This window comes from Erythrobacter sp. SG61-1L, assembly GCF_001305965.1.
Lineage (GTDB): Bacteria > Pseudomonadota > Alphaproteobacteria > Sphingomonadales > Sphingomonadaceae > Andeanibacterium.
On record NZ_JXQC01000003.1, the window covers coordinates 626,532 to 681,419 of the forward strand.

Consider the following 54,888-nt stretch of genomic DNA (forward strand, 5'->3'; position numbering starts at 1 on the left):
GTGATCCGTTCGCTGGTCGTCACCGGCTCTCAGCGATTGGAGGCTCAGACGATTCTGAGCTACATCCAGCTGCGGGTGGGCGGCCAGTATACGGAGGCCGCGGCCGACCAGGCGCTGAAGGATCTCTACGCGACCGAGTTGTTCGCCAATGCCAGCATCCGCAACGACAATGGCAATGTGACGATCGACGTGCAGGAGAACCCGGTGGTCAACCGGATCATCCTGGAAGGCAACAAGCGGCTGAAGGAGGACAAGATCCTCCCCGAAATCAAACTTGCCCCGCGCCAGATCTTCACCCGTTCCAAGGTGCGCGCGGACGTGGCCCGCATCATCGAGCTGTACAAGCGGCAGGGCCGCTTCGCTGCGGTGGTCGAGCCCAAGAGCGTGCAGCTGGCGCAGAACCGCGTCGACATCGTCTACGAGATCACCGAAGGGCCCAAATCCAAGGTCCGCCAGATCAACATCATCGGCAATGACAAGTTCTCCGACGGAGAACTGCGCAGCCAGATGATCACCAAGCAGTCGCGCTTCTTCCGCCTGTTCAGTTCGGGCACCAGCTACGATCCTGATCGCCTGGCCTTCGACCAGCAGAAGCTGCGTCAGTTCTACCTGACCGAAGGCTATGCCGATTTCCGGGTAGTCTCGGCCGTGGCCGAACTCACGCCCGACAAGCGGGACTTCATTATCACTTACGTGGTGGAGGAAGGCGAGCGCTACAAGTTCGGCGACGTGAAGGTGGAAAGCCAGCTGCGCGACTTCGACGAAGGCGTGCTGACCAGCTCGCTCGCGGTCAAGCCGGGCGGTTGGTACAACGCCAAGATGGTGGAAGACACTGTCGAGGGCCTGACCGAGACGGCCGGGCTTTACGGCTATGCCTTTGCCGATGTGCGGCCCGAATTCGACCGCAACCGCGACGATCTGACCATGAACGTGAAGTTCGTGATCAACGAGGCGCCGCGCGTCTATGTCGAGGCGATCAACATCAACGGCAACACGCTGACACAGGACAAGGTGGTGCGGCGCGAGTTCCGTCTGGCCGAAGGCGATGCGTTCAACTCGCTGGCGGTCAAGCGGTCCACCGCGCGCATCAATTCGCTGGGGTACTTCCAGGAGAACTTCCAGATCGAGCAGAGCCAGGGCTCCGCCCCGGACCGCATCGTGCTCGACGCCAATGTCCAGGAACAGGCCACCGGCGAACTCCAGCTCTCCGCAGGCTTCTCAAGCCTTGAGAGCTTCATTCTGCAGGGTTCCATCCGGCAGAGGAACTTCCGCGGCCGTGGGCAGACAGTGGGCGCCAGCGTCAACTGGTCGCGTTATTCCCGTTCCGCCACGGTCAGCTTCACAGAACCGTATGTGTTCGATCGCAACGTTTCGATGGGTCTCGACATCTATCGGCGGGATACGAACAACTGGAACTATTACAACAACAACCGCAACTCGACGTTCAAGCAGGCGACGACCGGCTTCCAGATCCGCGCGGGTGTTCCGATTACCGAAAACGCGTCGGTCATCGGCCGTTACACCCTGAACTTCGATGACATCACGCTGGATGAATCGCTCTATTACAGCGATCGCGTGAATCCCGGCACTCAGGAATGTGACGTGCTGCTGGCGGGCCGCTACCTTTGCGATGCAATCGGCACGCGCACCAGCTCGATCCTGGGCGCCTCGGTGGTCTATGACACGCTGGACAACCGCATCCGCCCGACACGCGGCGAGAGCTTCTCGATCAGCCTCGACGTGGCAGGCCTCGGCGGCACAGAGCAATATGCCAAGATGCGCCTCAATGCGGCCAAATACTGGCAGCTTGCTCCGGGCTGGATCTTCTCGCTTTCGGGTGAGGGCGGCTATGTCAAAGGCTTCAAGAATCGCGGCCCCGGGCAGGACAATGTCCGCCTGACCGACCGCTTCTTCCTGGGCGATCCGCAGATTCGCGGCTTCGACATCCGCGGTATCGGTCCGCGCATCCTGCGCGAATTCTATGTGCTGGACGGCAACAAGAATCCGATCTGCGGCGATGGCAGCTCGCAAGAAACCTGCGATGAAAGCCATGGCGGCTACACTTATTACAGCGATCCAAAGAACCCCATCGACGATCCGCTGGGTGGCAATGCCTATTACCTGACCCGCGCTGAGCTGGAGATTCCGCTGGGCACCGGTGCCCGCGAAATGGGCCTGCGTCCGTCGATCTTCGTCGATGCTGGCGCCGTGTTCGGCCTGAAGAAGCCGCTGCTGACCGATACCGGGCCGACCTATTTCGTCGCGGCCCGCGATCAGACCACCGGTGATCCGCTTTATGTGCAGGTCAATTCCGCAACGCTGGTAGACGGTATCTGTACCGCAGATTCGGGCGGAATCTCTTACGTGACCAATGCAGTCAATCCTGCTCCGCCTGCCTGCCTTGGCACCACGGCAAATACTCCGTACGGTTCCACCAATGCCGGCTTCCGGGAGGCTTACCTCGGTGACTCGCCCAAGCCGCGTGTGGCGGTGGGTATCGGGGTCAACTGGAACTCGCCCTTCGGCCCGTTCCGCATCGACGTTGCCAAGGTGTTGATGAAGCAGCCGGGCGACGATCCCAAGACTTTCACGTTCAACGTAGGAACCCAATTCTGATGAAGTCCATCCTCAAGCCGGTTCTTGCAGCCGGCCTCGTTCTCGCCGCCGCCAGCCCGCTGGCCGCGATTCCCGCATCCGCGCAGGTCGTGAAGGGCGTCGGCGTTGTCGATCCCGGCGTAATCGTCAACAGCAGCGCCGCGTTCAAGACCGCCGCGTCGCAGCGCCCGACCACGTTCGCGCAATATTATCAGCAGGCGAAGACCCGCGAAGATCAGCTCAACGCGCAGCTCGATCCGATGATCAAGAAGTACGACACCGATCGTGCGGCGCCGAACCCGAACCGGGAAGACCTTTCCAAGCAGGCTGCGGCACTGAACCAGCTGAGCCAGCAGGGCCAGCGCGAGATCGCCCAGATCCTCGCCCCGGTCGCGCTGAGCGAGGAATATGTGAACGAACAGATCGGCGATATTCTGCCCAAGGCCATCGAAGCCGCTGCAGCCAAGAAGCAGGTCTCGCTGATCCTCACCCGCGGTTCCGGCGCAATCATCTTCCGCGATCAGGCCTATGACATGAATCAGGACATCATCCGCGAACTGGATGCGCTTCTGCCCGTGGCTCAGCTCGTTGCCCCTCCGGGCTGGCTGCCGCGCGACATGCGTGAACAGCTCGCGCGCGAACAGGCCGCCTCTCAGGCTGCCAATGGCGGTGCGGCTCCCGCAGCTCCGGCCCAGCCGGCCGCCACGGCGGGTCCGCCGGCGGAATCGCGCTGATCCGGTTAGAGACAGGACAGTTCAATGAGTGAAGAGTCGGGCGCACCGGCCTACGATATCCGCAAGGTGCTCAACGCCTTGCCGCATCGCTATCCGCTTCTGCTCGTCGATCGTGTGCAATCGCTCACGATTGGCGAGGAGATTCACGCGATCAAGGCGGTGAGTTTCAACGAGCAGTTCTTCCAGGGCCATTTCCCCGGCCGTCCGATCATGCCCGGCGTACTCATCATCGAGGCGCTGGCACAGTCGGCCGCGATCCTGGCAATCGAGACGCTGGAACTCGCCGGAAGCGGCAAGCTCGTCTATTTCATGGCGATCGAAGAGGCCAAGTTCCGCAACCCGGTCGAACCCGGCTGCCTGCTGGACCTGCATGTCGGCTTCATCCAGAAGCGGGCGCGGGTCTGCAAGTTCTGGGGCAAGGCCATGCTGGGCGACAAGGTGGCCTGCGAAGTGCAGTTCACTGCCATGGTTGCCGATCCGCCGGCGGAAGAAGGCTAATCCTTGCAATTTGCGGTCTGCCCCTGTAGGGGCGCCGCTTTCCGAACATCAGCAGGGCCGGTCGGAACCGGCCCGCGCATACGGAGTGATACCGCCATGAAGGCCGATACCCATCCCGATTACCACATGATCACCGTCAAGATGACGGACGGCACCGAATTCCAGACCCGCTCCACCTGGGGCAGCGAAGGTGACGTGATGGCGCTGGAAATCGATCCGACCAGCCACCCGGCCTGGACCGGCGACAGCAAGCGCCTGCTCAACGAAGGCGGCCGCGTTGCCCAGTTCAACAAGCGCTTCGGCGGTCTCACGCTCAAGAAGTAATTGGGCGGGCAGTAAGCCGGTCCCGCAAGGGATCGCTGCCGAACAAAAGGGCGGTTCCTGCGGGAGCCGCCCTTTTGCTTTTCAGGGTAATTCCCAGGCGAGGTGGGGCGAGCGGCTATTCGGCCGAAGGCTCGAAGCGCAATTTGCCCGCCAGGCGCCTTACGCCGCCATTGTCGTTGGGGTGGTGAATGCCATCCACCACCGGAACTTCCGCGAAATCAAACGGGCTCATGCCTTCCAGGCAAGCGACGTTGACGCCGTATTTGTCCGGCATGGAGCGGGTCTGGTGGAAGCAGTGAATGCCGCAGTGCGAGCAGAAGTGGTGCTTCGCGACGCCGGTATTGAAGCTGTAAACCTTCAGCATATCGGCGCCCTGAGTGACAGTCAGGCTTTCCAGCGGCGCATAGGTGGTTACTGCACCCTTCTTCGCGCAGATCGAGCAGTTGCAGCGCGTGCCTGCTGGATCGTCCGCCAGTTCAACGGTGAATCGCACCGCTCCGCAATGGCAGGAGCCGTGATGAAGATGCGTTCCGGTGGTCACGGCGTCAGCCCCACGGCCGTTCGCGATACCATTTGGTAATCACGTATTTCATGCCCTTGCGCACCTTCATCGCGTGGTGAAGTGTGGCGGCGTTGCAGCTTCCGTCGGGGCGGCGATTGTTCCAGCAGACAAGGCGGCCCTGTTCGGGCTGGAACATCTTGTCCACCACCTTGAAACGCGTGGCGCCACCGGCATCCACGTCGTTGAGATAGACCATGAAGGTCCAGGTGCGCTGCCCGGCGACAGAGCAATATTTATGGAAATCCTCGCCGCTCGGCTCGAAATAGTCGGTATGCGCCTTGAATTCCTGGCCCACTTCATAGCGCTGGCCCTGAACCGGTTCGCCATAGGCGGGGTCGATGCTGTTGATCGCAAGCAGGCGTCGCTCAAGTTCCAACACCTCCGGCTCTGCCGCATCGAGATCGCAGGTTTCGCTGGTGCGGAAGTAATTGTCCCCATTCGGGTCTGCGATCGTGGAGGGGCGGCGTTTTGCGTCGATCAGCCGCATCAGCCTTTCGCACAGATCCGGCGGCAGGAAGCCGGGCAGGGTGAACATCTCCGCACGCGGAGTTGGAACCTGACGCATGCCTTCACATGCACGCAGAATCTCGCTGGAAGTTTCGCCCGGAGCCGACATGGGCGCGACGATAGTGTGGCCGCTTGAACGATCAAGCGCGAAAGATGCGCTTGCGTGATAAGGGCATAGCAGTTTTCGCTTTGCATTCGCCGCGCACTGTGCAAGAGGCTCGCCGCCTCGCCGGATGTGGTTTGTCCCGCCGGCAATCTGGTCTGACAACACGCTTGCACGGCATGTTTTCCTGACTTGTGGCGATTGTAGCTCAGTTGGTTAGAGCGCCGGTTTGTGGTACCGGAGGTCGGGGGTTCGAGACCCCTCAATCGCCCCACTCCCTTACAGATATTGGCCATAAAGGCGGGATTCGCGCCATCTGCGTCCAAAGGCGTGTTGTGCCGTCGATTTATGCCGGTTCTGCTTGCTACTGCCCGGCCTCCCTGCCAAAGCACCGCCAGCCAACCGGACAAACGCAATAATGCACGGCTTAGCAAATCCTGCCCGTTTCCTGCGCATCGCTCGCGCGCTCACTGCACCGTTGCTGGTGCTTGGCCTGATTCTAACAGGCGCTGCCCTCTATTATGGCCTTGTGGATGCACCGCCTGAACGGCTGCAGGGCGACAGCGTGCGAATCCTGTTCATCCACGTGCCCGCCGCATGGCTGGGCATGGCGGGGTGGAGCGGAATTGCCGTGGCCAGCTTCATGGAGCTGGTCTGGCGCCATCCGCTTGCGGGAATCGGCGCGCGTGCCGCGGCCGTTCCGGGCGCCTTCTTCGCCTTCCTCTGCCTTGCCACGGGTTCTCTCTGGGGCAGGCCCGCATGGGGCACCTGGTGGGTATGGGACGGGCGGCTCACCAGCATGCTGGTGCTGCTGTTCCTTTATTTCGGCTATATCGCCCTGGCTGGCGCCTCCGCGCGCGAGGGTGGGAACAGTCGAATCGCTGCCATATTCGGGCTGGTGGGTGCGGTGAACATCCCGATTATCCATTATTCGGTGCTGTGGTGGAACTCGCTGCATCAGCCGCCGAGCCTGACGACCGGTGGATCGACCATGGCAGGGCCGTTCCTGTGGGGCCTGCTGGCGGCCACACTCGGTTTCACTCTGATCTTCGGCGGCGTCGTGCTGGCCCGGATGCGCGCCATTCTGGCGGACATTCAGGCGGAGGCTCGCCTGCGCCGCAAGGCAGAAGGGGCCTGAGATGCGCGAGGCGCTCGATCATTGGGTTTTCGTGTCAGCTTCCTATGCTTTGGGCATCGGGGGCACGCTCGCGCTTGTGGCGTGGAGCTGGATCGGAATGAAACGCGCCGAAAGGCGGCGGGATAAGGCTCGCGGAAAATGAATACGGGTTTGAAGGCCAAGCACCAGCGGCTGGTGCTTATCGCCATTGCGATGGTTGTGCTGATCGCGGCCGGGCTGCTCGCTGCATGGGCACTGCGGAGCCAGGCCAGCTATTTCTATGTGCCAAGCGAGATGATCGCCAATCCCCCCGAAGCGGGGCAGGCCGTGCGTCTGGGCGGCATGGTGCAGGCCGGTTCCCTGAAGACGGCTGCGGATGGCGTGACGATCAACTTCGTGGTCGGCGATGGCGATGCCATGGTGCCGGTGCGCTACTCGGGCATCGTGCCGGATCTGTTCACCGAGGGTTCGGGCGTCGTCGCCGAAGGACGGCTCGATGCGCAGGGGACGTTCATTGCCGACAATCTCCTCGCCAAGCATGACGAGAATTACGTGCCGCGCGAATTGCATGACATGACCGAGGCGCAGAAGCGCGCGGCGATGGAAGAAACCACGAAATGATCGCTGAATTCGGTCTCGCTGCGCTGTGGCTCGCCGCCGCGCTTGCGGCTTTGCAGCTTGTTGCCGGCGCGCTTGTGCTTGGCCGTGACGAGCCGGCGCTCTCCGCGCTGGTCCGCCCGGCGGCCGTGGTGCAGGGCGTTCTGGCGGCGCTGTCTTTCGCGGCGCTGATCCTGCTGTTTGTCGAGACCGATCTTTCGGTGCGGCTGGTGGCGGAAAACTCCCACACGGAAAAGCCGATGATCTTCAAGATCGCCGGTGCATGGGGCAACCATGAAGGCTCCATGCTGCTGTGGGTGACGATCATGTCGCTTTCCGGCGGCCTGATCGCCCTGATCGAGCGTCGCCTGCCGGAACGCACGATGATCGCCACGCTGGCCGCGCAGGCCTTTGTCGGCCTCGGCTTCTATGCCTTCCTGCTGTTTTCCTCCAACCCCTTCGCCCGCCTGTCTCCGGCAGCGCCGGAAGGGTTGGGGCTGAACCCGCTGCTGCAGGACATCGGCCTCGCCTTCCATCCGCCCACGCTTTATCTCGGCTATGTCGGCCTTTCGGTGGCTTTCAGCTTCGCCGTCGGCGCCTTGCTGACCCGTCAGGTCACGCCGGAATTTGCCCGGGCCATGCGCCCCTGGGTGCTGGGCGCGTGGATTTTCCTGACCATCGGCATCACGGCGGGTTCCTACTGGGCCTACTACGAACTCGGCTGGGGCGGCTGGTGGTTCTGGGATCCGGTGGAGAACGCCTCGCTGATGCCCTGGCTGGCCGCGACGGCTTTGCTCCATTCCGCCAGCGTGCTCGCCGCGCGCGATGCCTTGCGCGCCTGGACGATTATGCTCGGCGTGGTGGCCTTCTCCATGAGCATGATCGGCACGTTCCTCGTCCGCTCCGGCATTCTCACCAGTGTGCATGCCTTTGCGGTCGATCCGGAACGCGGCAGCTTCATCCTTGCGCTGCTGGTGCTCTATATCGGTAGTGCACTCACCCTGTTTGGCCTGCGTGCCGGTACTGTCGCGGAAGGGGAACGGTTCTCCGTCACCAGCCGCGAAGGCGCGCTGGTGGTGAACAATGTCGCGCTCAGCGCGATCCTCGCCATCGTGCTGGTCGGCACGCTCTATCCGCTGGTGACAGAGGCGTTCGACATCAAGGTTTCGGTCGGCCCGCCTTACTTCAACCCGGTCAGTGCGCTGTTCTTCCTGCCGATGCTGCTGGTTCTGGCAGTCGGCCCGCTGTTGCGCTGGCGGCGCGATTCGCTGGGCCGAGTGCAGAATGAAGTTGTGCTGGTCGCGATTGTCGCGCTGCTGGTGCTTGCCGGCGTGTGGTTCAACACATCCATCGGCCTGTTGCCGCTGTTGGGCCTTGCCTTGTCCGTCGCGGTGGCGCTGGCCAGCGTCCTGCCGCTGCGCGGCCGTAACCTGCGCCGCCTGCCGCTGGCAGTATGGGGCATGGTATTCGCCCATCTCGGCATTGCGGTCGCCTTGTTCGGCATGTCCGCCGATAGTGCCTTCACCAAGGAAAAGCTCGTCGCCGCAACACCCGGTGAGACGGTGGAAGTTGGCCCCTGGAAGGTGAAGTTCGAAACTGTCGAGCCGGTTGCCGGTCCGAACTGGACAGCGCTGGAAGGGGTGCTTTCAGCATCCTACAGCGGTGGTAAGGCCCGGCAGATGGCGCCGCAGTCGCGCGAGTTCTGGTCGCCCGTGCAACAGACCAGCGAATCCGCCCTGCTGACCCGGTGGAACGGGCAGCTCTATGCGGTTCTGGGTGACGAGATTGAAGGTGGCCGCTGGCAGCTTCGCCTGTGGTGGAAGCCGTTCGTTATCTGGATCTGGCTCGGCGGCCTGATGATCGGCTTCGGTGGCTTTCTGGCCCTTGTAGGCCGCGTTGTGGACGATCTGAAGCGCCGTAGCCTGCAGCAGCGGATTGCCCGCCGCCGCCGCACTGCCGCTGATGAGGAGGCGGCCGCATGAAGCAGATTCGCTGGACTTTATGGCTGCCGCTGGCGCTGTTCGGCGTGTTCTTCGTTCTGGTCGCCAGCCAGCTGATCAATCCCGCCGGGACGACAGTTGAAAGCGCGATGATCGGCAAGCCATTGCCCGAATTTACGCTGAAACCAGCCAATGCTGACCGGCCGGGGCTCGCCACGCAGGATATGCGCGACGGCCAGCCAAGGCTGCTCAACGTCTTCGCAAGCTGGTGCGTTCCCTGCGCGGCAGAGGCGCCGCAGCTTTCCGCGCTGGAGCGTGGTGGGGCAAACATCGTCGGCGTCGCCATTCGCGACCGGCCTGAAGATGTCGCGGCCTTTCTCGCCCAGCACGGCAATCCCTATAGCCGCATCGGGGCAGACGACCTTTCCGAAGTGCAGGTGGGGATCGGTTCTTCCGGCGTGCCCGAAACCTTCGTGATCGATGGCAAGGGTATGATCCGTTATCAGCATATCGGCGATATTCGCGATGCGGACGTGCCGATGCTGCTCGAAAAGCTGAGGGAGGCGGCACAGTGAAGCGCCTGTTTCTCCTGATCGCGCTGGCACTCGCCGCACCGCTGGCCGCGCAGGATTCCCTGCCGCCGGCACCTTACGCTTATAAGCAGCTCGACGATCCGAAGCAGGAGGCGGAAGCCAAGGCGCTGATGGAAACCCTGCGCTGCCTGACCTGTCAGGGCCAGTCCATCGCCGATTCCGATGCGCCGATGGCCGGTGACCTGCGCCATCAGGTCCGCATGCGGATTGAGCGGGGCGAAAAGCCTGAGGCGATCCGTGCCTGGCTGATCGAGCGTTATGGCGAATATATCAGCTACAAGCCCGAAGTGACGAGTTCTACCTGGCCTCTCTTCCTGCTGCCCGTTGTGCTGCTGCTGGCCGCCGCTTTCGTGTTCCGCAGCAAATTGGGGAAAAAGGCATGAGCTGGGTCATTGCCATTCTGCTCGCAATTGTCTGTTTCGCGGTGTTTGCCTTCGCCTTCAGGCTTCCGCGCAAGAGCTGGACAGTGCTGCTGGCCGCGCTGGCCCTCGGTCTGGCAGGCTATGCCCTGCAAGGCTCGCCTGGCCTGCCTGGCGCTCCCGGCAAGGCGCGGGCCGATCAGGCCGAGGAAGGCTGGGCCATCGTCGATATGCGCAAGCAACTGGTAGGCGAAACGGAGCGTTCCAAGGATCCGCTGATGCTCACTGCCGATGCACTGGTGCGCAAGGGGCAATATTCCAACGCGGCCAGACTGCTGCGCGGTGCGATCCATACCAATCCACAGGATTCGGAAAGCTGGTTGGCGCTGGGCAATGCGCTGACGTTCCAGGCCGACGGAATGCTCACCCCTGCGGCGTTGTATGCCTATCGCCGGGCAGCGCAGATTTCGCCCGACAGCGCGGGGCCGGCCTTCTTCGTTGGCTGGGCACTGATCCGTCAGGGCAAGCTGATCGAAGGCCGCGAAGTGTGGGCAGGGCGTCTCGAATCCATGCCCAAGGACGCACCGGGCCGCGATGTTCTGGAAAAACGACTCGCAGGCTATGATCAAATCCTGCGAAAACTGGTTGAAGAATCCGAGAAATCAGGTCGTTAAGTGGTGGAAATCCCGCTATGTTGCAGTGCGGGAACGGTGCTGCTAAGCGCCGTCCCCCGTCTGCCGGGACTTTCCGGTGCAACAGGGCGATAATGGGGGGCGCATTAACTCCATGAGTGACGCCGATACGCCGCAGCAACCCGAAGCTGGCCCAGTGCCGGCCGAAGGCCAGTTTTCCGGACATCACGGACATGACCGTCAGTCGTCCGCCTACAAGATGGCGATCGGCGCGATTGGCATTGTGTTCGGCGATATCGGCACCAGTCCGCTTTACGCCTTCCGCGAAACCTTCGCCGGGCATCACCCGCTGACGGTGGACCAAATCCACATTCTCGGCGTGGTCAGCCTGATCTTCTGGTCGATGACCATCGTGGTCACGATCAAATATGTCGGCCTGCTGATGCGGGCGGACAATAAGGGGCAAGGCGGCACTCTGGCGCTGGTCGCTCTGGTCTCGAGCTATATCGCGCGCTCCCGTTATGGGTGGATTGCCGTAATGCTGGGCGTGTTCGCCACGGCGCTGTTCTATGGCGACAGCATGATTACCCCGGCGATCTCGGTCCTGTCCGCGGTTGAGGGTCTCACTGTGGTCGAGGCTGGGTTCCAGCCTTTCGTCCTGCCTATCGCGCTGGCTTTGCTGATCGGGCTGTTCCTGCTGCAGAGCAGAGGCACGGCTAAGGTCGGCGCACTGTTCGCGCCGGTGATGATAATCTACTTCACCGTCCTCGCCGTGCTTGGCATCGTGCATATCGTGCAGTCGCCGGAAATCCTGATCGCGCTGAACCCCTGGTTCGCGATCCAGTTCTTCATTGCCGATGGCACCACGGCGTTCCTCGCGCTCGGTTCGGTCGTGCTGGCGGTCACCGGGTCGGAAGCGCTCTATTCCGACATGGGCCATTTCGGCCGCGGGGCGATGCGCCTCAGCTGGTTCGGCTTTGTCATGCCCTGCCTGCTGCTGAACTATTTCGGCCAGGGCGCGATGATCATGGGGATGGAGCCGGCACTCGCGGCAGAGGCGATCAAGAACCCGTTCTTCGTCCTCGCACCCGAGATGCTGCGCTTGCCGTTGGTGCTGCTGGCCACGATGGCGACCTTCATCGCCAGCCAGGCCGTGATTACCGGCGCATTCTCGGTGACGCATCAGGCGATCCAGCTGGGCTTCATTCCGCGCCTGTCGATCCGCCACACCAGCGAGACCGAACAGGGCCAGATTTATATCCCCTTCATCAACTGGGCGTTGATGGTGGCCGTGATCGTGCTGGTGCTGAACTTCCAGACATCGTCCAACCTCGCCGCTGCCTATGGCATCGCGGTGACGGGCGCGATGCTGATCGACACCTGTCTGATCGCTGTACTGGTCGCCATGGTCTGGCGCTGGAAATGGTGGGTGTGGGTGCCCGTGGTTCTGGGCTTCTTCATCATCGACGGCGCCTATTTCGCGGCGAATACCACCAAGATCCCGGATGGGGGCTGGTTCCCGCTGGCGATCGGCGCCGTGGTCTTCACTCTGCTGACCACCTGGGCGCGCGGCCGCAAGCTGATGCGCGAACGTATGGCTGAAGTGGAGCTGCCGCTCGACATCTTTGCGAAGTCAGCCCACGCCAGCACGCAACGCGTGCCCGGCACGGCGATTTTCATGTCCGCTGCGACCAGCGGCGTGCCTTCGGCGCTGCTCCACAACATCAAGCACAACAAGGTGCTGCATGAACGCGTGGTGGTGCTGACGGTGAACATCGCCGATGTGCCCTATGTCGATCCGGAAGAGCGGGTCGGGATCACCGATCTGGGGCAGGGCTTCTATCGACTGGTCGTCAATTACGGCTTCATGGAAGAAACCGACATCCCATCCGCGCTCAAACAGGCGGGCAAGTGTGGGGGCAAGTTCGACATGATGCAGACGAGCTTCTTCCTCTCGCGCCAGACTTTGCTGCCTTCGAAGAAGCCAGGCATGCCCCTGTGGCGTGAAAGGCTGTTCAGCTGGATGCTGCGTAACGCGGCCACGCCGATGGACTTCTTCCGCCTGCCCACCAACCGCGTGGTCGAACTGGGCAGTCAGCTGGAAATCTGACGCATTGCGGGCAATCGCTGGATAAGAGAAGGGCGCCGCTGCCAGTGCAGGGCGCCCTTTTCCTTTGGTTCAGGCCGGCTGGCTCACCCCAGATTGGCGCTGACCATGCAATAGAGCATCGGCAGCGACAGCAGCGTGTTGAGACGGCTGGCGATCATCGCGCGCGGCCCGGCGGCAGCCTTCTGTTCAGGCGTGGTCTCCACGATGCCCAGAGCCTTTTTCTGGTTGGGCCAGATGATGAACCACACGTTGAATGCCATCACCAGTGCGATCCACATGCCCGTGCCGATCAGGTTCACGGCGCCTTCGCCGGTGAAGCTCATCGCCGTATGGAGGTAGCCGTTTACCTGCGCGATGCCGAGGCCGGTGACCACGGTCAGCAATGCCGCCCAGCGAAAGTAGAACAGCGCCTTGGGGGCGATGAAGCCCGTCACCGCGCCTTTCTGCTCGGCCGGAATGGCTGGCATTGTCGGCACCTGCACGAAGTTGAAATAATAGAGCAGGCCGATCCACAGCACGCCGAAAAACAGGTGGAGCCAGCGCAGAATGGAATTGGCATCCACCACCACGCTGGAGGCAAAGGCACCGATGATCGCGAGCGCGGCGACCAGCCCCACGATCAGCACAAGTTCAAGATTCCCGAATAGTTTAGCCATGTCGTTTCCCCCGTTGCCATTGTGTGACTTGTGTTCTGGCAGCCCACCGCCCCGTTCTTCGGGTGCGGAAGACGTCACAATTTATCCGTCAAAGTTGACGCTACGGCAAGCTGGCAGAAAACGGCGGTTTTTGAGGCGCCTACTGCGGGGGGAGGGTGGTTTCCTCCTCCTCTACCGCTTCCATGGCCAGGCCGTGCTTCAGCAGCATCGGCAATTGGGCAAAAGTGAAGAGGAAGGAGATACCGGCAAAGACGGGCACCTTCACGGTGAGCCAGTCGCCGAAGCTGAGCGTCAAGCGCAGCACTTCGTTGAGGGCGGCGAGGAAGAAGAAGAAGATGCCCCAGTTGCGCGAGAGCTTGAGCCAGCCTTCATCGTTCAGCCCTTCGAAGGCAGCTTCCAGCAGCCATTGCAGCAGGGCCTTGCCCTTCCGCCAGCCGATCAGCAGCACAGCGCCGAAGAACAGGTAAAGCACGGTGGGCTTCACCTGCACGAAGAACGGGTCGCGCAGCAGGATGGTCAGCCCGCCGAAGCCCACGATCAGGATCGTGGAGAGCCACAGCATGCGCGAAACCTTGCCCAGCCTCCATTTGGAGATGATCAGGGCGATCACCGATGTGATGACGAATGCGATAGTAGAGTGCACCACGGCCAGGATCACGCCGATCCCGTCTTCCTTGTCGGCCGGCGCGTAATAGCGATAGGCGCCCAGGAATACGAGCAGTGGTGCGTAATCCACCAGCAGGCTGATCCAGCCCGAGCCGGCGCTCTTCTTCTTCGCGGGGGAGGGCGGGGGAGTTTCCGTTTCGGCCATCATGCAATTCCTGCAATCACACGGGCGACCAGTTCGGGATCGAACGGCCGCAGATCGTCGATTTTCTCGCCCACGCCAATCGCATGGATCGGCAGGCCGTATTGTTCGGCAGCGGCAACCAGCACGCCGCCGCGCGCGGTGCCATCCAGCTTGGTCATGATAAGGCCGGTCACGCCTGCTACTTCCTTGAATACGTCGATCTGGGCGAGGGCATTCTGCCCGTTCGTGGCATCGAGCACCAGCACCACGTCATGTGGTGCCTCGGGATTGAGGCGGCCGAGCACGCGGCGAATTTTCGCCAGCTCATCCATCAGCTCGCGCTTGTTCTGGAGGCGGCCCGCCGTATCGACGATCAGCGCGTCTATGCCCTGCTCTGTTGCGGCCTTTACGCCATCGAACACGATACTGGCGGGATCGCCGCCTTCGGGGCCGCGAATGATGGGAATGCCCAATCGGTCCGCCCACACGCCCAGCTGGCCGATGGCTGCAGCGCGGAACGTGTCACCCGCCGCCAGCATCACGCCGTAATCCTCTTCCTGGAATAGGTGCGCCAGCTTGGCGATGGTAGTGGTCTTGCCGCTGCCGTTCACACCGATCACCAGGATTACCTGCGGACGGGGGAAGGCAGTGATTTCCAGCGGCTTGGCTACCGGGCGCAGGATCGCGGCGATTTCCTCGGCCACGGCTTCCTTCAGTTCCTGCTCGGTAATGTTCAGGCCGAAGCGCTTTTCGGCCAGTTTGGCGCGGATGCGCGCGGCGGCGCTGGGGCCGAGATCCGAAAGGATCAGCGCATCTTCGACATCGTCCAGCGTCGCATCGTCGAGCTTTGCCGTGCCAACGGCTGCGGTGAGGTTCTCGCTCAGCTTCTCGGAGGTCTTGCGGAAGCCGCCGAACAGGCGCTCGGCCCAACTCTTCTCGCTCATTGCAGCAGCCCTTCCTCGAGCTTGGCGGGGGTGATGGTGACGATGGTGCCCGGTGCAGTGCCTTCCGGCAGGCTCACCCGGGCGAAGTGCGGGGCATAGCCCGTGCCGTCGCGTTCCGCGAGTACGCTATGCGCCTTACCCACCAGCGATTGCAGCCATTCTGCGCGGACCAGAGCAGCCTCCTCGCGCAATTGGGCGGCGCGTGCCTTCACCACTTGTGGATCGACCTGGGGCATGCGCGCGGCAGGAGTGTAGGGGCGCGGCGAATAGGGGAAGATATGCGCGTGGACGATATCCAGTTCGCGGATGATCGAACGGTTCGCTTCATGCATCGCGTCGTCCTCGGTGGGGAAGCCGGCTATGATGTCTGCCCCGATGGCGATGTCGGGGCGAAGCGCCTTCAGCCGGGTGACGAGCGAGACGGCATCGGCGCGGAGGTGGCGCCGCTTCATCCGCTTGAGGATCAGATCGTGCCCGTGCTGCAGCGAGAGGTGAAGGTGCGGCATTACTCGCGCTTCCCCGGCGAGCAGTTCGAACAGCTGCGGGTCTATCTCCACGCCATCCAGCGAGGAGAGGCGCAGGCGGCCAAGGCCGGGAAAGGCATCGAGGATTGCACCGATCAGCGAACCGAGCGGCGGAGCGCCGGGCAGATCGTGCCCCCATGAGGTGACGTCCACGCCGGTGATTACCACTTCGGCTGCGCCCTGATCGAGATGACGTTCCACCTCGCTCAACACCGCCGCCACGGGCAAAGATTGGCTGGGGCCGCGTCCCTGCGGAATGACGCAGAAGGTGCAGGCATGATCGCAGCCGTTTTGTACCGCCACAAAGGCGCGAGTGCGATTGACCGGCGCGAGTGTGGCCGGGCGCGCGACGTTCCATGCTCTTGCGTCCAGCTTGGCCGCGTTCGGCACCAGTCCGTCAACTTCGGGCATGGCGGCCAGCGCCTCGCGCTCAATGTCCGCCGCGCATCCGGTCACCAGCAGGCGGGCATCGGGATTGGCGCGGCGGGCGCGGCGGATGGCCTGACGGGTCTGGCGCACGGCTTCGGAAGTGACGGCGCAACTGTTCACCACCACAACATTGCGTTCTTCGGCCAGCAGCGCGCGGATCGTCTCGCTTTCCGAGATGTTGAGCCGGCAGCCCAGCGAAATGACTTCGGGTGCGCTGCCTGCGCTCATGCGAAATCCGCCGGGTCGAACGTGCCGCGGAAGCTCTCCGCAGCCGGCCCGGTCATGACGATGCGGTTGTCCGCGCCCCAAGCGATGGTGAGCGTCCCGCCGGGGAGGGTGACGGCCACTTCGCGGTCCACCAGCCCCTTCTTCATCGCGGCAACCGCCGTGGCGCAGGCACCGGTGCCACAGGCGCGGGTGAGGCCAGCGCCCCGTTCCCACACGCGCAGCAGGATGGCGCTACGGCTGACGATCTGGGCCACGTTGACGTTGACCCGTTCGGGGAAGATGGGATCGTGCTCGATCTGCGGGCCGAGCCGGTCAAGGTCCACAGCGTCGGCGTCTTCCACGAAGAAGATCGCATGCGGATTGCCGACGTTCACGGCCATGGGGTTTTCAAGATCTTCCCAAGCCACCGGCATGGAGGAGGTGTCCATGGCATAGGCGAGGGGGATTTCGTCCCAGCCGAAGCGGGGCGTGCCCATGTCCACTGAAATGCCGCCATCGGACGGACGTGCATCCAGAATGCCGCCTGCGGTCTCGATCGTCGCGGGTTCGCCATGCAGCAGGGCAACCGCGCGGGTCGCGTTGCCACAGGCGCCCACTTCGCTGCCGTCATTGTTGAAGATCCGCATGCGGAAGCTGGCCAGATCGGAGCGTTCCAGCAGGATCAGTTGATCGCAGCCGATGCCGGTCCGCCGGTCGGCAAGGGAACGGGCGAGATCGCTGGTAATGGGCATGAGCGGATCGCGCCGTGCGTCGAGCACCACGAAATCATTACCCAGCCCATGCATCTTGACGAAGGGAACACGCATTTCGCTGGCGCATCTAGGGCCTGAGCGGCCAAATCGCAATGGAAGACGCGGCTGGAGGACGAGGTGCCCGCGCAGTTGATCTCAGCCTGCGGCGCGCGATTCCGTTTCGGCCGTCTCCACTGCCCGCTGTCCGGCTTCGGCTTCGGAACGTTCGATCTCTTCCTGGACTTCCGGCGCGAGCATCCGCTTGAGCTTCAGGCGGGCGAAGGTCTTGGTGGCATCTTCCGGCCGGCCATAGAGATAACCCTGACCCTTGAGCTGGCCCATGGTGCGCAGCACTTTCAGCACCTCGTCATTCTCGATGCCCTCGGCCGTAATCGGCAGGTCGAATCCGCGACCGAGCGAGACGATGGCTTCAACGATCTTCGCATTGGCGCCTTCATGGGCAAGTTCGGTCACGAAGCTGCGGTCGATCTTCAGCCGGTCGAACGGCAGCGAGCGCAATTGGGCAAGGCTGGAATAGCCGGTGCCGAAATCGTCCAAGCTGATCTGCACACCCTGATTCTTCAGGCTGGTGACGACCGAGCGGACCACGCCGATATTCTCGTGCAAGCAGCTTTCGGTGATCTCGATGTCCAGCCGGTGCGGAGGGAAGCCGCTTTCCACCAGCATCCGCAGCAGTTTTTGCGAGAACCATGGATCGCGCAATTGCAGCGGCGAGATGTTGATCGACAGGGTGAGGCGCGGATCCCATTTCTTGGCGTCTTCCAGCGCCTGCTTGATCAGGTGTTCCGAAAGTTCGGCGATCACGCCGATATCTTCCGAAATGGGAATGAAGATTTCTGGGCTTACCAGACCGAATTGCGGCGAATTCCAGCGCGCGAGCATTTCGAAGCCCACCAGTTCGCCGGTCCCGAGATCGATCTGCTGTTCATAGAACGGCACGAATTCGCCCTTGGGAATGCCTGCGCGGATGCCGGTTTCCAGCTCGTTGCGGAAGCGTAGTTCGCTTTCCATGGTCGGCTCGAACCATGCATAGCCGTTCCGCCCGCGCTTTTTGGCGTGATACATCGCGATATCCGCATGATGCAGCAACGCCTGCGCGGTTTCCTCGGCCGTTTCGGGATCGGGATTCTCGATCGTACGGGCAATGCCGATGGAAAGGGAGGTTTCGATATCCTTGCTGCCGGTCTTGATCGGCGCCCGCACGGCGTCGATCAGCCCGGCGGCGAGCTGGTCCAGCTTGTCGGGCATGCGGCGTTCGTAAGGAACTACGCAGGCGAACTCGTCCCCGCCAAGGCGCGCGACCGTGCCACCTACCGGCATCATCGCGTCGATGCGGCGGGCCACTTCGGTCAGCGCGATGTCGCCGCCCTTATGTCCGTGGATGTCGTTGATCTGCTTGAAATTGTCGAGGTCGACCATCAGCACCGCGACGCCCTGGTTCGTCTCAGCCACTTCGGTCACCAGGCTCGCGGCGGCCGGAATGAAGCAGCGGCGGTTGAGCAGGCCGGTCAGCGCGTCTGTCTTGGCGAGCTGTTGCGCCTTCTCCTCGGCGCGGCGCCGTTCGCGTACTTCATTGGACAATTCGGCATAGCGACGCCAACCGAAGATGATCAGGGCAATATTCAGCAGCAGGGCGTTGGCCAGCACCGTATCGGGCTGCGAATTGCCGTCCATCCATGCGCGGATGATCTGCGGAAGGACGACCCCGCCCGTACCCACGAACAGAATCAGCGCGGCAGTGGCAATACCAAGCGCGACAATATCGCGTTCGGCACGGCCAAAGCGTGCGGTTTCGCGACCGTTGGTTTCGCTCGTGGTTTTCAAGCGTTGCGTTCCCTGTTTCCTGCGGCGACCGTATCGCAGAACACACTGAAATTTCGGTTAATGGGTTTGCTGCGCTGCAGCGAGGCTTGCATGGAAGGCACGATCTGGTCAGGCGGGGCACGGCGCGTTATGTGCGCCACGCTGCCTTGATGGAGGAATGCGATGGCCCGTTGGTGGCTGATGAAATCCGAGCCGGATGCCTATAGCTGGGACGATCTGGTGGCCGAGGGCGAAGGCACTTGGGACGGTGTGCGCAACCACCGCGCGGCGAATAATCTGCGCGCGATGAAGGTGGGCGATCAGGCCTTTTTCTACCATTCCAATATCGGTCTGGAGATCGTGGGTATCGTGACGATCAGCGGCGAAGGGCTGACCGATCCGACCGATCCGGATGGTAAATGGGCGGCCGTGAAAGTGAAGCCGCTGCGCAAGCTGGCAAAGCCTGTCACGCTCAAGCAGATCAAGGCCGATCCGCAGTTGGAAGGGATCGAACTGGTACGCCTGTCTCGTCTTTCCGTGGCCGAGCTGACGAAGGACGAGTTCGACTATATTGTGAAGCTGGGCGAGGGTTGACCTCGCCCGAAGCCTAGCGCGAACGCAGCGCGGTTACGGTCGTCCCTGCGGCGTTGAGTCGCTCTATGTCCGTTACCAGATGGAGCAGGCGCAGGCCTTTGCGAGTCATGGCGTCGGCCAAGGCCGGGGCAAATTCCTCCGTGGTCTCGACCCGCGCGGACCAGCCACCATAGGCGCGGGCGAGCGCGGCAAAGTCCGGGTTCACCAGTTCCGTGGCACTGATGCGACCCGGGAATTCGCGTTCCTGATGCATGCGAATGGTGCCGTAGGTCGAATTATCGACCACGATCACCAGCAGGTCCACGCCATATTGTGCGGCAGTCGCCAGTTCCTGCCCATTCATCAGGAAGTCCCCGTCCCCCGCCACGGCCAGCACCATGCGTTCCGGCATGCGCAGGCGAGCTGCGACGGCGGCAGGAACGCCATAACCCATCGCGCCGCATGTGGGGGCAAGCTGGGAAGGGAAGCCTTCATAGGGCCAGTAACGGTGCCACCAGCCGGAAAAATTGCCTGCCCCGTTGCAGATCGCCGTATCGGCGGGAAGCGCCTCGCGCAGGGTGGCAAGGCAGCGGGCAAGGTCCAGCGCAGTGCCGTCTGAACCCGGCGTGCTGAACGCTTCCCATTCGGCATGGGCTTCTGCCCCGGCATCGAACGGGATGATCTCGTCATCGCACCACATGGCGGCGGCTTCGGCGAATTCCGGCATATCGGCGCAAATGGCCAGATCGGTGCGATAGACGCGGCCCAGTTCTTCCGGGTCCGGATGAACATGGATCAGAATCTGGCCGGGGTGTTCGGGCGTAACGAGTTCATAGCCATCGGTCGTCGCCTCGCCCAGGCGCGCGCCGACCACCAGCACAAGGTCAGCAGCCTTGATCCGTTCGACCAGCTTCGGATTGGGGCCATAGCCAAGATTACCGGCATAGACCGATGAACTGGGCGGAACCGCGTCCTGCCTGCGGAAGGCCGTGGCGACAGGCAGGCCAATGCGCTCTGCAAAGCGGGTGAAATATTCGCGGGCCTTGCCGTTCCAGCCTGCACCGCCGACGATCGCGACCGGAGATGCGGCATCGGCAATCAGGCCCAGCATCACGCTCAGCGCGTCGCCGCAAGGCGGCTGGGCAGGGCGGGTGACTGCCGGGCGAGGGCTGGCGCCCGTCACCGTCATGCTCAACATATCTTCCGGCAGGGCGAGGACTACCGGGCCGGGGCGGCCCGCCATCGCCACGGAATAGGCACGGGCGATATATTCGGGGATGCGGGCAGGATCGTCGATCCGCGCGGCCCATTTGCAGATCGGGCCGAAGAAAGCGGCGAAGTCCACTTCCTGAAAACCCTCGCGGTCGCGCATGCCGGAATCGACATCGCCCACGAACAGGATCAGCGGCTGCGAATCCTGCATGGCGACGTGCACGCCGATACTGGCATTGGTGGCGCCGGGGCCGCGCGTGACGAAGCAGATGCCGGGCTTGCCGGTGATCGACCCATCGGCGCAGGCCATGAAGGCGGCGCCACCTTCCTGGCGGCAGGTAACGGTGTGAATGGTGCCGGTATCGTGCAGCGCATCCAGCACGGGCAGGAAACTCTCGCCGGGCACGGTGAAAATCCGGTCACAACCCTGCGCGGCAAGGCAATCGACAAGCAGGCGTGCGGCACTCAGCGAGATGGTTTCATTCATTACCGTCATCTAGCCAAGCTGCGGGCTTGCGGCAACGGGGGGAAATATCGGCAGGCGATTTTCGCGAGCTATAAAATGAAATTCGTCCCCGCTCAGGAGTGAACGGGCAGGGTTAATGTCCCGCCTTGCGACAGTGCATAAGGCAGACTTCCACATGGTTACTATCGAGTTAAGAAGGCCGCATGAGACGCAGCCTGGTGATGACCGACGATTCCGCCCGCCATCCCTTCTTGGCGAGCCTTCCGCCTCATGTGAGGCGCGGGACGCCTGCGCTGGCCATCAAGCATGAAAAGCCGCGCTGGTCGTTCGGGGACATGAAGGAATTCCTGATGGCTTATTGCGCCTGCTTCGCGGCGGTCACCATCTTCATCGCCTGACGGTCAGTCAGGCGCAGGCGGCTTTTTCCGCGCGGAACAGCAGCAGCGCCAGCCATGCCGAGACGAGGCACATTGCCGCGCTCAGCAGCAATTGCTCGGTCAGTGGAACCTTGATTGCGCTAAGCCCTGCGGCCAGCAGCGCGCCGCCCACCATGGCGCCCGAATTGACGATGTTGTTGGCAGCCACCGTGCGAGCGGCCTGACCGGGATCGACCTTGGTGGTGAGGAAGGCGTAGAGCGGCACCACGAACATGCCGCCCGCAATCGCGATCAGCAGCAACATGCCCAGCACAGCGAAGGCCAGCGGATGGGACAGGAACTCGGACACGCCCATCAGTTGCGTTCCAGTAGTGCTGGCCTGCCATGCGCGGCACACGAACCAGAAACCTGCCACGAAGATGCCCATCACGATCACCGATGCAGGGGCATAGCGGGCGGAAACCCGACCCTTGAGCAGGGCATTGATCGAAACGGAACCGGCAGCCACGCCGATGGAGAACATCACCAGGAACAGGCTGGCCACTTCCTTGGTCGCCAGCAGCACGTTCTTGGCCAGCGGTGGGAACTGGATGAACAGCACCGCCCCGATGGTCCAGAAGAAGCTGATCGCCATGATCGCCAGGAACACTTCGCGTTCGTGCATGGTGTTGCGGATGAGATCGATCGAGGACCGGATCACGTTTCTGTCGATCGGCTGCTTCTCGCCAACAGGTTCGGCGGAGGGCACTTGGCGGCTGGTGAAATAGCCGACAATTGCCGTGAAGACCACGACCGCCGCTGCCCACTCGACCGGAATCCAGCCTGCCAGAATCGTACCGAACAGGATCGCGATATATGTGCCCGCCTCGACGAGGCCGGTGCCGGCCAGCACTTCATGCTTTTCGAGGTGTTGTGGCAGGATCGCGTATTTGATCGGGCCGAAGAAGGTCGAATGGATGCCCATCGCGAACAGGGCAGCCAGCATAAGCGGGATCGCCAGCGTGTGGGTCATGAAACCATGCCATGCCAGTACAAGCCCGGCCGCGCCGCACAGCATGATGAAGATTTCCGCCATCTTCACCGCGCGGATGATCCGCGCCTTGTCGCGCATATCGGCAAGCTGGCCGGAAAGCGCTGACAGGAGGAAGAAGGGCAGGATGAACAGGCCCGAGGCGATCGCGCTGAACTGCGCTTCGGCCGCTTCGGAATTATAGACGCTGTAAACGACAAACAGCACCATGGCGTTCTTGAACAGATTGTCGTTGAACGCGTTCAGGAGCTGAGTGACGAAAAGCGGCAGAAAGCGCCTTTGCCTCAGCAGATGCGTTGTCGTGGTCATTCAGCCCCGGCGAGCAGCCTCTCGTTGCAACGGACCTCTAGCGGCATAGGCAGGGGGGACAAGGGGCAATCGGCATTTTCGCACAAGACGGGCCTGCTCGCGCCTCTGGCACAACGGCATCGCAGGCCCTAAAGGGGCATACGTCATGCTCACTCTGCCCAACATCCTGACCCTGTCGCGCATCGTGGCGCTACCCCTGCTGGCGTTCCTTCTGTGGTGGCCGGGATGGGCGACGGGCTATGGCCTTGCCTTCGTTCTCTACTGCCTGATGGGCATCACGGACTATTTCGACGGCTATCTCGCCCGTTCCAGCGGCACGGTCTCCAAGCTGGGCATCTTCCTCGATCCCATCGCGGACAAGATCATGGTGGCGGTGGTCATCCTCGTGCTTACCGCTCAGGGTGGGCTGCGGGGGCAGGTTCTGGGCGATTTTCACGTGATCGCCGGGCTGATCATCCTCGTGCGCGAGATTGCGGTTTCTGGCCTGCGTGAGTTTCTGGGCGGGCTGCAGGTCTCCGTCCCGGTCTCCAAGCTCGCCAAGTGGAAGACGACCTTCCAGCTCGTGGCGCTTGGCGCGCTGATCCTTGCGGGAGCGCTGCCCGGCCAGCCTTGGATTCACCTCGTTGGTCTTGCCAGCCTGTGGGGCGCGGCGATCCTGACGGTAATTACCGGCTGGGATTATCTGCGCGTTGGCATCAAGCACATGGACTGAGCGGCTGGCGCTCGTCGCGCTCAGCCCTCGCGTTCGTTTTCCCGGCTCTCGATCTTGCGCGAGATGCGGCGCGTGTCGTCGAGGGAGCGGGTGGCGAGACGCGTTTCCAGCAGGAAGGACAGCAGCCCGCCGAACACCATCGCCATGGCCGCGATCCAGCAGAGCGCTACATAGGTGCCCATCGGCGGCTTCACGAAGGCGCTGACGAACATCAGCGTGACCACCAGACAGATCAGCAGCGCGGCGGCAGTGCAGAAATTGATCGAGATATGCGAGAATTTGCGCCGCTTGCGCAGCACGGGAAGCTGGCCGATCTCCTCGTCGGGAATACCGTCTTCCTCGCGCTGTTCCAGCATGTGGACCCGCTCGACGATCCAGGTCAGCCGCTGGTTCATCACGTTGAGATAGGCGCCGATGGCGGCGAGCAGGAAGGCCGGGGTAAGCGAAAGCTGCACCATTTCCTGCACGCGCGCGGTGCTGGATGTGCGGGCGAGCAATTCGCCGGCAAGGGTGGCAGAGGTCAGATAGAGTTCCACGCCCGCTACCTAGCCCTGCGCCCTGCCGCGTTCAACTGAACCCGGCAGGGCTGACTGACGGATCAGGACGCCGGGGCGTATTCCGGCTGCAATTCGAACGCCGCGCCGGTTTCCACCAGCGTCTTGAGGCGGGAAAGGGTTTCCGGCCAGCCGCCGGTTACCTGCCGGCTGGTGGCTGTGTCGCCGCCGAAATCGTCATGCGTCAGCACCAGTTTGCATGCCTCGCCGGCCAGCTGGACGATCTCCCAGGTCACGCGCGAAGGCTTGTCCGCCGCCACTTCGGGCGACCAGCTGGCGTGGAAGGTCATCACGAGGCGGGAAGGGGGAACCAGTTCCAGGATTTCCCCTGCGATCACCACCCGGTCTGCCATGAGGAATTCGATGGACCCACCCACGCGCCATTGGGTGCGCGAAGCCATGTTGAAGTGCTGGTAGAGCGGGGTCTTCTCGTCGTCGGTCAGGATGTCCCAGACGGATTGGGCCGTGGCGCGGATGTAGATTTCATAGACGTGGGTAGGGCCGTTCATGTCCTTGTCCTTTGTTTCCGCCTGTCGCTTGAGCGCGGTCATCGTGTCCAGAAAGGGCTCGGCATAACGCGAGATCCATCGCTTCCCGACCTGACGGATGGGGACGGGATTGAGGTAATGCAGCTTTTCGCGCCCCACCTTTCGGGTGGTGACCAGCCCGGCTTCTTCCAGAATTCTGAGATGTTTCATCACCGCGAAGCGGGTGACCGGCAGCAGCCGCTCAAGCTCGCCCAGCGTCTGGCCGTCACGTTCGAACAGGCTGTCCAGCAAGGTGCGCCTGCTGGGATGGGCCAAAGCGTCGAACACGGCGTCCATGCATCGCTTGATATGTGACCTTATGGTCACCTGTCAAGCGAGTGGCTAACCGGCGCGCAGTTCCTCGGCCAGCAGGCGGAATTCGTCGGAACGGGGGGAATTGCGGCGCCACACCAGCGCGATCTCGCGGCTGGCATTGACCGACTTGAGCGGCCGGGCGACTACGTGAGTGCCGTGCAGGATGCTGGCCTGAATGGCCATTTCGGGCACGATAGTGATGCCAAGGCCGTTATCGACCATCTGCACCAGCGTATGGAGCGATGTGCCGATCATGGTCGCGCTGGCGCGCAGTTCCGGGCGGTTACAGGCCGCCAGCGCATGTTCCTTCAGGCAGTGCCCGTCTTCCAGCAGTAGCAGGCGTCCTTCGTCGATCAGCGAAGGCGGCACTTCCGCCGGGGGATCGCGCGGATCGTTTTCCGGGAAGGCTGCATAGAGCCGGTCCTGCCCGAGCGATTCGATTTCTACTTCACCGGTGGCGAATGGCAGGGCGAGCAGCACACAGTCGGCCCGGCCATGGTGGAGCGATTCGATGGCTGCGCCGCTCGGCTCCTCGCGCAGGAACAGCTTCAGCTGCGGGCGTTCCTTGCGCAGGCGCGGCAGGATGCGCGGCAGCAGGAAGGGGGCGATGGTGGGGATCACGCTCATGCGCAATTCGCCGGCCAGCGGCTTTCCGGCGGACTGGACCAGATCGGCCAGTTCCTCGGCCTCGCGCAGCAGGCGGTGCGCCTTTTCGACTACCGCATTGCCCAGCGGAGTGAAGCGCACCACGCGGCGGCTGCGTTCCACCAGCGTTACGCCGAGCAGTGATTCCAGTTCGCGAATGCCTGCCGAAAGAGTGGACTGGGAAACGAAACAACTATCCGCCGCGCGCCCGAAATGGGCATGTTCATGCAGCGCGACCAGATATTGCAGCTGCTTGATGGTGGGCAGATAGGTGCTCATCCTAGTCCTTTATCACTCCGCCGCGACCTCCACGGTCACCACTTCTTCAACGCGCGTCATCTTGAGGCGGCCCTTTTCCACGGCGAAGGCCAGGCGGCCTTCCACCAGTTCAAGGGCATCGCGTCCGAAAATCTCGAAGCGCCAGCCTTCCAGGATCGGCAGGTCGCGCAGACCGGCGGCCAGCGATTCCAGCTCGTCCGAGCGGGTCAGCAGACGTGCGGCCACGTCAATCTCGCGAGCGCGGATTTTCAGGAGCAGCTTGAGCAGGTCGGCCACAAGGGCGCCTTCCTTGCCGAGTGGCGCGCCGCGCTGGGGCTTCTCAGGCATTTCGTCGGAAGGCAGCGCCTCTGCATTCTTGAGGATGCGCATCAGGCGCTTGCCGATTTCATTCTCGCGCCACGCGCCGGAAAGGCCGCGCACCTTGGCGAGGTCTTCCTGCGACTTGGGCGGATGGCTGGCGAGATCGGCCAGAGTTTCGTCGCGCATGATGCGGCCTCGCGGAATGTTCTTGTCCTGCGCTTCGATCTCGCGCCAGGCGGCCAAGTCTTTCAGGCGACCCAGCACCACCGGATTGCGGGAAGGTGCGCGGATGCGGCGCCAGAGCTGGCCGGGATCGTTGCGGTAATTTTCCGGATCGGCGAGCTTCTCCATCTCGGCATCGAGCCATGCGCCCCGGCCGGTCTTGATCAGCTTTTTGAGGATCTTGGGGAAAATCCGCGAGAGGAACGTCACGTCGCCGATGGCATATTCGATCTGCCGTTCGGTCAGCGGGCGGCGGCTCCAGTCAGTGAAGCGGGCGCCCTTGTCGATCTGCGTGCCCAGCCATGCTTCCACCAGATTGGCATAGCCGATCTGTTCGGACTGGCTGATGGCCATCATCGCGATCTGCGTGTCGAAGATGGGATGCGGGGTCTTGCCGGTGAGGTTGTAGATGATTTCCACATCCTGGCTGCCGGCGTGGAATACCTTCAGGACTTCCTCATTTTCGGTGAGGAGTTCCAGTAGCGGGCCAAGGTCGATACCGGGCGCCATCGGGTCGATGGCGGCAGCTTCCTTGTCATCGGCGATCTGCACCAGGCACAATTCCGGCCAATAGGTGTTCTCGCGCATGAATTCGGTGTCGACGGTGACGAAATCGGCAGTCGCGAAGCGGGCGCAAAGGGCGGCCAGTTCCTCGCTCGTCGTGATAAGGTCGTGTATCTTCATTGCGACATTTCTTTGCGGGCGCCTTGCGGATGGCCCTTGGTGGTGGCCCCGGCTGGGGCCTGCGGCTTGACAAAATGGCGGCCTTCGCCTCAAGGGCCAGCCCGGCTGGCTGACCCTCGGGCCGCGGCTTCCCCCTGCCTTATTGATGGCCGAATGGAAAGAGATTCGATGCACCTTTATCGCACTCACACCTGTGCAGCGCTCTCCGGCGCGAATGTCGGCGAGACTGTGCGCCTGTCTGGCTGGGTGCATCGCAAGCGCGATCACGGCGGCGTGCTGTTCGTCGATCTGCGCGACCATTACGGCATTACCCAGATCGTGGCCGATGAAGACAGCCCGGCTCTGGCAGTGCTGGATGGCCTGCGTCTGGAAAGCGTCGTCACCATCGATGGCGAAGTGAAGGCCCGCAGTGCGGGCACCGTGAATTCGAACCTTTCGACCGGCGAGATCGAAGTATTCGCGCGCGGCGTTACGGTGCAGAGCCGCGCCGAAGAACTGCCGATGCCGGTGGCCGGGGAGCAGGAATATCCCGAGGATATCCGCCTGCGCTATCGCTTCCTCGACCTGCGTCGCGACACGTTGCACGCCAATATCGTGAAGCGCACGAAGATCATTTCCGACATGCGCCGCAAGATGGAAAATATCGGCTTCACCGAATATGCGACGCCGATCCTGACGGCCTCCTCGCCCGAAGGCGCGCGTGACTTCCTCGTGCCCAGCCGTATCCATACCGGCAAGTTCTACGCGCTGCCGCAGGCACCGCAGCAGTACAAGCAGCTGCTGATGGTGGCGGGCTTTGACCGTTACTTCCAGATCGCGCCCTGCTTCCGCGACGAAGATCCGCGCGCAGACCGTCTGCCGGGCGAATTCTACCAGCTCGACCTCGAAATGAGCTTCGTCACGCAGGAAGAAATCTGGGAAACGATGGAGCCGGTGCTCCAGAGCGTGTTCGCCGATTTCGCCGAAGGCAAGCCGGTCACCCCGGCCGGTGAGTTCCGCCGCATTCCGCACGCCCAGTCGATGCTGGATTACGGTTCGGACAAGCCCGATCTGCGCAATCCGCTGATCATCAAGGACGTGACCGAACACTTCGTGGAATCCGGCTTCGGCATCTTTGCCGGCATCGTTAGCAATGGCGGCGTGATCCGCGCGATCCCGGCGCCGGGCGCAGGTGCAGGCAGCCGCAAGTTCTTCGACGACATGAATAACTGGGCACGCGGCGAAGGCTTCTCCGGCCTTGGCTACATCAACATCAAGGATGGCGTCCCCGGCGGCCCGATCGCCAAGAACCATGGCGAGGAAAAGACCGCTGCGTTGATCGAGGCGCTCGGCCTTGGCCCGAACGATGGCGTGTTCTTCGCCGCCGGCAAGGAAGAGCAGGCGGCCAAGCTGGCCGGTCTGGCCCGTATCCGCACTGGCGAACAGCTGGACCTGATCGACAAGGACCGCTTCGAACTGTGCTGGATCGTCGACTTCCCGTTCTACGAATGGGACGAAGACAACAAGAAGGTCGATTTCGCGCACAACCCGTTCTCGATGCCGCAGGGCGGGATGGACGCGCTGGAAAATCAGGACCCGCTGACCATCAAGGCCTATCAGTACGACCTCGTCTGCAATGGCTATGAAATCGCGTCCGGCTCGATCCGTAACCAGTCGCCTGAACTGATGGTCAAGGCCTTCGAAATGGTGGGCCTGACCAAGCAGGACGTGGAAGATCGCTTCGGCGGCCTTTACCGCGCATTCCAGTATGGCGCCCCGCCGCACGGCGGCATGGCTGCCGGTGTGGACCGTATCGTGATGCTGCTCTGCGGCGCGCAGAACCTGCGCGAAGTGGCGCTGTTCCCGATGAACCAGCGCGCGGAAGATCTGCTGATGGGCGCGCCGACCCCGGCTGAGCCGAAGCAGCTTCGCGAACTGGGCGTGCGCATTGTGGAGCAGCCCAAGCAGTGATAGCCCTCCGTTCCTGACGGAGCGGAGGAGGTTGCGTTGCGGATCAAGGCGTTGCCCGGGATGTTTGCGCCCGCAAGCGGCGACGGGCCGTGGCCTACACGCTGACCGACGATGACCGGACGCTGGGCGAAGCCCTGCGCCGGATCGCGGGCGAGCAGATTCGCGAAGCTCTGGACGCTGTAGAAGACGGTCATCCCGCCAAGGCGGTTCACGAGGTCAGGCGCCGCACCAAGACGCTGCGTGGCCTGATCCGTCTGATGCGCACCGGCTTTGACGAATTCGCCGATGCCGATGGGGCGATCCGCGCCATTGCCCATCCCTTGTCCGACGTGCGCGATGCCAAGGTGATGCTCGATACGCTGGAGGTATTGGCGGATCAGGCGGCGGGCAAGGCCGCGCGGCATATGCTCAAGCGTATCCACAGCCATCTGGCTTCGGAGCGGGAGGCCGAGCGGGAGGCAGAGCGGGTGGACGATCTGCTCCGCAAGTCGCGCGACCGGCTGCGCGCACTGGCCTCGCGCGCGGAATTCTGGTCCGTCGATGGCGAGGGCTGGCGCGTGGTCGGCGAAGGCGCGGCCATCACCTATGGCCACATGCTGAAAGACGGCGCGCGCGCCCTGTCCAGAGGCAGGCCGAAGGACTTCCACGAACTGCGCAAGCATGTCCGCTATCACTGGTGCCATGCCCGCCTTCTGGGCGGCCTGTGGCCCGAGGCGATGGAGGCACGGGCGATGGTGGCGGACGATCTGGCCCATACGCTGGGCCATCATCACGATCTGGCAGTGCTGACTGCCCGGCTGGTGAGGGACGGCATCCATTTCGGCACGGGCGAGGAGCTTGCACCGGTCTTCGCACTGGCGGAGCGGGAAAGTGCCGCCCTGGAAAGCCGGGCAAGGCTGTTGTGCGGAAGGTTGCTGGCAGAGAGCGGCGAGGCCTTCACAGAGCGCTGGCACGCCCTGTGGAAGGCATGGGAGGCGACACGCAGCTAGCGCGCCGCCCCGGCCGGATCAGGCGAGTTCTGCCAGAGAAGCGGGATCGAACCCCAACAGGTGATCGAAGTCGCCGGTTTCGACCTTGGCCGTCCAGCGCGCGTCGGTAAGCAACGCGCGACCGACCGCGATCAGGTCGAACTCGTCACGCTCCATACGTTCGACAAGCTTGTCGAGCGGCGAGACTTCCGAACCCTGACCGGCAAAGGCGCCGAAGAACTCGCCAGAAAGGCCGACCGATCCGACGCTGATGGTCGGAACGCCGGTGATCTTCTTGGCCCAGCCGGCGAAGTTGAGACCGTTCTCGCCGTCGATTTCGGGGAATTCCGGTTCCCAGAACCGACGCTGCGAACAGTGGAGAATATCGGCCCCGGCGCTAACCAGCGGGGCGAGCCAGGCCTCCATTTCCTTGGGATCATTGGCGAGGCGGGCGGTGTAATCCTGCTGCTTCCACTGGCTGAGGCGCAGGATTACCGGAAACTCAGGGCTGACCGCCGCGCGGATCGCGGCCACGACTTCCGCCGCGAAGCGGGAGCGTTCGGCAATGCTCGCCCCGCCGAAGCGGTCGGTGCGTTCATTGGTGCCGGACCAGAAGAATTCGTCGATCAGATAGCCATGGGCGCCGTGAATCTCGACCGTATCGAAGCCTAGCCGTTCCGCATCGGCGGCGGCCTTGGCAAAGGCCGCGACCGTGTCGGCAATGTCTTCCTCACTCATGGCCACGCCGCGCGGTTTGCCCGGGGCGAGCAGGCCGGAAGGGCTTTCCACCGGGCTGGACGGTTCCCAGCCGCTGCCGGTCATCGTCGAACCGGTGTGCCAGATTTGCGGGCCCATCTTGCCGCCGGCCTCGTGAACCGCGTCAATCACGCCTTTCCAGCCGGCCAGAGCTTCTTCGCCGTGGAAAAAGGGAATGCCCGGATCGTTGCGCGAGGCCGGACGGTCGATCACCGTGCCTTCAGACAGGATCAGGCCCACGCTGCCTTCCGCGCGGCGCCGGTAATATTCGGCATTGGCCTTGCCGGGAATGCCTTCCGGTGCCTTGGTCCGCGTCATCGGTGCCATCACGATGCGGTTCTTCATTTCCAGCGATTTGAAGCGGAAAGGGCGGAAAAGTGCGGCGGTGGAAGGGGTGGGGGTGGTCATGGGGGGAAGGCTCCGAAGAGTTGAGGTGCGCATCGTAGGTATGGCGCGAAACGGGGCGTTCAAGGTGGGCGATGCGGCAAGCATTGGTTTGGCCCCGTGAAGCAGGGATTGCGGGTTTCCCCCCTTCCGTTGCGGCAGGTTGGCCCATGGCACTTGCCAGCGCGCGCGGGCTTCTTTAGGGGCGAAGGCCGAGAGATTAACGTTCCTTTGAGAGGGATTTCCATGAGCGATACCGCCGAACGCGTGAAGAAGATCGTTGTCGAACACCTTGGTGTCGAAGCCGACAAGGTCACGCCCGATGCCAGCTTCATCGACGATCTGGGTGCAGACAGCCTCGACATCGTCGAGCTGGTGATGGCGTTCGAAGAAGAATTCGGCGTCGAAATCCCCGACGATGCGGCCGAGAAGATCGCAACCGTCGGTGATGCCAACAAGTACATCGAAGATCACAAGGGCTGATCGCCCTTACGCCCCTTAGCGTATGGTCCCGCCGGACGTGACGGGGATGGAAGGCTCAGCCGTTAGATGGCTGGGCCTTTCGTGACTTTGGAGAGTGATATGCGTCGTGTGGTCGTAACCGGTCTTGGGCTTGTCACCCCCTTGGGTGCCGATGTCGAGACCACCTGGTCCAACATCCTTGCCGGCAAGAGCGGGGCGGGCCCCATTACAAAGTTCGATGCTTCGGATCAGAAGTGTCGGATCGCCTGTGAAGTGAAGCCGGCCGATCATCCCTGGGGCTTCGATGCGGACAAGCGCGTCGATCACAAGATCCAGCGCCAGGTCGATCCGTTCATCGTGTTCGGCATCGATGCTGCCGGTCAGGCCATCGAAGACGCCGGCCTTACCGATATGGACGAAGCGACGCGCCTGCGTGCTGGCTGCTCCATCGGTTCGGGCATTGGTGGCCTTCCGGGGATCGAGAAGGAATCGATCGTCCTTTATGAAAAGGGGCCGAGCCGCGTTTCGCCGCACTTCGTGCATGGCCGCCTGATCAACCTGATCTCCGGTCAGGTCTCGATCAAATACGGCCTGATGGGTCCGAACCATGCGGTCGTAACGGCTTGCTCCACCGGCGCACACTCGATCGGTGACGCGGCGCGCATGATCAAGGACGGCGATGCCGACATCATGCTGGCGGGCGGTGCGGAAAGCACGGTGTGCCCGATCGGTATTGCCGGTTTCGCACAGGCACGTGCCCTCTCCACCAATTTCAACGACCAGCCCGAGAAGGCCAGCCGTCCTTACGACAAGGATCGCGATGGCTTCGTGATGGGCGAGGGCGCTGGTGTGGTGGTGCTCGAGGAATATGAGCATGCCAAGGCGCGCGGCGCGAAGATCTATGCCGAAGTGGTCGGCTATGGCCTGTCGGGCGATGCCTATCACGTCACGGCGCCGCATCCGGAAGGTTCCGGCGCGTTCCGCTCCATGGAAATGGCGCTGCGCAAGGCCGGAATGACGCCGGACGACATCGACTATATCAACGCCCACGGCACTTCGACCCCGATGGGAGACGAGTTGGAACTGGGCGCTGTGCGCCGCCTGTTCGGCGATGCGATGAGCCATGTCTCGATGAGCTCGACCAAGTCCGCCATCGGCCACCTTCTGGGTGGCGCAGGTGCCGTTGAGAGCATCTTCTGTATCCTGGCTCTGCGCGATCAGATCGTGCCCCCCACGCTCAACCTGGATAATCCGTCGGAGAGCTGCGAGGGCGTGGATCTGGTGCCCTACACGGCCAAGAAGCGCCCCGTACGCGCGGTGCTGAACAACAGCTTCGGCTTCGGCGGCACCAATGCCAGCCTGGTGTTGAAGCAGGTCGACTGACGCATGGCGCGGCGCCGCCGCAACCCGCTGATGAAACCGCTTGCGGTTATAGGGCTGGTGCTGGCGGCGGCGCTGGCCGTGTTCGGCTGGGGCTGGTTCGGCCCCGGACCGCTGGAGAAGGACACCAGCTTCGTGGTGCCTTCCGGCGCCTCGCTATATGGCGTGGCCAATCGGCTGGAAGAGGAAGGCGCGATTTCCTCGGCCGACGCTTTCCGGCTGCGCGCGAAATTCTTCGCCAGCGATGAGCCGATCAAGGCTGGCGAATTCCTGATTCCTGCCGGTGCAAGCGCACGCCAGATCATGGCGACCTTGCAGAGCGGGGATGTCATTCGCCGGATGGTCACCATCCCGGAAGGGATGCCCTCGATCCTGGTCTATGAAAGGCTGATGGGTGAGAAGCTCCTCACCGGCAGCATCCCCGTGCCTCCGGAAGGGTCGGTCTTGCCCGACAGCTATGATTTCGCACGCGGAGAAAGCCGCGCCGCCGTGCTGCAGCGGATGCAGGCGGCCATGGCCAAGGAACTGGCTGCGGCTTGGGACAAGCGCTCACCGCGCACCGTGGCCAAGAGTCCCCGTGAGGCGTTGGTCCTTGCTTCCATCGTGGAAAAGGAAACCGGCGTCGCCTCCGAACGCAAGATGGTGGCGGGCCTCTATTCCAACCGCGTGCGTACCGGCATGCTGCTGCAGGCAGATCCCACGATCATTTACCCGATAACCAAGGGCAAGCCGCTCGGCCGCCGTATCCGCCAGTCGGAAATCGCGGCGGTGAACGACTACAACACCTACACCATGGTGGGCCTGCCAAAGGGGCCAATTACCAATCCCGGCCGCGAATCGATTGAGGCAGTGCTTGCACCGGCCCAGACAAGTGCGCTTTATATGGTGGCGGACGGGAAGGGCGGCCACGTCTTTGCCGATACGCTGGAACAGCACAACGCCAATGTCGCCCGCTGGTTTGCCCTGCGTCGCCAGCGCGGCGAAATAGAGTGACGCTGCGGGCCGTAAAAGGAAACAGTGGCATGTTCGATCGCATTGTCGGCGCCGCACTTGTAACATCGGCACTTCTGGCATTTCCGGCGCAAGTGTCAGCGCAAGGTTTGTCGACTCAAGGTGATTCGGCCGACTATGCCAAGGCGCTAACCTGTGAGGCATTCTATGTCCTGTTGAGCCAGGATGCCGAAGGTCAGGACGACGGCAATGCAGAGATTGATGCCTATCTCGCGCAAACCTGGCACGATTACATCGCCAGCACCTATCCCGATGGCTTCAACGAGCGGCATGACGCCGAATTCGACAAGGTGGCCGATGATCTGGCCAGCACGCTGAATGCCATGGATGATTCGAGCTTCAATGACGCCCTCGAGCAGATCCTGACCACATGCGAAAAATCGGAATCTGATCCGGCCTTTCCAGGCTGATACCGGCTGAGGGGCTTCCCTGATGGGAACTGCGCCGCTGCTGATTACCGCCGAATTGCCGGGCGACGTGTTGGCTTGGGCCGATACCTTGCGGCGCGCGCATTATCCGCCTGAGCGCAATCGCCTGCGGGCTCATGTCACGCTGTTCCATGCCCTGCCTCCTTCTGCGGAAGGTGAGGTAAGGCGGCTGCTTGCCGATCTGGCGAAGGGTCCGCCGCCTGAAGCCAGGATCGGGGGAATCATGAATCTGGGCCGCGGAACGGCCTTCGATGTCGATAGTCCGGCAATGGTTCAGCTTCATTCCATCATGGCCGAGCGACTCCATGGGCTGCTGACCATGCAGGACGATCGCAGGCTGCGCTTGCACATTACTGTGCAAAACAAGGTCGAGCCGGCTGCGGCCAGGGCACTGCAGACAGAGCTGGCCCAGCTCAACGAACGGCGGAAATTCGTCTTTCGCGGCTTCGGACTCTACGCCTGGGAAGAAGGATTGTGGCGAGAGATTGCACAATATCCGTTTCGCGGTTGACCGGGGCAAAACTCCAACCTAAATGCGCCGCCTGCCCACCGTGACACGGGGGGCAAGCTCAAAGGGCTTTTGACCTTGGGGCGGAGTAGCTCAGCCGGTTAGAGCAGCGGAATCATAATCCGCGTGTCGGGGGTTCGAGTCCCTCCTCCGCTACCATCCTTTGATCCGGAAGCTTCCACAAGCGTCCGCATTTTTCCAAAAATCGAAAGAAAAGCAGAGGGTTGCGGGTGATTCGCGTCCGCATGCGCCCATGGTCTTCCACATGCAGCCAGATTTGGTGTGGGGGTATTTTGGGGGTATTTTCGCGGAGTGTCGGAAAGGAGCGATACCCCCAATGCCTCTCACGGAGACTCAGGCCCGAAATTCCAAGCCAAGTGATCGCGCCTACAAGCTGGCCGACGGGGAGGGCTTATTCCTGTTCGTCCAGCCGAACGGATCAAAGTTGTGGCGGATGAAGTACCGCTTCGCAGGCAAGGAGAAGTTGCTCTCGTTCGGCGCTTACCCAGACCTCGGGATAGCTGCAGCGCGTGCCAAGCGCACAGCCGCAAAGGCGTTGCTAGCCGAGGGCAAGGATCCAACGAAATCCAAGGGGGAAGTGATCTCGCAGGAGAGTGCCACTTTCTTTGATGTCGCAAAGCGCTGGCATGAAAATCGAAAGAGCGCGTTGAATGCCGCGCACGCCGAACGTGTCTGGTCGCGCATGGAAAGGGACGTGTTTCCAGCCATCGGCGAGAAACTCGTGCATGAAATCACTGCGCCCGACGTCCTGGCAATGATACGCAAAATCGAAGCAAGAGGCGCGCTCGATATCAGCCGGCGTGCGAAGCAAGGGGTTGGGCAAGTCTTCCAGTTCGCAATCGCGTGTGGCCTGGCCTCGAATGATCCGACGACACATCTGCGTGGGGCGCTAAAGCCGCGACCACGAGTGAAGCATATGAGCCGGCTGCCGCTCAGCGAATTGCCCGCATTCATCGAGAAGCTGCATGCCTACCAGGAAGATGGCGAACGACGGTCCTCAATCACCCGTGACGCAGTTCTCTTTGCGCTCCTGACTTGGGTTCGAACGAAGGAGCTCCGCTTCGCCGCCAAATCCGAGTTCGAAGACCTCGGCGGCAAATCACCTGTCTGGCGCATACCGGCCGAGCGAATGAAGATGGGACGAGAGCATTTGGTTCCCCTCTCGCAGCAGGCAACGCACATCGCGAAATCTATGATAGCAGCAGCGCCTGGCGAGTTTCTCTTCCCGGGTAACGGCCCGAACAAGCCGCTTTCAGAGAACACAATGATCTACGCGCTCTATCGCCTCGGATACCACAGTCGCCAAACCGTACACGGCTTCCGGGGCTTGGCGAGCACCTGGGCCAATGAGCAGTTGGTCGAGTTCGGCAAGCCGCCCATGTGGATCAGGAAATACCATGAGGATTGGGTCGAACTACAGCTCGCGCATTCGGAGAAAAACGACGTGCGTGGAGCTTACAATGCCGCTGAATATCTGGCTCCCCGGCGCCGGATGATGCAGGACTGGGCTGACTATCTGAGCGGCGGGAAGGTGATCGACATCAAGAAGGCAGGGAAGCGCGCAGCCTGATAACTATGGCATCGATCAGACCGGTCCAATCCAGTCTGCGCGCAAACGATCTCGACCTGCGACAACCCCCTCGACAATCACCGCTGATCCGACGAATTCGCATTCGGGTTCTTCGCTCTCGATGATCCAGACGACTTCGTCTGTCGTGGTCAGGAACATCCCGCGTCTACCGCGGCTTAAAATTCCCGAGACGCGTATTCGACCCGCGCTCACAACACCCCCCGTTCAAAAACGCCAATGGCGCAGCACTTCGCGCACATAGGCCGGCGTCTCGCCATTGCGAGGAATACCGCCTGCGCGCTCGACGGCACCTGGACCTGCGTTGTAGGCAGCGAGGGCCAGATGAACTACCCCGAACTTGTCCAGCATCTGGCGTAGGTATCGGGCCGCACCCAAGATGTTCGCCTTGGGATCGAAGCGATTTGAAACGCCAAGGTCCCGCGCTGTCCCTGGCATCAATTGCCCCAAACCTGCGGCCCCGGCCTTGCTGATGGCCATCGGATTATATCGTGATTCCGTCCATACAAGAGCGTCGAGAAGGCCGCTTGGTAGCGAGTATTGAGCCTCAGCAGCGTAAACATGAGGAAGGTAGCTTGCCCGACGGAATCCCGATGGCGCGCTGCCTTGGGGCTTTGGATATCGATAGGGCAGATAGGTTCGACCCGTATCGGTAGCCGGCGGCTCGGACCAGATCGTTGGAGGCTTTCTCCAAATGCCATGTTCGACGAGAAGGAAGCCATCAGCCCCTTCTGCAACGCGGAAGCCGTCGGTCGTCAACTCCGAGGCAACGGTCATCTGAGGGGGCTCCATCTCCTGCGCGTGAGCGGGGAGGACGGACCCAAGTCCTGTCGTTGCCCCTGCAACTACTGCCCATTTCAGTCTCATTCCCGAATCCTTTGGTGGTCGAATCGGGAAAGAACATATATAGAACATGTGATGTAGGAAAATGAAACGTCAGCGACGCAGAGCGGAGGCTGCGCGGGTGGAGGCACGTTACGATGGAGATGCCCCATGCACCAACACCGATCATCCCAATTCCAAGGTCTGCAACTGGAAAACCGCGCGCGCAAGATAGTCGAGCAGCTGGGCGGTGCCTGGTCGCGTTCGCGCGGAATGTGCTGCTGCCCGGCCCACGACGATCGCACTCCTTCGCTAAGCATCACACTCGGAAAGCGCGCAATTCTTGTTCATTGCTTTGCCGGCTGCACGAACGAGGCGGTGATAGAAGCCATGGCCGGGCTCGGAATACGAATTGCGGACCTGTTCGATGGCACGAGTGGTCCGATCGTGGCCGAACCGCGCGAGGAAGTCGCCAATCGCAATGCGCTGAGGCTCTGGCGTGAGGCATCGACCATCGCTGGCAGCCCCGCCGAGAAGTACCTCGTGTCCAGAGGCATCACGATTTCTTCGCCGGAGCTGCGTTTCCACCCGCATATGCCGCTGGGGCCAAAGGGTGCTGTCCGGTTTCTACCCGCGATGGTGGCGGCCGTGCGCAATGATGCAGGAATTCTGGCGCTGCACCGCTCCTTCCTTGACCTCGACAAAACCAGCTTGGCTTCTTTCGATCAGCCCAGGCGTGCGTTAGGCAGCCCCGGTTCTGGGGCGGTGCGTTTCGCGTACCCGAATGGGGGACGCCTTGGCCTCGCAGAGGGAAACGAAACGGCCCTCTCAGCGATGCAAATGTTCAAGGTTCCCTGCTGGGCGACGCTAGGAAACGAACGCTTCGGCTTGGCCACAATCCCGGAATCGGTGCACCAGCTGTATCTCTTTGTCGACAATGATGCGGGCGGGCACCTTGCTGAAGAGCGTGCGCGAGAGGCCTACGCTTGTGAAGGGCGGCTGATTGTCACCAGGCGTCCGGAGCTAACCGGCGACGACTGGAATGATGTGCTCATGCGCTCAGTCCGAGCTACGGTCTGAATGTCGGTGAGAGGAAAGCGGGCTTGGGGCCTTGTGAGGCCCCCGGGCGGATCCATCCGAACGGACACCCGGACAAACCCCGGGCCTCTTCAGGAGGTCTCTCATGTCACACGCAAATACCGCTTTCGCATTCTCCGATCCCGCCGAGCCGCAAGTGCTGGCAGCCGCGAGGGCGCTGGCCGCGCGGCTCGCTGCAGATCAAGCGATTTCACGGCTCACTGTGAATGCAACAATGGCCGATCACTTCGACGGTAGCGACGCCGAAGGACGCTGGTCCGTACGCGATGCCCATGCCGCACTTGAATTGGCGCAGGTGTTGTTCCTGGCGCAGGCAACTGAATTCTCACCTGCAATGTCTTCCAGCTTCGCCGATGAGGCATTCACGCACCTCGAACGTCTGGTCCCGACCCAGTCCAACCGGAGCGATGAGCAGATCGAGTGGCAACAATTCGCGACGCCGCCCCGTCTGGCCTGGATGGCTGCAAAGGCATGCGCGATTTCTGCCGCTGAACTGGTTCTCGAGCCGTCGGCCGGGACCGGGATGCTGGGCGTATGGGCAGCAAAGGCAACTGCGCGTCTTGCTCTCAACGAGATTTCGCCGCTGCGCCGCGAATGCCTAGGCGTTGTGTTTCCGGAGGCGACAGTCACGGGGTTTGACGGGGAACTGATCGACGAACTTCTCACGCCCGACGTGGGTCCGAGCGTGGTGCTGATGAACCCGCCATATTCACACGGTATCGAGAGGGGCCACGATAGCCGCACTGGCGACCGGCACTTACGTTCTGCCTGGAAGCGCCTCCTGCCCGGTGGCCGCCTGGTCGCAGTGATGCCCGAATGGTTCGAGCTTCCGAAATTCCTCGCCGGGATCGCTGGTCCCCTCTCGTTGCGCCTCAACGCGACGATCGAGCGCGGTTTCATCAAGCAGGGCACCTCAATCTCAACCCGGCTCCTGATTCTCGACAAGGCTGAGGATGGTACCAGCCCGATCATCGCCCAGCCGGCAAACTTTGCCGAGCTTCATCTGCTGATCGATATGCTCCCTGACCGGGTAAGCCTGCCCGCGGGACCCAGCATCGGCATCAAGCCAGCATTGCCGCTTCGGCTGGTTGCGAACAAGACGAAACCAGTTCCACTTAAGGTCCATCCAACCGATGCGGCGCCGTCGATCCTGCCGCTTGATTTTACTCCGCTCGAAGCACCTGCGCCGATCGAAAGCCAGGTTGGGCATTATTTGCCCTACCGGCCGAGCCGGATCTCGATTGCAGATGCTGTCCCGCATCCGACCCCCCTAGTCGAATCCGTTGCGATGGGTTCGATAACCGCACCCGTGCCCGAAGTGGTGCCTCAGCTTCCGTCGAGCCTCATTGCTGGGGGCGCCCTATCCGCTGCGCAGGCCGAGACCCTGATCTATGCCGCAAGCGCGCATGCCCGCGATCTGCCGGGACGGTTTGAGCCCGACGACAAGGGCTGCGCCTTGAAGGCGAGCGCCGAGGGGCACGCCTACCGCATGGGCTACTTTCTTGGTGACGGAACTGGTGCAGGGAAAGGACGGCAGGTCGCTTCCGTCATCCTCGATCGGTGGGTGAGGGGCGAACGGCGCCACATCTGGATTTCCAAGAACGAAGCTTTGCTCGAAGATGCCCGCCGCGACTGGAGCGCGCTCGGCGGCCTTCCCATCGACGTCCAGCCCCTTGGCCAATGGAAGCTCGGTGTCCCGATCGGGATGCGCGAGGGCATACTCTTCGTGACTTATCCGACACTCCGTTCGGGTCGAAGCGACGCGACCCGCCTCGATCAGATTCTCGAATGGGCAGGGGAGGACTTCGACGGGCTCATCGTCTTCGACGAAGCCCATGCGATGGCCAACGCCGCAGGCGGGGAGGGCTCACGTGGTAAGGTCAAAGGATCGGAACAGGGCATTGCCGGTGTTCGCATCCAGAATCTGTTGCCGCGCGCTCGCGTGCTCTACGCATCGGCGACCGGGGCATCCGACGTCAATAATCTCGCCTATGCCACCCGTCTTGGCCTGTGGGGTCCCGAGACGGCTTTTGCCAATCGTGAAGCCTTCGTCGCAGACATCCGCGATGGCGGTATCGCTGCAATGGAACTGGTCGCGCGCGATCTGAAGGCACTCGGACTGTACGCGGCGAGGGCACTTTCATTCGCCGGAGTTGAGTACGAGATTCTCGAGCATTGCCTGACCCCCGACCAGGTAGCGGTTTATGACGCCTATGCAGACGCCTGGGCAATCATTCATGCCAACCTGCGCGAAGCACTCGAGGCAACCCGGATCGTCGACACTGACAGTGGCGATACCCTGAATTCAGGTGCCAAATCGGCTGCGCTTTCGGTGTTTGAAGGCACCAAGCAGCGCTTCTTCGCGCAGCTCCTTCTATCGATGAAGCTGCCGAGCCTGCTGCCTGCGATTGATACGGCACTTGCCGACGGCAACGCTGTTGTAGTGCAACTCGTCTCGACCGCCGAAGCCATGCTCAACCGCCGCCTCGCCGATCTCTCCGATGCGGAACGTGAAGCACTCGAAATCGATCTCTCCCCTCGCGAATATGTGGTCGATTACCTCACCAAAAGCTTCCCGGTTCGGTTGATGGCGGTGTTCACGGACGAGAATGGCAATGCCCGGTCCGAACCGATGAGTGATGAGAATGGTGCTCCTGTTCTCTGTCGTTCGGCGCTTGCCGCGCGCGACCGCATGATCGAGCAGCTCTGTGCCTTGCCGCCGATCGCGACGGCGCTCGATGCGATCATCGAACGGTTCGGTGTCGATCAGGTCGCCGAAGTCACCGGCCGTACCCGCCGCCTGATCGTCGGGCGCGATGGACGCCAGGTGCTCCAGTCGCGCTCTCCGCGCGCCAATGTCGCCGAAACGCGAGATTTTATGGACGGGACAAAGCGGATTCTGGTTTTCTCCGATGCCGGTGGCACCGGCCGCAGTTATCATGCCGACCTTGCGGAAAAGAACCAGATGCGCCGGGTCCACTTCCTGCTTGAGCCGGGCTGGCGGGCCGATGCCGCAATTCAGGGCCTTGGCCGTACCAACCGCACCAATCAGGCGTCGGCCCCGCTGTTCCGCCCGGTGACCACCGACGTGCGTGGCGAACGTCGGTTTATATCGACCATTGCACGTCGGCTTGACAGTCTCGGGGCACTGACCCGAGGGCAGCGCCAGACAGGTGGGCAGAACCTCTTCGATCCTGCCGACAATCTCGAGAGCACCTACGCCAAGGAGGCGCTTCATCGCTGGTTCGGCCTGTTGTTCGCAGGCAAGCTGGAAGCCGTTACGCTTTCTCGGTTTGAGGAATTGAGCGGGCTCAGGGTCGAAGGGCCCGACGGCGGGATGGTCGATGACCTGCCAACAATCCAGCGCTGGCTCAATCGCATCCTCGCGTTGCCGATTGCTTTGCAAAACGGCATATTTGACGAGTTTCTCGGCCTCGTCGAAGCGCGGATCGATGCAGCACGCCAGGCCGGCACGCTCGACATTGGGGTCGAGACCATTGCGGTGGAGCATTACGATGTGCTGACCGACACGCTACTGCGCACCGATGCGCTGTCGGGCGCGACTACGCATCTCCTGGAGCTCGAGATCGCCCGCGCGCTCAAGCCTTTGCGTCTCAAACGCCTCGAGGAGCTCTACGGCTTTTCAGGTGCGCGTCAGCAGCTTCTCCGTAATACGCGCTCAGGCCGGATCGGGCTGCTTGTCCCAGCGCGCAGCCTGCTCACAGACGAAGGTATGCGGGTGGCCCGCTTCGAGCTTGTCCGTCCCTTGAAGCATGGGCACATCACCGCCGATCAACTCGCGGAGAGCAACTGGGACACGGTGGATCCAACCGAATTTCAGCGCCTGTGGCAGGCGGAGGTCGATGACGCCGCATCAAATCACAAGCGCGAGCGACTGCATCTTGCAACCGGCCTGCTGCTTCCGGTGTGGGACAAACTACCTTCCGACTATGTTCGGGTCAGCCGGATCTCGGCGCGAGACGGACGCTCGCTGTTAGGTCGGGAGGTTCCGCTTCATTGCGTGCCCGAACTGTGCCAGGCGCTTGGGCTCGAAGACGAACATTCCGTTTCGGCAGAGCAAACCGTCGATGCGGTGCTCGGGACAGGGCGATCGATGCAAATCAAAAGCCGCGAAGCGCTTACGCTCAAGCGCAGCCTCGTGAATGGCGCGCAGCGGCTCGAACTGGCTGGTTGGTCGGCGTCGCGCCTCGACTGGTACAAGGCACATGGGTGCTTCACAGAGATCATACGCTATCAGACGCGACTTTTCGTCCCGACGACGAGCGCGGTGGCGGTCTTGGCGGGACTTGTCGGATGAGGCAGTCCTATATTGCCAATTGGCATCTAAAGTGATATATGATGCCATATGGAGAATGCTCATGTTGGCACTGCAACCCGTTGATACCGTCCCCCATGCCTTCCGGCCCGATCCTGTAACCCAAGAGGAAGCAGCGGCGATGTTCCGCGCCGTGCTGAACCTGTTTGGGAAATGGGAAGTAACGGACGAACAGGCAGCGACTTTGCTCGACATGCCGGTTCGCTCCTACCGGCGGTGGAAGGCTGAGGGTGCGGGCCGTGTCTCGCGCGATGGTGCGGCGCGGCTCTCCAACCTGATGGGTATCCACAAGGCGCTGAGGATCATCTTTTCCGAAGCCCAACGTGGCTACGCCTGGATCAAGGCAGGTAACGCCGCCTTTGCCGGAGCGAGTGCACTCGACGTCATGCTTGGCGGCGAGCTGACCGATATCATGCGGGTGCGTCGCTATCTTGATGCCGAACGTGGTGCCTGGTGATTGATCCCAAGGCAATTCCGGTCGCCCAGGTCGTGTGGAAAGGTGCTGTGCGGATTATCCGCAGTGCCTTTCCACCTATCGACCTGTTCGAAGATATCGCAGACCCCGCAGATTGGCCGCTGCTGATCTATGCCGAGCAAAAGACCAATCCCCGCATCATGGCGACGATCGGCAATCTCGATCTTGTACCTGCTGACCGCCGGGTAGGGGGCAGCGGCGCATCCTATCTGATGGCCCCGTTCACGCATGTCAGCACCGACCGACCAAGTCGCTTCACCGATGGGACCTACGGCGTCCTATACGCGGGGGATGCATTCGAAACTGCGCTGTTCGAGACAATCCATCACCATGCCCGCTTCATGGCTCGCACTGTAGAAGCGCCAGGCTGGACATCACAGTTCCGTGAGATCATCCTTTCGGTAAGCGCTGATCTTCACGATCTCAGGAGCCTTGCCGCAGGCGATCCCGCGCTAGATCCCGACAACTATGCTGCATCGCAAGCCCTCGCTGTTGAACTCAAAGGGGGCGGGGCCGAAGGTCTTGTCTATCCGAGCATCCGGCATCCGGGTGGTGAATGTGTCGGCTTGTTCTACCCGGATTGTGCATCCGACCCCACTCAGGGACGTCACCTCGACTATCACTGGGACGGAATGGGTGTCGATCTGGTTCGAGACGCTGGTACAGGGGCGGTGTTTCGGGTGGTGCTGTCTGAGCGATAGATTCCTAGTCCGAATTCTGCCGCGGCGACCTCAGCTAATATGAAGTCTGAATCAGACATCCAGCTCGGGTCGCGACTCTCCCGATAGCTGCCAATTTGTCTGGTAGGAACTCTGAATGCTGACCACTCGCAATGACGGCGGTACGATCCTAGCCCGCAGCGAGCGCAAGATGAGATCGCTTTGTAATTCCTGTCGTCGATTACCGGACGTCCTCCGTGTCGGAACTCATCCATGAACTATGAACATGATGGTTGGCGCCGCCCTTAGCAGGCTCGGACTGCTATCCCACCATATATCCCGCATCGGACGCTGCCGTCGGATAGGCAAACATCGTTGACTTGATGTCGTCTGCAGTGAGGCCATGCCGGATGGCAAGACCAAAGACGTTGATCAGTTCGTCTGCATCGGGACCGACAAGGTGGGCGCCGAGTATGCGTCCCGTCCCAACCTGGATTAGAAGTTTGTGCCCATAAATCTGTGCGTTCAGGCGTCGCGCCGAAAACCATTCGGGGTGGGATCCGGCGTTGACGTTGAACTCCAGGCCGGCTTCGCGCGCTTCGCTTTCCAACATGCCGACCCTGGCTGCCGGCGGCTCGGTGAACAGGGCACTGGGCACTCCGTCGTAGTTCGGCGTCCGATCGCCGTTATCGAGGATGTTCTCCACCACGACTTTCGCATCGTGGCTGGATACCGGCGTCAAAGGCGGTCCCTTCGCCGCCGCGTCGCCAGCGGCGAACACCTTACCGTTGCTCTGGCTGCGTAGCTGCGCAGTGAGAAGCAAGCGTTCATCGTCGCTCGCCACATTTCCCGCTTCCAGATCGAGCTTGCCGAGTGCCGGACCTCTACCCGCGGCATGCACAGCCAAATCCGTCTCGATTACCCGATTGCCGGCTTCGACCTCCAGGGTCTCGCCCGCGGCTCTCAGGCCAGTGACCTCAGCGTCAACGATCTCGATCCCGAGTTGTCCGAAACTTGGCATCAGCCAATCGACGATGTCGGGATCAAAAGCTTTGAGGACGCGCCCGCGCTGAACGATCGTGACCTTTGAGCCTGCGCGTGCGGCCAGATGCGCGAATTCCGCAGCGATATATCCGCCGCCTACGAATACGATGCGCTCAGGAAGTGTGTCGAGGTTGAGAAAAGCATCGCTGTGGGTGAGCAATTGTTCACCTGTAATTCCCAGCGGGCGGGGGATCGCTCCAGTTGCGATCAGGGCGTGGCTGAACTGCAGTTCCTGATCCTCGACCGCGAGCCGATCAGGACCGGTAAACCGTGCTGCGCCGTGGAAGGTCGCAATACCTTTGCGATCATAACGCGCTTCCTGCTTTCCGGGCACCGGGTCGGTGAAGCTGCGCTTGAAGGCCTGAAGCCCACCCCAGTTGATCGAAGCCGACCCTCGAATGCCTTTTCCGTTCATCCGGCGAAACGCCGCGAGCGCTTCCTCGCCGCTCACCATCATTTTCTTGGGGTCACAGCCGCGCAGCGCGCAGGTCCCGCCGTAGGGGCGGTAATCGATCACTGCACAGCGTTTGCCTGCATCGGCCATACGATGGACAGCGACCTGAGCTGCCGTTCCCGATCCGATCGCGATAAAATCGAACGCTTCAGCCATCGCAGCAATCGCCTTCCTGGATCGGTGGACAGGGAACCGTGCCATAGGAGCAGAATACGCAGCAATCGCCATGCACCGGCTTGAGGCGCACGCCGCAACCCGAACAGTTGTAGAAGAACATGCAGGCGTTCGTCGGCATCTCCTCGTCCTTCTCGTGCCCACATTCGGGACAACGCAGGCGGGAGATTAGGATCGGATCAGCCATAGAGGAATGCTCCGACCAAAAGAACGACACCAATGACAATGCCGGCGGCGGTAAGAGCCCGATAGGTCGACGAACCGCATGCCGCATCGGTCGGGCAAGCTCGCGCTTGCCGGAATTGCCAGAGGAGACGTATGGCCGCGGCGAACAGCAGAACCGAAGCCAGAACAAGCAGGGGCGTGCGATAAGGGCCGACGATCGGGGCGATGCTGCCCAGCCAGGCCGAACCCACTCCGGCCGAGGCGAGAGCGAGAGGAAGAGCACAGCAGGCAGCTGCCCCAAAAGCCGCAGCGATGCCGCCACCCGTCGCCAAACCGTTCCACCATGTGCCAGGGCTGCGCATTGGATGTCCTTTTGCAAAACTCGAGTCGCGACCGTATCTACAGTCTGTAGCAACTACAGACTCAAGGGGTTTACGGGTGCAGATTGGCGAAGTCTCGCGGCGAAGTGGATGCAACATAGAGACGATCCGCTACTACGAACGGATCGGAGTCATCGAACCACCGCCACGAAAGGGTTCGTATCGCGACTACGGCCCCTCTGACCTCGAGCGCCTTCGCTTTGTCCAGCGTGCCCGCGAACTCGGCTTTTCGCTGCAAGAGGTTCAGGCCCTGCTCGACCTCGCCCCACAGCCTGACGAGAATTGCAACCAAGTACAGGCTATCGCGGCGCAGCACCTGTCGAATGTCCGTGCCAAGCTGGTTGACCTTCGGAAAATGGAATCAGCCCTGGCAACCCTCGTATCGCGGTGCGACAGCAGTCCAGATGGTTGCTGTCCTGTGGTTGAAAGCCTGGCGGGAGCGATTTGAATTGGGTTGCGGCAGCGCTCGCATGTTGATCCTGTCCATTGCCTCGAGGAGAACTTGGACCGAAAATCCAGATCGTGCTCCAGCCGGAGGCGTTCTATGAATGCCTTTACCCGATCCAGTACCCTCCCCTTCATTCTCGCCTCGCACCCGGCCGCCCAGTTGCGATAATACCGGCTGCGTCGGCAGGCGTGGGGACCGGAATATTCCGTTCCTTGCGCTCCGAATACCGGTCGACCAACTGTTCGGCATGCGGGCGCAGCAGCACCGTGAAGCGGACGAGTTCTTCCATGACGTCGACAATGCGGTCGTAGAGCGCGGAAGATTTCATGCGCCCCGCCTCGTCGAATTCCTCGTAGGCCTTGGGCACGCTGGATTGGTTGGGGATGGTGAACATCCGCATCCAGCGGCCAAGCAGCCGCAACATGTTGACGGTGTTGAAGGACTGTGAGCCCGCCGACACCTGCATGACCGCCAGCGTCCGCCCCTGCGTGGGACGCATGCCTCCGATGCTGAGCGGCAGGTGATCAATCTGGGTCTTCATGATGCCGGTGATCTGGCCGTGCCGCTCCGGGCTGCACCACACCATGCCCTCGGACCAGAAGGCGTGCTCGCGCAGTTCGTGAACGGCAGGATGGTCGTCACCGCCGACCTGATCCGGCAGCGGAAGGTCGGAGGGATCGAAGATGCGCGTCTCAGCGCCGAACAGCTGGAGCAGTCGCGCGGCTTCCTCGACCGCGAGGCGCGAATACGAGCGCTCCCGCAGGGAGCCGTAGAGCAACAGGATACGCGGCGGTGACGGGTCGGCACCAAGGCCCTCGGCAGGGCGGGCATGGACGAAGGCCGGATCGAGCGCGGGGAAGCTGTCGGGATCGGGCAACAGACGAACGCGGGACAAAAAGGATCTCCAGACTTGGATAATCAGCCGCGTGGGCCGAACAGGATGATGGCAGCGCCGGCAAGCACGACCGCGCCGCCGACGAAGTCCCAGCGGTCAGGCGTGGTGCCCTCGACGATCCACAACCACAGCAGCGATGCGGCAACATAGACCCCGCCATAGGCCGCGAAGGCGCGACCGGCAGCGTCGGTTGGGACGAGCGTCAGCAGCCAGGCGAACAGGGCCAGCGACACCATCCCGGGCAGCAACCACAAGGGGCTCTTTTCCAGCCGCCACCATGCCCAGAATGCAAAGCAACCGGCGATTTCGAACAGCGCCGCGAGCGGATAGACGAGGAACAGCTTCATGCAAAACTCAATCGCAGGGCGAGCGCTGCCAGTGTCACCAGCAGGATCGGCGTCGTCAGCGTGATGCCGACGCGGAAATAATAACCCCAGCCGATCTTCACGCCCTTCTGCCCCAGAACGTGCAGCCACAGCAGGGTCGCGAGCGAGCCGATCGGGGTGACCTTGGGCCCAAGGTCGCAGCCAATGACGTTGGCGTAGATCATGGCATCGCGAACCGGGCCAGTGGCACTGGTCGCATCGATAGACAAAGCGCCCACGAGGACGGTCGGCATGTTGTTCATGCCCGAGGATAGCACGGCTGAAAGAATGCCCGTCCCGAAGGCCGCGCCCCATACGCCCCCCTCGGCGGAACGTTCCAGCAACCCGGCTAGCATGGTGGCAAGGCCGGCGTTGCTCATGCCGTAGACGACGAGATACATGCCGAGTGAGAAAATCACGACCTGCCATGGTGCTTCGCGGATCACCTGGCCTGTGGGAATGACGTGGCCGCGCGCAGCGATGGCGATGAGCGCCAGCGCGCCGACCGCAGCGACCGCGCTGATCGGCACGCCGAGCGGATCGAGAACGAAGAAGCCAACTAGCAGCAGGGCCAGCACCACCCAGGCGGCGCGGAAGGTCGCGCGGTCAAGGATCGCTTCTGCCGGAGCGCGGAGCTGTGCGACGTTGTAGCTGGCGGGAATGTCCTTGCGAAAGAACAGAAGCAGAGCTGCCAATGTGGCGGCAATTGCGGCCAAATCGACCGGCACCATGACCAGCGCATATTCACCGAAACCGATGTCGAAGAAGTCCGCCGAGACGATGTTGACGAGGTTGGAGACCACCAGCGGCAGGCTGGCAGTATCGGCGATGAACCCAGCCGCCATGACGAAAGCCAGCGTCGCCTTGGCGTTGTATCCCAGCGCCCGGAGCATCGCGATCACGATCGGGGTCAGGATCAGAGCGGCGCCATCATTGGCGAAGATCGCGGCAACGCTTGCACCCAGCAATACCACGAGCACAAACAGCCAGCGACCATTGCCGCGCCCCCACCGCGCCACATGGAGCGCAGCCCATTCGAAGAATCCCGCGCGGTCGAGGATCAAACTGATCAGAATGATTGCCACGAAGGCACCGGTAGCGTTCCAGATGATATCCCAGACCATTGGGATGTCGGCGAACGAGATAACGCCGGTGGCAAGGGCCAGCAGTGCTCCGCCGATCGCGCTCCACCCGATGCCGAGCCCGCGCGGCTGCCAGATCACCATCGTGATGGTGACCACGAAGATCGCGATCGCCAGCAGCATCAGACGATACGCTCGCCCGCCGCGTCCACAACCTGCTCGCCATCCTCCTTGGTGAAGGCGCCCTGCTGGGGGCTCGGCAGAATGTCGAGCACTACCTCGGACGGGCGGCACAGGCGGACACCGAGCGGCGAGACGACGAGCGGCCGGTTGATGAGGATCGGGTGTTCCATCATCGCATCCACCAGCGCCGTATCGCTCAGACTCTCATCGCCGAGCCCCAATTCGGCATAAGGCGTGCCCTTTGCGCGCAGCAGCTCCCTGGGACTGAGCCCGGCACGCTCGATCAGGCTTTCGAGCATGGCGCGCGAAGGTGGCGTCTTCAGATACTCGATAACATGCGGCTCGATCCCGGCGTTGCGGATCATCGCCAGCGTGTTGCGCGAGGTCCCGCATTCGGGATTGTGGTAGATGACGATGTCGGTGGTCATTCAGGCTTCCCTCGCCTTGGCGGTCGCGCCCTCTTCGCGGCCGATGGCGGCCAGCTTGCTGCGCACAGACATATCGTCGATGCTCTTAAGCGGAAGCATCAAGAACAGCTCGATCCGGCGTTTGAGATAGCTGAGCGCATCGACGAAAGCCTGCCGCTGGCCATCGCCCTCGACTGCGGCGGGATCCTCGACGCCCCAATGCGCGGTGAGCGGCTTGCCTGGCCATACCGGACAGCTCTCGCCCGCGGCGTTGTCGCAGACGGTGAAGATGAAATCGAACTCGGGTGCGCCGGGCTTGGTGAACTCGCTCCAGTTCTTCGAGTGCAGGCCCTCGGTCGGATAACCGAAGCTATCCAGCACCTCGAGCGACATCGGATGCACGTCGCCCTTGGGCTGGCTGCCCGCGCTGTAAGCACGGAAGCAGTCTCCGCCCATCTTGTTCATCAGCGCTTCGCCCAGAATCGAGCGGGCCGAGTTGCCCGTGCACAGGAACAGGACATTGTAAGGTTGGTCAGGCACTGTCGGCTCCATCAGCAGCAATGGGAAAGTTCGGCGATGAGGGGTTCGCAAAGCTCCGCGCGACCCCCACAGCAGTCCTTAGCGAGAAACAGCATCAGCTCGCGCAATGCGCCGATGCTCGCGCGCTGGATCATCTGCCGTCCCCGCTTCTCGGTTACGACGAGACCAGCTCCGACGAGTATGGCGAGGTGACTGGAAAAGGTGCTCTGGCTGAGGCCCGACGCGTCGACCAGTTGCCCGGTGGAAAGCCCACCGGGCTCGCTGCGGACGAGACGGCGAAACGCGTCGAGGCGTGTGGGATGTGCGAGGGCGGAGAGAGAAGCGAGTGCTGCAGCGGATTTCACTCATCGGCAATTACCGATGCGTTCTGGAGCGGTCAATATCGATCGGGAATTTTCGATGTGTTGCTGAAAGGTAGAAGGTATCGGCGAGCTACTTTTGTAAGCCCAGATGCCGAGTTATGCATGCGCAGATGCTGAAATCGAACAATCAGTAACCAGCCGGCCGGCAGTCATTGAGAGGGAAGGGGGCTTGCTTCTGATTGAGCCGAACGAGCGTCGAAGGTCGATGCTTGAGCTCGCAATCAGGAGTAAGTCCCATGATCAAGTCGATTCTGCTGACCAAGTTAGTCCAGTCCCCACGTAACGTGCGCCGCCACGGTGACCCAGCTGCAGATGCCGAACTGAAAGCGAGCATTGCAGCCCATGGCTTGTTGCAGAACCTCATCGTTCGGCCTGCCTCTCGCGGAAAATTCGAGGTCGAGGCCGGAGAGCGCCGCCGGTGCGCCTTGCTGGCGCTTACCGAAGAGAAAGTCCTGCCGAAGGGCTACGAGGTTACCTGCCTCGTGCTTGAGGACGATGCGGAAACCGCAGTCGAAACGAGTCTGGCCGAAAACTTCCATCGCCTTGCGATGAACCCGGCCGACGAAGCGCAGGCGTTCGCTGCCCTGATCGAGGCAGGTGCATCGATTGAGGATGTCGCGCGCCGCTTCGGGCTGACGGTCCGCTTTGTCGAAGGCCGTCTGCGTCTCGCGACCCTCGCGCCTGTCGTCTTCGATGCTCTGGCATCCGGCGAAATCACTCTCGATCTCGCCAAAGCTTTCGGCGCGACCTCCGACCAGGAAATTCAGGCTCGCGTCTACGAACAAGCGTCCTCGGGATATTATGCGCCCAGCGCCGACAGCATCCGGCGCATGGTGCTCTCCGGCACGGTCCGCGGCAGCGACGCTCGGGCCCGTCTTGTCGGGCGCGAGACCTACATCGCTGCAGGTGGCCGGATCGAGCGCGAACTGTTCGACGACGATGACAGTGAGTCCTGGGTCGATGTCGCACTTCTCGAAACCCTCGCCTCGGAGGAGATGGAGAAACGCGCCAAGTTGCTCGCAGCAGAGCAGGGCCTTGCCTGGGTCAAGCCTACGCTTGACGCCTACGCCAGTCACGATCTCGTCGAAGGCCTCATTCGCCTTCCAGCCGAGCCGGCTCCGTTGACTGACGCCGAACTGGCCCGCCTTGATGAACTCGATGCCTCGTACGATGAGCATGCTGCCATTCTTGAGGACGAAGACAGCGCCGAAGAAGCAATTGCTGCGGCCGAGGCGACGATCGAAGCGATCGAGCGCGAATGCCAGGACATTCGGGCAAAGCCCCCGGAGCTGGCACCCGAACTGAAGGCCGATGCCGGAATGATCCTCGTTCTCTCGCGCGACGGCACACCGGTTCTCCAGCCAGTATTCTACGGCGAGCGCGACATCGAAGTCGTTGGTGACGAAGATGTCGTCGAAGTCGTTGCGAGTGTCGGCAGTGACGGCAGACGCCGTGCAGCGCTTTCCAAGCGTCTGGTCGACGAACTTGCGATGCAACGTCGTGACGTGCTCGCGCTCCACGTGGCATCGGATCCCGGCCTTTCGCTCGACATCATGGTCTTCACCCTCGCGGATGCCGACACCCACGACTGGCGGTCACGCGCGGCCACGACCTTGCGTGGCGGCGTCCCCGCGGGTCCGATTGTCGGGTTCGAAGCGAAGGATGCGCCGGCAAGCGCATCCCTTGCGGACCTGCGCTCGGGTCTCGATGAGAGTTGGCGATCTGGCGAAGACGCTTCGTCGCGCTTCAAGATGTTTCGGGCACTCGCTGATGAAAGTCGCGCAGCATGGCTCGGCTTTGTCGTCGCTCGCACGCTCGAGGCGAGCCTCAACATGGCAGGCGAACGTCAGATCACGTTCCAGGATCATCTGGGCAGCACGATCGGCATCGACATGGCGCAGTGGTGGCGTCCGACCGCGGCGAACTACTTCGACCGCGTCTCGAAGCAGGTCATCCTCGATGCGCTCACCGATGTTGGCGGTTTGGAACTGTCCTCGCGCTTCGCATCGGTGAAAAAGGGCGATCTCGCGATGAGCGCCGAGCGCGTCTTCGCGGGGACCTACATCACCGAGGTCGAAGTTCGGGAAAGAGCCCTCGCCTGGGTACCCGAAGTCATGCGTTTTGCCGACCAGCCGGAAATTCCTGCCGATAACGAAGCGCAAAGTCCCGACGCGGATTTCGTCGCCAACGACGACAATCAGCTCCCGAGCGAGCTGGCCGCCTGACCTCCTCCTGACAGGAACGGCTGCTCGCCACCGTGAAGCGGTCCTCCGGCACATGCCGGGGGGCCGCTTCTTTCATGGAAAAAGAGCGGAGGGGGCTCCGGGATCTCCGGCACTGACCGACGGAACTGTCGTCAGGCCATTTCAGGAGATCCAACATGGCCTATCGCAAGGGACAAAGCGGCAGAGTGTCGCCTGCTACCCGTATCACCCAGGAAATCATCGCCCGCCTCGAGTCCGGCACGAAGCCGTGGATCAAGCCATGGCGCGGTGTGCCAGTCTCGCGCCCATTGCGAGCGTGCGGCGTCCCTTATCGCGGCATGAATGTATTCTGGCTCTGGATGGTTGCCGATATGTGCGGTTACGGCTCGCCGTTCTGGATGACCTACAATCAGGCCAAAGAACTGGGTGCACAGGTGCGCAAGGGCGAAAAATCCACCATCGCCATCTTCTACAAGAGCTACACCAAGGAAGTCGAAGCCCCCGACACCGGCGAAAAAACCGACGAAAGTCGTCGCGTGTTGAAGGCCTATCCGGTTTTCAATGCTGATCAGGTCCAAGGTCTTCCGGAACACTTCCATCCCGCCGCGACGCTTGAGGTGGTGGAGCCCGAGGGCCGTCAGGCTGAACTCGACTCATTCTTTTCCAGTATTCCGGCCGTTCTGCGACATCAGGGCGACGAAGCCTACTATGAGCCAGTGGCTGATCGGGTGACAATGGCGCCCGCGCATCTCTTCTCGGGCTTCGACCACTATTACGCCACGCTCGCGCACGAACTATCGCATTGGACCGGCCATGCCAGCCGTCTCGACCGTAATCTCAAGAATCGATTTGGTTCTGCAGCTTACGCTGCCGAGGAACTCATTGCCGAACTTTCGAGCGCCATGCTTGGCGCTGAACTCGGTCTGCCAGTCACCCACCTCGATAGCCATGCGAGCTATATTGAGCACTGGCTCCAGCTCCTGAAGCAGGATGACCGTGCCATTCTCACCGCTGCCGCAAAGGCGGAGGAAGCATCAAGGCTTCTGCTCAGACTCGGAGGACGGATCTCTGCCGATGATACCGACGAAGCGTCTGCCGACGCTGCGTTGGCCGCTTGAAGGAGGGTATCATGGGCCGATCGGTCAGTTACCCCAGCGGGGCCATCGTGGCCTTCACGGTGCTCGAAGTCGAAAACGACGACGACTGGGACCTCGAATATGAGTGGCTCCGCGAGGATCTGCGTGAGCGCGCATGGCAGGCATTCCCTTCTCTGATCGCGCACGACGGTTGGCGAGGCCGCGAAGACCGCATCCTCATGCGCAATGCCTATGCAGATTTCGGCGTGTCGGTTTACGCCGGCCTGGTTGCGGTGTGGATCGTCGAGCGTGACGATGGCGCCTATTGGGATGCCGATTGGCGCACGGCCAGATCGCCCAGAGCACAGCGCTGGCTGTCCCAGATCGCCTCGCGCTTTGAAGCGTTGTTCGGCGACTTCGTCTGCCTCGGTCACATGTCGAACGGTGAGGGCGTCTACGCAAAACGGGTGGCCTGAATGCGCCGCTCACCCGTGAGCGTACACATGTACCTGTCCTGCCTGACGAAACCTGCATGTGCACTCATGGTCTGAAGCCATGCGAGAGAGGCCCTGGGCCAGCCGCCAGTCTTCCGCAACCCGCTTGCGCAGGCCCGAGTTGGCCCGGCCCTGTGGGCCGTTGGCCTGCCCGCGCCAGCCTGCCCAAGCGGGTTTCCCCTGTCGGGTGCGGAGACTGCCTCAAGCTGGCCCTGACGGACTCTCGCTGGCGCAGCCATGAGCGGGTGCGTCAGCCTAACGCCAGTCAGGAGGACAATACCCATGCACTCATCATTTTCTGACCAACTTGCCGGCCTCGATCTTTCCGGTTTTTCGATTGGTCCTGCCCCGGTTTCCACCAATGACTTTCCGGTCCACGAAGCGGTCGTCCAGACTCTCGAAGCTGTCTGGTCCGATCTTTTTGCGATGTTTTCTGGGACTGCGCTGGAAGCCGATGCCGAGGACCTCGGCTGGGCGTTCGTCAACATCTTCCACCGTTCCGCAACGCGCAAATCGACCGCAGTCGACCGCGCAACCGACGAGGTCCGAGCGCTCTTGGCCACTGCCGATGGATCCGAAATTCACGCCCATGAACTCGAGACCCAGGTTGAGCGTGCACAGTGTGCCGAAGGGGCCATGGTCGCGCTCGAAGAGATGCGCGAAGTGGCCGCTGCCCTCTATCTCAACGAATTCGGCTCCTCGTGGAAGCCCGTGTCGAGTTCGCGCTTCAATCACAGCGCCATGCTGACTTCCGCGCTTGTCGAGGG

57 protein-coding genes and 2 tRNA genes (2 of these 59 running past the window's edge) are annotated in these 54,888 nt (G+C 62.1%); 33 read left to right on the top strand and 26 right to left on the bottom strand.

Going from position 1 to position 54,888, the window contains the following annotated elements:
- From bamA to rpmE, 4 genes are all read left to right on the top strand, one after another.
- Window positions 1-2,616 carry the 3' portion of an outer membrane protein assembly factor BamA gene (gene bamA / locus SZ64_RS03230; RefSeq protein WP_054529514.1) on the top strand. The gene continues 156 nt to the left of window position 1, outside the view, so the window shows 2,616 of its 2,772 coding nt (coding positions 157-2,772); the start codon falls outside the window, past its left edge; its stop codon occupies window positions 2,614-2,616.
- A complete protein-coding gene (locus SZ64_RS03235; protein ID WP_054529515.1) occupies window positions 2,616-3,329 on the top strand; it encodes an OmpH family outer membrane protein in 714 nt (237 codons plus the stop codon). Before bamA ends, SZ64_RS03235 begins: the two co-directional genes overlap by 1 nt.
- A gap of 24 nt (window positions 3,330-3,353) precedes the next feature.
- Window positions 3,354-3,827 carry a 3-hydroxyacyl-ACP dehydratase FabZ gene (fabZ, locus tag SZ64_RS03240; protein WP_054529516.1) on the top strand — a complete coding sequence of 158 codons (474 nt, stop codon included), beginning with the start codon at window positions 3,354-3,356 and terminating at the stop codon, window positions 3,825-3,827.
- Between the two features lie 96 nt (window positions 3,828-3,923).
- A complete protein-coding gene (gene rpmE / locus SZ64_RS03245) occupies window positions 3,924-4,151 on the top strand; it encodes a 50S ribosomal protein L31 (RefSeq protein WP_054529517.1) in 228 nt (75 codons plus the stop codon).
- 115 nt (window positions 4,152-4,266) lie between these two features.
- Here rpmE and SZ64_RS03250 read toward each other — a convergent pair whose 3' ends face one another.
- Together SZ64_RS03250 and SZ64_RS03255 are read right to left on the bottom strand one after the other, a co-directional pair.
- A complete protein-coding gene (locus SZ64_RS03250) occupies window positions 4,267-4,644 on the bottom strand; it encodes a GFA family protein (RefSeq protein ID WP_241772972.1) in 378 nt (125 codons plus the stop codon).
- A gap of 52 nt (window positions 4,645-4,696) precedes the next feature.
- Window positions 4,697-5,329, bottom strand: a complete 633-nt coding sequence (locus SZ64_RS03255) for a 2OG-Fe(II) oxygenase (RefSeq protein ID WP_054529519.1) — start codon at window positions 5,327-5,329, stop codon at window positions 4,697-4,699.
- A gap of 191 nt (window positions 5,330-5,520) precedes the next feature.
- On the opposite strand from SZ64_RS03255, the gene SZ64_RS03260 reads away from it, so the two are divergent.
- The 8 genes from SZ64_RS03260 to SZ64_RS03295 all read left to right on the top strand — a co-directional run bounded on the left by SZ64_RS03260 (window position 5,521) and on the right by SZ64_RS03295 (window position 12,671).
- Window positions 5,521-5,597, top strand: a tRNA-His gene (locus SZ64_RS03260).
- A 144-nt stretch (window positions 5,598-5,741) separates the two neighbouring features.
- Window positions 5,742-6,461 (top strand): heme ABC transporter permease CcmC, encoded by a 720-nt coding sequence (gene ccmC, locus SZ64_RS03265; RefSeq protein ID WP_054529520.1) that lies wholly within the window; start codon window positions 5,742-5,744, stop codon window positions 6,459-6,461.
- Window positions 6,462-6,599: 138 nt separating this feature from the next.
- Window positions 6,600-7,061 carry a cytochrome c maturation protein CcmE gene (gene ccmE, locus SZ64_RS03270; RefSeq protein WP_054529521.1) on the top strand — a complete coding sequence of 154 codons (462 nt, stop codon included), beginning with the start codon at window positions 6,600-6,602 and terminating at the stop codon, window positions 7,059-7,061.
- Complete coding sequence (locus SZ64_RS03275; protein WP_054529522.1) at window positions 7,058-9,019, top strand: heme lyase CcmF/NrfE family subunit; 1,962 nt, start codon at window positions 7,058-7,060, stop codon at window positions 9,017-9,019. Before ccmE ends, SZ64_RS03275 begins: the two co-directional genes overlap by 4 nt.
- On the top strand, window positions 9,016-9,552 hold the full coding sequence (locus SZ64_RS03280; protein ID WP_054529523.1) for a DsbE family thiol:disulfide interchange protein: 537 nt from the start codon (window positions 9,016-9,018) through the stop codon (window positions 9,550-9,552). The genes SZ64_RS03275 and SZ64_RS03280 overlap by 4 nt, the downstream gene beginning before the upstream one ends.
- A complete protein-coding gene (locus SZ64_RS03285) occupies window positions 9,549-9,953 on the top strand; it encodes a cytochrome c-type biogenesis protein (protein ID WP_054529524.1) in 405 nt (134 codons plus the stop codon). Before SZ64_RS03280 ends, SZ64_RS03285 begins: the two co-directional genes overlap by 4 nt.
- Window positions 9,950-10,603 carry a tetratricopeptide repeat protein gene (locus SZ64_RS03290; RefSeq protein ID WP_054529525.1) on the top strand — a complete coding sequence of 218 codons (654 nt, stop codon included), beginning with the start codon at window positions 9,950-9,952 and terminating at the stop codon, window positions 10,601-10,603. Before SZ64_RS03285 ends, SZ64_RS03290 begins: the two co-directional genes overlap by 4 nt.
- A gap of 217 nt (window positions 10,604-10,820) precedes the next feature.
- Window positions 10,821-12,671 carry a potassium transporter Kup gene (locus tag SZ64_RS03295; protein ID WP_241773087.1) on the top strand — a complete coding sequence of 617 codons (1,851 nt, stop codon included), beginning with the start codon at window positions 10,821-10,823 and terminating at the stop codon, window positions 12,669-12,671.
- A gap of 83 nt (window positions 12,672-12,754) precedes the next feature.
- Here SZ64_RS03295 and SZ64_RS03300 read toward each other — a convergent pair whose 3' ends face one another.
- The 6 genes from SZ64_RS03300 to SZ64_RS03325 all read right to left on the bottom strand — a co-directional run bounded on the left by SZ64_RS03300 (window position 12,755) and on the right by SZ64_RS03325 (window position 18,818).
- A complete protein-coding gene (locus tag SZ64_RS03300) occupies window positions 12,755-13,327 on the bottom strand; it encodes a urate hydroxylase PuuD (protein ID WP_054529526.1) in 573 nt (190 codons plus the stop codon).
- Between the two features lie 139 nt (window positions 13,328-13,466).
- On the bottom strand, window positions 13,467-14,138 hold the full coding sequence (locus SZ64_RS03305) for an inner membrane-spanning protein YciB (protein WP_054529527.1): 672 nt from the start codon (window positions 14,136-14,138) through the stop codon (window positions 13,467-13,469).
- Window positions 14,138-15,061, bottom strand: coding sequence for a signal recognition particle-docking protein FtsY (gene ftsY / locus SZ64_RS03310; protein WP_054529528.1), 924 nt, complete (start codon window positions 15,059-15,061; stop codon window positions 14,138-14,140). Before ftsY ends, SZ64_RS03305 begins: the two co-directional genes overlap by 1 nt.
- Window positions 15,058-16,242: a MiaB/RimO family radical SAM methylthiotransferase gene (locus SZ64_RS03315; RefSeq protein ID WP_054529529.1), complete on the bottom strand. Its 1,185-nt coding sequence runs from the start codon at window positions 16,240-16,242 to the stop codon at window positions 15,058-15,060. Before SZ64_RS03315 ends, ftsY begins: the two co-directional genes overlap by 4 nt.
- A complete protein-coding gene (dapF, locus tag SZ64_RS03320) occupies window positions 16,239-17,048 on the bottom strand; it encodes a diaminopimelate epimerase (RefSeq protein ID WP_054529530.1) in 810 nt (269 codons plus the stop codon). Before dapF ends, SZ64_RS03315 begins: the two co-directional genes overlap by 4 nt.
- A gap of 81 nt (window positions 17,049-17,129) precedes the next feature.
- Window positions 17,130-18,818, bottom strand: a complete 1,689-nt coding sequence (locus tag SZ64_RS03325; RefSeq protein WP_054529531.1) for an EAL domain-containing protein — start codon at window positions 18,816-18,818, stop codon at window positions 17,130-17,132.
- Between the two features lie 162 nt (window positions 18,819-18,980).
- Between SZ64_RS03325 and SZ64_RS03330 the strand changes: the two genes are divergently transcribed.
- Window positions 18,981-19,391 (top strand): EVE domain-containing protein, encoded by a 411-nt coding sequence (locus SZ64_RS03330; RefSeq protein ID WP_054529532.1) that lies wholly within the window; start codon window positions 18,981-18,983, stop codon window positions 19,389-19,391.
- Between the two features lie 13 nt (window positions 19,392-19,404).
- Here SZ64_RS03330 and SZ64_RS03335 read toward each other — a convergent pair whose 3' ends face one another.
- Window positions 19,405-21,069, bottom strand: coding sequence for a thiamine pyrophosphate-binding protein (locus tag SZ64_RS03335; RefSeq protein ID WP_054529533.1), 1,665 nt, complete (start codon window positions 21,067-21,069; stop codon window positions 19,405-19,407).
- 182 nt (window positions 21,070-21,251) lie between these two features.
- On the opposite strand from SZ64_RS03335, the gene SZ64_RS03340 reads away from it, so the two are divergent.
- Window positions 21,252-21,446 carry a hypothetical protein gene (locus SZ64_RS03340; protein ID WP_054529534.1) on the top strand — a complete coding sequence of 65 codons (195 nt, stop codon included), beginning with the start codon at window positions 21,252-21,254 and terminating at the stop codon, window positions 21,444-21,446.
- Between the two features lie 7 nt (window positions 21,447-21,453).
- Here the strand turns inward: SZ64_RS03340 and SZ64_RS03345 are convergent, their stop codons facing one another.
- Window positions 21,454-22,764, bottom strand: a complete 1,311-nt coding sequence (locus SZ64_RS03345) for an MFS transporter (protein WP_054529535.1) — start codon at window positions 22,762-22,764, stop codon at window positions 21,454-21,456.
- Between the two features lie 145 nt (window positions 22,765-22,909).
- Here SZ64_RS03345 and pgsA point away from each other — a divergent pair, with 145 nt between their 5' ends.
- A complete protein-coding gene (pgsA, locus tag SZ64_RS03350; RefSeq protein ID WP_054529536.1) occupies window positions 22,910-23,476 on the top strand; it encodes a CDP-diacylglycerol--glycerol-3-phosphate 3-phosphatidyltransferase in 567 nt (188 codons plus the stop codon).
- Between the two features lie 20 nt (window positions 23,477-23,496).
- Here the strand turns inward: pgsA and SZ64_RS03355 are convergent, their stop codons facing one another.
- The 4 genes from SZ64_RS03355 to rnd form a co-directional block, all read right to left on the bottom strand.
- Window positions 23,497-24,012: a DUF2721 domain-containing protein gene (locus tag SZ64_RS03355; RefSeq protein WP_241772973.1), complete on the bottom strand. Its 516-nt coding sequence runs from the start codon at window positions 24,010-24,012 to the stop codon at window positions 23,497-23,499.
- Between the two features lie 62 nt (window positions 24,013-24,074).
- The gene (locus tag SZ64_RS03360; RefSeq protein ID WP_054529537.1) at window positions 24,075-24,854 is read right to left on the bottom strand and encodes an SRPBCC domain-containing protein; all 780 of its coding nucleotides are present in this window, start codon (window positions 24,852-24,854) and stop codon (window positions 24,075-24,077) included.
- Window positions 24,855-24,899: 45 nt separating this feature from the next.
- Complete coding sequence (locus SZ64_RS03365) at window positions 24,900-25,796, bottom strand: hydrogen peroxide-inducible genes activator (RefSeq protein WP_054529538.1); 897 nt, start codon at window positions 25,794-25,796, stop codon at window positions 24,900-24,902.
- 12 nt (window positions 25,797-25,808) lie between these two features.
- Complete coding sequence (gene rnd / locus SZ64_RS03370; protein ID WP_054529539.1) at window positions 25,809-27,002, bottom strand: ribonuclease D; 1,194 nt, start codon at window positions 27,000-27,002, stop codon at window positions 25,809-25,811.
- A gap of 168 nt (window positions 27,003-27,170) precedes the next feature.
- On the opposite strand from rnd, the gene aspS reads away from it, so the two are divergent.
- Both aspS and SZ64_RS03380 read left to right on the top strand, forming a co-directional pair.
- Window positions 27,171-28,952 (top strand): aspartate--tRNA ligase, encoded by a 1,782-nt coding sequence (gene aspS / locus SZ64_RS03375; protein ID WP_054529540.1) that lies wholly within the window; start codon window positions 27,171-27,173, stop codon window positions 28,950-28,952.
- Between the two features lie 89 nt (window positions 28,953-29,041).
- Window positions 29,042-29,941 (top strand): CHAD domain-containing protein, encoded by a 900-nt coding sequence (locus SZ64_RS03380; protein WP_054529541.1) that lies wholly within the window; start codon window positions 29,042-29,044, stop codon window positions 29,939-29,941.
- 18 nt (window positions 29,942-29,959) lie between these two features.
- Here the strand turns inward: SZ64_RS03380 and SZ64_RS03385 are convergent, their stop codons facing one another.
- On the bottom strand, window positions 29,960-31,084 hold the full coding sequence (locus SZ64_RS03385) for an NADH:flavin oxidoreductase (RefSeq protein WP_054529542.1): 1,125 nt from the start codon (window positions 31,082-31,084) through the stop codon (window positions 29,960-29,962).
- A gap of 222 nt (window positions 31,085-31,306) precedes the next feature.
- On the opposite strand from SZ64_RS03385, the gene SZ64_RS03390 reads away from it, so the two are divergent.
- The 7 genes from SZ64_RS03390 (at window position 31,307) to SZ64_RS03420 (ending at window position 36,440) form a co-directional block, all read left to right on the top strand.
- On the top strand, window positions 31,307-31,543 hold the full coding sequence (locus tag SZ64_RS03390) for an acyl carrier protein (protein ID WP_054529543.1): 237 nt from the start codon (window positions 31,307-31,309) through the stop codon (window positions 31,541-31,543).
- Between the two features lie 99 nt (window positions 31,544-31,642).
- Window positions 31,643-32,905, top strand: a complete 1,263-nt coding sequence (gene fabF, locus SZ64_RS03395) for a beta-ketoacyl-ACP synthase II (protein WP_054529544.1) — start codon at window positions 31,643-31,645, stop codon at window positions 32,903-32,905.
- A gap of 3 nt (window positions 32,906-32,908) precedes the next feature.
- A complete protein-coding gene (gene mltG / locus SZ64_RS03400; RefSeq protein ID WP_193391510.1) occupies window positions 32,909-33,895 on the top strand; it encodes an endolytic transglycosylase MltG in 987 nt (328 codons plus the stop codon).
- Between the two features lie 29 nt (window positions 33,896-33,924).
- Window positions 33,925-34,323, top strand: coding sequence for a hypothetical protein (locus SZ64_RS03405; RefSeq protein ID WP_054529545.1), 399 nt, complete (start codon window positions 33,925-33,927; stop codon window positions 34,321-34,323).
- A 22-nt stretch (window positions 34,324-34,345) separates the two neighbouring features.
- Window positions 34,346-34,852, top strand: coding sequence for a 2'-5' RNA ligase family protein (locus SZ64_RS03410; protein ID WP_054529546.1), 507 nt, complete (start codon window positions 34,346-34,348; stop codon window positions 34,850-34,852).
- A gap of 79 nt (window positions 34,853-34,931) precedes the next feature.
- Window positions 34,932-35,008, top strand: a tRNA-Met gene (locus SZ64_RS03415).
- A gap of 178 nt (window positions 35,009-35,186) precedes the next feature.
- Entirely contained in the window at window positions 35,187-36,440 is a 1,254-nt protein-coding gene (locus tag SZ64_RS03420; protein WP_013832717.1) for an integrase arm-type DNA-binding domain-containing protein, read from the top strand.
- A 15-nt stretch (window positions 36,441-36,455) separates the two neighbouring features.
- On the opposite strand, the gene SZ64_RS18895 is transcribed toward SZ64_RS03420, so the two are convergent.
- Window positions 36,456-36,653 carry a DUF5818 domain-containing protein gene (locus tag SZ64_RS18895; RefSeq protein WP_046902796.1) on the bottom strand — a complete coding sequence of 66 codons (198 nt, stop codon included), beginning with the start codon at window positions 36,651-36,653 and terminating at the stop codon, window positions 36,456-36,458.
- Window positions 36,654-36,665: 12 nt separating this feature from the next.
- Window positions 36,666-37,235 carry a lytic transglycosylase domain-containing protein gene (locus SZ64_RS03425; protein ID WP_230291018.1) on the bottom strand — a complete coding sequence of 190 codons (570 nt, stop codon included), beginning with the start codon at window positions 37,233-37,235 and terminating at the stop codon, window positions 36,666-36,668.
- A gap of 216 nt (window positions 37,236-37,451) precedes the next feature.
- Here SZ64_RS03425 and SZ64_RS03430 point away from each other — a divergent pair, with 216 nt between their 5' ends.
- From SZ64_RS03430 to SZ64_RS03445, 4 genes are all read left to right on the top strand, one after another.
- Window positions 37,452-38,360, top strand: a complete 909-nt coding sequence (locus SZ64_RS03430; RefSeq protein WP_013832719.1) for a toprim domain-containing protein — start codon at window positions 37,452-37,454, stop codon at window positions 38,358-38,360.
- A gap of 103 nt (window positions 38,361-38,463) precedes the next feature.
- A complete protein-coding gene (locus SZ64_RS03435; protein WP_013832720.1) occupies window positions 38,464-42,696 on the top strand; it encodes a strawberry notch family protein in 4,233 nt (1,410 codons plus the stop codon).
- Window positions 42,697-42,757: 61 nt separating this feature from the next.
- A complete protein-coding gene (locus tag SZ64_RS03440; RefSeq protein WP_013832721.1) occupies window positions 42,758-43,171 on the top strand; it encodes an MbcA/ParS/Xre antitoxin family protein in 414 nt (137 codons plus the stop codon).
- Window positions 43,168-43,890 (top strand): RES family NAD+ phosphorylase, encoded by a 723-nt coding sequence (locus SZ64_RS03445; RefSeq protein ID WP_013832722.1) that lies wholly within the window; start codon window positions 43,168-43,170, stop codon window positions 43,888-43,890. The genes SZ64_RS03440 and SZ64_RS03445 overlap by 4 nt, the downstream gene beginning before the upstream one ends.
- Before the next feature lie 280 nt (window positions 43,891-44,170).
- Here SZ64_RS03445 and SZ64_RS03450 read toward each other — a convergent pair whose 3' ends face one another.
- From SZ64_RS03450 to SZ64_RS03460, 3 genes are read right to left on the bottom strand one after another with little or no spacing between them, the layout of a single operon-like run.
- Window positions 44,171-45,502 carry an NAD(P)/FAD-dependent oxidoreductase gene (locus SZ64_RS03450; RefSeq protein WP_013832723.1) on the bottom strand — a complete coding sequence of 444 codons (1,332 nt, stop codon included), beginning with the start codon at window positions 45,500-45,502 and terminating at the stop codon, window positions 44,171-44,173.
- Window positions 45,495-45,707 carry a GDCCVxC domain-containing (seleno)protein gene (locus SZ64_RS03455; protein WP_041558846.1) on the bottom strand — a complete coding sequence of 71 codons (213 nt, stop codon included), beginning with the start codon at window positions 45,705-45,707 and terminating at the stop codon, window positions 45,495-45,497. The genes SZ64_RS03450 and SZ64_RS03455 overlap by 8 nt, the downstream gene beginning before the upstream one ends.
- Window positions 45,700-46,047 (bottom strand): mercuric transporter MerT family protein, encoded by a 348-nt coding sequence (locus SZ64_RS03460; protein ID WP_041558847.1) that lies wholly within the window; start codon window positions 46,045-46,047, stop codon window positions 45,700-45,702. Before SZ64_RS03460 ends, SZ64_RS03455 begins: the two co-directional genes overlap by 8 nt.
- A 76-nt stretch (window positions 46,048-46,123) precedes the next feature.
- Between SZ64_RS03460 and SZ64_RS18145 the strand changes: the two genes are divergently transcribed.
- Window positions 46,124-46,513 (top strand): helix-turn-helix domain-containing protein, encoded by a 390-nt coding sequence (locus SZ64_RS18145; protein WP_230291016.1) that lies wholly within the window; start codon window positions 46,124-46,126, stop codon window positions 46,511-46,513.
- A 130-nt stretch (window positions 46,514-46,643) separates the two neighbouring features.
- Here the strand turns inward: SZ64_RS18145 and arsH are convergent, their stop codons facing one another.
- Genes arsH through SZ64_RS03495 form a run of 6 tightly spaced genes read right to left on the bottom strand, consistent with a single transcriptional unit; the run spans window position 46,644 to window position 50,329 of the window.
- Window positions 46,644-47,408, bottom strand: coding sequence for an arsenical resistance protein ArsH (gene arsH / locus SZ64_RS03470; protein ID WP_013832725.1), 765 nt, complete (start codon window positions 47,406-47,408; stop codon window positions 46,644-46,646).
- Window positions 47,409-47,431: 23 nt separating this feature from the next.
- Window positions 47,432-47,755 carry a YnfA family protein gene (locus SZ64_RS03475; RefSeq protein ID WP_013832726.1) on the bottom strand — a complete coding sequence of 108 codons (324 nt, stop codon included), beginning with the start codon at window positions 47,753-47,755 and terminating at the stop codon, window positions 47,432-47,434.
- Window positions 47,752-49,038 carry an arsenic transporter gene (locus tag SZ64_RS03480; RefSeq protein ID WP_013832727.1) on the bottom strand — a complete coding sequence of 429 codons (1,287 nt, stop codon included), beginning with the start codon at window positions 49,036-49,038 and terminating at the stop codon, window positions 47,752-47,754. The genes SZ64_RS03475 and SZ64_RS03480 overlap by 4 nt, the downstream gene beginning before the upstream one ends.
- Window positions 49,038-49,466, bottom strand: a complete 429-nt coding sequence (arsC, locus tag SZ64_RS03485; protein ID WP_013832728.1) for an arsenate reductase (glutaredoxin) — start codon at window positions 49,464-49,466, stop codon at window positions 49,038-49,040. Before arsC ends, SZ64_RS03480 begins: the two co-directional genes overlap by 1 nt.
- Window positions 49,467-49,997: an arsenate reductase ArsC gene (locus tag SZ64_RS03490; RefSeq protein WP_013832729.1), complete on the bottom strand. Its 531-nt coding sequence runs from the start codon at window positions 49,995-49,997 to the stop codon at window positions 49,467-49,469.
- Window positions 49,997-50,329: a metalloregulator ArsR/SmtB family transcription factor gene (locus tag SZ64_RS03495; protein WP_013832730.1), complete on the bottom strand. Its 333-nt coding sequence runs from the start codon at window positions 50,327-50,329 to the stop codon at window positions 49,997-49,999. The genes SZ64_RS03490 and SZ64_RS03495 overlap by 1 nt, the downstream gene beginning before the upstream one ends.
- Window positions 50,330-50,583: 254 nt before the next feature.
- Here SZ64_RS03495 and SZ64_RS03500 point away from each other — a divergent pair, with 254 nt between their 5' ends.
- The 4 genes from SZ64_RS03500 to SZ64_RS03515 all read left to right on the top strand — a co-directional run.
- Window positions 50,584-52,572, top strand: coding sequence for a ParB/RepB/Spo0J family partition protein (locus tag SZ64_RS03500; protein WP_054529547.1), 1,989 nt, complete (start codon window positions 50,584-50,586; stop codon window positions 52,570-52,572).
- Window positions 52,573-52,727: 155 nt separating this feature from the next.
- Window positions 52,728-53,669, top strand: coding sequence for a zincin-like metallopeptidase domain-containing protein (locus SZ64_RS03505; RefSeq protein WP_054529548.1), 942 nt, complete (start codon window positions 52,728-52,730; stop codon window positions 53,667-53,669).
- 11 nt (window positions 53,670-53,680) lie between these two features.
- Window positions 53,681-54,103, top strand: coding sequence for a hypothetical protein (locus tag SZ64_RS03510; protein WP_054529549.1), 423 nt, complete (start codon window positions 53,681-53,683; stop codon window positions 54,101-54,103).
- Window positions 54,104-54,403: 300 nt separating this feature from the next.
- Window positions 54,404-54,888, top strand: partial view of a DUF2493 domain-containing protein gene (locus SZ64_RS03515; RefSeq protein ID WP_054529550.1) — the 5' portion only. 469 nt of this gene lie beyond the right edge of the window; only the first 485 of its 954 coding nucleotides appear in the window; its start codon is at window positions 54,404-54,406; its stop codon lies off the right edge, out of view.

Bases quoted from the DNA above. Each gene is read 5' to 3' on its own strand.
- SZ64_RS03235 (WP_054529515.1), top strand. From the start codon at position 2,616: ATGAAGTCCATCCTCAAGCCGGTTCTTGCAGCCGGCCTCGTTCTCGCC.
- fabZ (WP_054529516.1), top strand. From the start codon at position 3,354: ATGAGTGAAGAGTCGGGCGCACCGGCCTACGATATCCGCAAGGTGCTC.
- rpmE (WP_054529517.1), top strand. From the start codon at position 3,924: ATGAAGGCCGATACCCATCCCGATTACCACATGATCACCGTCAAGATG.
- SZ64_RS03255 (WP_054529519.1), bottom strand. From the start codon at position 5,329: ATGTCGGCTCCGGGCGAAACTTCCAGCGAGATTCTGCGTGCATGTGAA.
- ccmC (WP_054529520.1), top strand. From the start codon at position 5,742: ATGCACGGCTTAGCAAATCCTGCCCGTTTCCTGCGCATCGCTCGCGCG.
- ccmE (WP_054529521.1), top strand. From the start codon at position 6,600: ATGAATACGGGTTTGAAGGCCAAGCACCAGCGGCTGGTGCTTATCGCC.
- SZ64_RS03275 (WP_054529522.1), top strand. From the start codon at position 7,058: ATGATCGCTGAATTCGGTCTCGCTGCGCTGTGGCTCGCCGCCGCGCTT.
- SZ64_RS03280 (WP_054529523.1), top strand. From the start codon at position 9,016: ATGAAGCAGATTCGCTGGACTTTATGGCTGCCGCTGGCGCTGTTCGGC.
- SZ64_RS03290 (WP_054529525.1), top strand. From the start codon at position 9,950: ATGAGCTGGGTCATTGCCATTCTGCTCGCAATTGTCTGTTTCGCGGTG.
- SZ64_RS03295 (WP_241773087.1), top strand. From the start codon at position 10,821: ATGGCGATCGGCGCGATTGGCATTGTGTTCGGCGATATCGGCACCAGT.
- SZ64_RS03300 (WP_054529526.1), bottom strand. From the start codon at position 13,327: ATGGCTAAACTATTCGGGAATCTTGAACTTGTGCTGATCGTGGGGCTG.
- SZ64_RS03305 (WP_054529527.1), bottom strand. From the start codon at position 14,138: ATGGCCGAAACGGAAACTCCCCCGCCCTCCCCCGCGAAGAAGAAGAGC.
- ftsY (WP_054529528.1), bottom strand. From the start codon at position 15,061: ATGAGCGAGAAGAGTTGGGCCGAGCGCCTGTTCGGCGGCTTCCGCAAG.
- SZ64_RS03315 (WP_054529529.1), bottom strand. From the start codon at position 16,242: ATGAGCGCAGGCAGCGCACCCGAAGTCATTTCGCTGGGCTGCCGGCTC.
- dapF (WP_054529530.1), bottom strand. From the start codon at position 17,048: ATGCGTGTTCCCTTCGTCAAGATGCATGGGCTGGGTAATGATTTCGTG.
- SZ64_RS03330 (WP_054529532.1), top strand. From the start codon at position 18,981: ATGGCCCGTTGGTGGCTGATGAAATCCGAGCCGGATGCCTATAGCTGG.
- SZ64_RS03335 (WP_054529533.1), bottom strand. From the start codon at position 21,069: ATGAATGAAACCATCTCGCTGAGTGCCGCACGCCTGCTTGTCGATTGC.
- SZ64_RS03340 (WP_054529534.1), top strand. From the start codon at position 21,252: ATGAGACGCAGCCTGGTGATGACCGACGATTCCGCCCGCCATCCCTTC.
- SZ64_RS03345 (WP_054529535.1), bottom strand. From the start codon at position 22,764: ATGACCACGACAACGCATCTGCTGAGGCAAAGGCGCTTTCTGCCGCTT.
- pgsA (WP_054529536.1), top strand. From the start codon at position 22,910: ATGCTCACTCTGCCCAACATCCTGACCCTGTCGCGCATCGTGGCGCTA.
- SZ64_RS03360 (WP_054529537.1), bottom strand. From the start codon at position 24,854: ATGGACGCCGTGTTCGACGCTTTGGCCCATCCCAGCAGGCGCACCTTG.
- SZ64_RS03365 (WP_054529538.1), bottom strand. From the start codon at position 25,796: ATGAGCACCTATCTGCCCACCATCAAGCAGCTGCAATATCTGGTCGCG.
- rnd (WP_054529539.1), bottom strand. From the start codon at position 27,002: ATGAAGATACACGACCTTATCACGACGAGCGAGGAACTGGCCGCCCTT.
- aspS (WP_054529540.1), top strand. From the start codon at position 27,171: ATGCACCTTTATCGCACTCACACCTGTGCAGCGCTCTCCGGCGCGAAT.
- SZ64_RS03385 (WP_054529542.1), bottom strand. From the start codon at position 31,084: ATGACCACCCCCACCCCTTCCACCGCCGCACTTTTCCGCCCTTTCCGC.
- SZ64_RS03390 (WP_054529543.1), top strand. From the start codon at position 31,307: ATGAGCGATACCGCCGAACGCGTGAAGAAGATCGTTGTCGAACACCTT.
- fabF (WP_054529544.1), top strand. From the start codon at position 31,643: ATGCGTCGTGTGGTCGTAACCGGTCTTGGGCTTGTCACCCCCTTGGGT.
- mltG (WP_193391510.1), top strand. From the start codon at position 32,909: ATGGCGCGGCGCCGCCGCAACCCGCTGATGAAACCGCTTGCGGTTATA.
- SZ64_RS03405 (WP_054529545.1), top strand. From the start codon at position 33,925: ATGTTCGATCGCATTGTCGGCGCCGCACTTGTAACATCGGCACTTCTG.
- SZ64_RS03410 (WP_054529546.1), top strand. From the start codon at position 34,346: ATGGGAACTGCGCCGCTGCTGATTACCGCCGAATTGCCGGGCGACGTG.
- SZ64_RS03420 (WP_013832717.1), top strand. From the start codon at position 35,187: ATGCCTCTCACGGAGACTCAGGCCCGAAATTCCAAGCCAAGTGATCGC.
- SZ64_RS03425 (WP_230291018.1), bottom strand. From the start codon at position 37,235: ATGACCGTTGCCTCGGAGTTGACGACCGACGGCTTCCGCGTTGCAGAA.
- SZ64_RS03430 (WP_013832719.1), top strand. From the start codon at position 37,452: ATGCACCAACACCGATCATCCCAATTCCAAGGTCTGCAACTGGAAAAC.
- SZ64_RS03435 (WP_013832720.1), top strand. From the start codon at position 38,464: ATGTCACACGCAAATACCGCTTTCGCATTCTCCGATCCCGCCGAGCCG.
- SZ64_RS03440 (WP_013832721.1), top strand. From the start codon at position 42,758: ATGTTGGCACTGCAACCCGTTGATACCGTCCCCCATGCCTTCCGGCCC.
- SZ64_RS03450 (WP_013832723.1), bottom strand. From the start codon at position 45,502: ATGGCTGAAGCGTTCGATTTTATCGCGATCGGATCGGGAACGGCAGCT.
- SZ64_RS03455 (WP_041558846.1), bottom strand. From the start codon at position 45,707: ATGGCTGATCCGATCCTAATCTCCCGCCTGCGTTGTCCCGAATGTGGG.
- SZ64_RS03460 (WP_041558847.1), bottom strand. From the start codon at position 46,047: ATGCGCAGCCCTGGCACATGGTGGAACGGTTTGGCGACGGGTGGCGGC.
- SZ64_RS03475 (WP_013832726.1), bottom strand. From the start codon at position 47,755: ATGAAGCTGTTCCTCGTCTATCCGCTCGCGGCGCTGTTCGAAATCGCC.
- SZ64_RS03480 (WP_013832727.1), bottom strand. From the start codon at position 49,038: ATGCTGCTGGCGATCGCGATCTTCGTGGTCACCATCACGATGGTGATC.
- arsC (WP_013832728.1), bottom strand. From the start codon at position 49,466: ATGACCACCGACATCGTCATCTACCACAATCCCGAATGCGGGACCTCG.
- SZ64_RS03490 (WP_013832729.1), bottom strand. From the start codon at position 49,997: ATGGAGCCGACAGTGCCTGACCAACCTTACAATGTCCTGTTCCTGTGC.
- SZ64_RS03500 (WP_054529547.1), top strand. From the start codon at position 50,584: ATGATCAAGTCGATTCTGCTGACCAAGTTAGTCCAGTCCCCACGTAAC.
- SZ64_RS03505 (WP_054529548.1), top strand. From the start codon at position 52,728: ATGGCCTATCGCAAGGGACAAAGCGGCAGAGTGTCGCCTGCTACCCGT.
- SZ64_RS03510 (WP_054529549.1), top strand. From the start codon at position 53,681: ATGGGCCGATCGGTCAGTTACCCCAGCGGGGCCATCGTGGCCTTCACG.